The 57671-nt window shown below is 70.8% G+C and carries 44 protein-coding genes, 2 tRNA genes and 2 pseudogenes (1 of these 48 running past the window's edge); 18 read left to right on the forward strand and 30 right to left on the reverse strand.

The genetic code is table 11. The features are described 5' to 3' along the window. Both OFY01_RS04905 and OFY01_RS04910 read right to left on the reverse strand, forming a co-directional pair. Positions 1-544, reverse strand: a pseudogene (locus OFY01_RS04905) (Rne/Rng family ribonuclease); the annotation flags it as partial. A 249-nt stretch (positions 545-793) separates the two neighbouring features. Beyond that, a complete protein-coding gene (locus OFY01_RS04910; RefSeq protein ID WP_266596632.1) occupies positions 794-1606 on the reverse strand; it encodes a TIGR03936 family radical SAM-associated protein in 813 nt (270 codons plus the stop codon). Between the two features lie 210 nt (positions 1607-1816). Here OFY01_RS04910 and OFY01_RS04915 point away from each other — a divergent pair, with 210 nt between their 5' ends. Both OFY01_RS04915 and OFY01_RS04920 read left to right on the forward strand, forming a co-directional pair. After that, complete coding sequence (locus tag OFY01_RS04915; RefSeq protein ID WP_266596634.1) at positions 1817-2401, forward strand: TerD family protein; 585 nt, start codon at positions 1817-1819, stop codon at positions 2399-2401. Positions 2402-2483: 82 nt separating this feature from the next. Next, complete coding sequence (locus OFY01_RS04920; protein WP_266596636.1) at positions 2484-2858, forward strand: VOC family protein; 375 nt, start codon at positions 2484-2486, stop codon at positions 2856-2858. A 57-nt stretch (positions 2859-2915) separates the two neighbouring features. Here the strand turns inward: OFY01_RS04920 and OFY01_RS04925 are convergent, their stop codons facing one another. From OFY01_RS04925 to folC, 10 genes are all read right to left on the reverse strand, one after another. Beyond that, positions 2916-4874: a TIGR03960 family B12-binding radical SAM protein gene (locus OFY01_RS04925; RefSeq protein WP_266596638.1), complete on the reverse strand. Its 1959-nt coding sequence runs from the start codon at positions 4872-4874 to the stop codon at positions 2916-2918. 99 nt (positions 4875-4973) lie between these two features. Further along, positions 4974-6506 (reverse strand): CYTH and CHAD domain-containing protein, encoded by a 1533-nt coding sequence (locus tag OFY01_RS04930; protein ID WP_266596640.1) that lies wholly within the window; start codon positions 6504-6506, stop codon positions 4974-4976. A 57-nt stretch (positions 6507-6563) separates the two neighbouring features. Then, positions 6564-7763, reverse strand: coding sequence for a rod shape-determining protein RodA (rodA, locus tag OFY01_RS04935; RefSeq protein ID WP_266596642.1), 1200 nt, complete (start codon positions 7761-7763; stop codon positions 6564-6566). Between the two features lie 6 nt (positions 7764-7769). Beyond that, positions 7770-9950 carry a penicillin-binding protein 2 gene (gene mrdA, locus OFY01_RS04940; protein ID WP_266596644.1) on the reverse strand — a complete coding sequence of 727 codons (2181 nt, stop codon included), beginning with the start codon at positions 9948-9950 and terminating at the stop codon, positions 7770-7772. A gap of 104 nt (positions 9951-10054) precedes the next feature. After that, positions 10055-10738 carry a rod shape-determining protein MreD gene (gene mreD, locus OFY01_RS04945; protein ID WP_266596646.1) on the reverse strand — a complete coding sequence of 228 codons (684 nt, stop codon included), beginning with the start codon at positions 10736-10738 and terminating at the stop codon, positions 10055-10057. Between the two features lie 18 nt (positions 10739-10756). Continuing rightward, a complete protein-coding gene (gene mreC / locus OFY01_RS04950) occupies positions 10757-11710 on the reverse strand; it encodes a rod shape-determining protein MreC (protein WP_266596648.1) in 954 nt (317 codons plus the stop codon). Positions 11711-11866: 156 nt separating this feature from the next. Next, positions 11867-12886 carry a rod shape-determining protein gene (locus tag OFY01_RS04955; RefSeq protein ID WP_266596650.1) on the reverse strand — a complete coding sequence of 340 codons (1020 nt, stop codon included), beginning with the start codon at positions 12884-12886 and terminating at the stop codon, positions 11867-11869. Between the two features lie 383 nt (positions 12887-13269). Further along, the gene (gene ndk / locus OFY01_RS04960) at positions 13270-13683 is read right to left on the reverse strand and encodes a nucleoside-diphosphate kinase (protein WP_266596652.1); all 414 of its coding nucleotides are present in this window, start codon (positions 13681-13683) and stop codon (positions 13270-13272) included. A 179-nt stretch (positions 13684-13862) separates the two neighbouring features. After that, complete coding sequence (locus OFY01_RS04965) at positions 13863-14207, reverse strand: DUF4233 domain-containing protein (RefSeq protein WP_266596654.1); 345 nt, start codon at positions 14205-14207, stop codon at positions 13863-13865. 6 nt (positions 14208-14213) lie between these two features. Then, positions 14214-15746, reverse strand: coding sequence for a bifunctional tetrahydrofolate synthase/dihydrofolate synthase (gene folC / locus OFY01_RS04970; protein ID WP_266596656.1), 1533 nt, complete (start codon positions 15744-15746; stop codon positions 14214-14216). Between the two features lie 536 nt (positions 15747-16282). Between folC and OFY01_RS04975 the strand changes: the two genes are divergently transcribed. Further along, positions 16283-16858 (forward strand): hypothetical protein, encoded by a 576-nt coding sequence (locus OFY01_RS04975; protein WP_266596658.1) that lies wholly within the window; start codon positions 16283-16285, stop codon positions 16856-16858. Between the two features lie 102 nt (positions 16859-16960). Here OFY01_RS04975 and OFY01_RS04980 read toward each other — a convergent pair whose 3' ends face one another. Continuing rightward, positions 16961-19588, reverse strand: a complete 2628-nt coding sequence (locus OFY01_RS04980) for a valine--tRNA ligase (RefSeq protein WP_266596660.1) — start codon at positions 19586-19588, stop codon at positions 16961-16963. Between the two features lie 294 nt (positions 19589-19882). On the opposite strand from OFY01_RS04980, the gene OFY01_RS04985 reads away from it, so the two are divergent. Continuing rightward, the gene (locus tag OFY01_RS04985; protein WP_266596662.1) at positions 19883-20929 is read left to right on the forward strand and encodes a hypothetical protein; all 1047 of its coding nucleotides are present in this window, start codon (positions 19883-19885) and stop codon (positions 20927-20929) included. 81 nt (positions 20930-21010) lie between these two features. On the opposite strand, the gene clpX is transcribed toward OFY01_RS04985, so the two are convergent. The 5 genes from clpX to OFY01_RS05010 form a co-directional block, all read right to left on the reverse strand. Beyond that, entirely contained in the window at positions 21011-22297 is a 1287-nt protein-coding gene (gene clpX, locus OFY01_RS04990) for an ATP-dependent Clp protease ATP-binding subunit ClpX (RefSeq protein WP_266596664.1), read from the reverse strand. 219 nt (positions 22298-22516) lie between these two features. Next, on the reverse strand, positions 22517-23176 hold the full coding sequence (locus OFY01_RS04995; RefSeq protein WP_266596666.1) for an ATP-dependent Clp protease proteolytic subunit: 660 nt from the start codon (positions 23174-23176) through the stop codon (positions 22517-22519). 96 nt (positions 23177-23272) lie between these two features. Then, entirely contained in the window at positions 23273-23890 is a 618-nt protein-coding gene (locus tag OFY01_RS05000) for an ATP-dependent Clp protease proteolytic subunit (RefSeq protein WP_266596668.1), read from the reverse strand. A 299-nt stretch (positions 23891-24189) separates the two neighbouring features. Then, on the reverse strand, positions 24190-25575 hold the full coding sequence (gene tig / locus OFY01_RS05005; RefSeq protein ID WP_266596669.1) for a trigger factor: 1386 nt from the start codon (positions 25573-25575) through the stop codon (positions 24190-24192). A gap of 136 nt (positions 25576-25711) precedes the next feature. Then, positions 25712-25785: transfer RNA gene (locus OFY01_RS05010), tRNA-Pro, on the reverse strand. Positions 25786-25939: 154 nt separating this feature from the next. Here OFY01_RS05010 and OFY01_RS05015 point away from each other — a divergent pair. Next, positions 25940-26010: transfer RNA gene (locus OFY01_RS05015), tRNA-Gly, on the forward strand. Positions 26011-26066: 56 nt separating this feature from the next. On the opposite strand, the gene OFY01_RS05020 is transcribed toward OFY01_RS05015, so the two are convergent. From OFY01_RS05020 to OFY01_RS05035, 4 genes are all read right to left on the reverse strand, one after another. After that, positions 26067-26261 carry a hypothetical protein gene (locus OFY01_RS05020; RefSeq protein ID WP_266596671.1) on the reverse strand — a complete coding sequence of 65 codons (195 nt, stop codon included), beginning with the start codon at positions 26259-26261 and terminating at the stop codon, positions 26067-26069. Between the two features lie 237 nt (positions 26262-26498). After that, a complete protein-coding gene (locus OFY01_RS05025) occupies positions 26499-27674 on the reverse strand; it encodes a PP2C family protein-serine/threonine phosphatase (RefSeq protein ID WP_266596673.1) in 1176 nt (391 codons plus the stop codon). A 179-nt stretch (positions 27675-27853) separates the two neighbouring features. Further along, positions 27854-28672, reverse strand: coding sequence for an Fpg/Nei family DNA glycosylase (locus OFY01_RS05030; protein ID WP_266596675.1), 819 nt, complete (start codon positions 28670-28672; stop codon positions 27854-27856). 133 nt (positions 28673-28805) lie between these two features. Next, a complete protein-coding gene (locus OFY01_RS05035) occupies positions 28806-29291 on the reverse strand; it encodes a ribose-5-phosphate isomerase (RefSeq protein ID WP_266596677.1) in 486 nt (161 codons plus the stop codon). Between the two features lie 221 nt (positions 29292-29512). Between OFY01_RS05035 and OFY01_RS05040 the strand changes: the two genes are divergently transcribed. Next, positions 29513-30946, forward strand: coding sequence for an amino acid permease (locus OFY01_RS05040; RefSeq protein WP_266596679.1), 1434 nt, complete (start codon positions 29513-29515; stop codon positions 30944-30946). Between the two features lie 126 nt (positions 30947-31072). Here the strand turns inward: OFY01_RS05040 and OFY01_RS05045 are convergent, their stop codons facing one another. After that, on the reverse strand, positions 31073-31651 hold the full coding sequence (locus OFY01_RS05045) for a biotin transporter BioY (RefSeq protein ID WP_266596681.1): 579 nt from the start codon (positions 31649-31651) through the stop codon (positions 31073-31075). 435 nt (positions 31652-32086) lie between these two features. On the opposite strand from OFY01_RS05045, the gene OFY01_RS05050 reads away from it, so the two are divergent. Together OFY01_RS05050 and OFY01_RS05055 are read left to right on the forward strand one after the other, a co-directional pair. Then, complete coding sequence (locus tag OFY01_RS05050; protein WP_266596683.1) at positions 32087-33511, forward strand: amino acid permease; 1425 nt, start codon at positions 32087-32089, stop codon at positions 33509-33511. Between the two features lie 307 nt (positions 33512-33818). Further along, positions 33819-34469, forward strand: a complete 651-nt coding sequence (locus OFY01_RS05055) for a superoxide dismutase (RefSeq protein ID WP_266596685.1) — start codon at positions 33819-33821, stop codon at positions 34467-34469. Positions 34470-34616: 147 nt separating this feature from the next. Here the strand turns inward: OFY01_RS05055 and OFY01_RS05060 are convergent, their stop codons facing one another. Then, positions 34617-35249, reverse strand: coding sequence for a mycothiol-dependent nitroreductase Rv2466c family protein (locus tag OFY01_RS05060; RefSeq protein WP_266596687.1), 633 nt, complete (start codon positions 35247-35249; stop codon positions 34617-34619). 207 nt (positions 35250-35456) lie between these two features. Here OFY01_RS05060 and pepN (OFY01_RS05065) point away from each other — a divergent pair, with 207 nt between their 5' ends. The 6 genes from pepN (OFY01_RS05065) to OFY01_RS05090 all read left to right on the forward strand — a co-directional run bounded on the left by pepN (OFY01_RS05065) (position 35457) and on the right by OFY01_RS05090 (position 43218). Beyond that, positions 35457-38039 carry an aminopeptidase N gene (pepN, locus tag OFY01_RS05065; RefSeq protein WP_266596689.1) on the forward strand — a complete coding sequence of 861 codons (2583 nt, stop codon included), beginning with the start codon at positions 35457-35459 and terminating at the stop codon, positions 38037-38039. A gap of 186 nt (positions 38040-38225) precedes the next feature. Further along, entirely contained in the window at positions 38226-38486 is a 261-nt protein-coding gene (locus OFY01_RS05070; RefSeq protein ID WP_266596691.1) for a type II toxin-antitoxin system RelE/ParE family toxin, read from the forward strand. Next, on the forward strand, positions 38483-38824 hold the full coding sequence (locus OFY01_RS05075; protein ID WP_266596693.1) for an XRE family transcriptional regulator: 342 nt from the start codon (positions 38483-38485) through the stop codon (positions 38822-38824). Before OFY01_RS05070 ends, OFY01_RS05075 begins: the two co-directional genes overlap by 4 nt. A gap of 172 nt (positions 38825-38996) precedes the next feature. Further along, positions 38997-40463: a hypothetical protein gene (locus OFY01_RS05080; protein WP_266596695.1), complete on the forward strand. Its 1467-nt coding sequence runs from the start codon at positions 38997-38999 to the stop codon at positions 40461-40463. A 212-nt stretch (positions 40464-40675) separates the two neighbouring features. Further along, complete coding sequence (locus OFY01_RS05085) at positions 40676-41899, forward strand: AAA family ATPase (protein WP_266596697.1); 1224 nt, start codon at positions 40676-40678, stop codon at positions 41897-41899. 89 nt (positions 41900-41988) lie between these two features. Continuing rightward, positions 41989-43218, forward strand: coding sequence for a vWA domain-containing protein (locus OFY01_RS05090; protein WP_266596699.1), 1230 nt, complete (start codon positions 41989-41991; stop codon positions 43216-43218). Positions 43219-43626: 408 nt separating this feature from the next. Here OFY01_RS05090 and OFY01_RS05095 read toward each other — a convergent pair whose 3' ends face one another. Further along, entirely contained in the window at positions 43627-44514 is an 888-nt protein-coding gene (locus tag OFY01_RS05095) for a tetratricopeptide repeat protein (protein WP_266596701.1), read from the reverse strand. A gap of 658 nt (positions 44515-45172) precedes the next feature. Between OFY01_RS05095 and OFY01_RS05100 the strand changes: the two genes are divergently transcribed. Beyond that, complete coding sequence (locus OFY01_RS05100) at positions 45173-46267, forward strand: hypothetical protein (protein ID WP_266596702.1); 1095 nt, start codon at positions 45173-45175, stop codon at positions 46265-46267. An 85-nt stretch (positions 46268-46352) separates the two neighbouring features. Here the strand turns inward: OFY01_RS05100 and OFY01_RS05105 are convergent. Together OFY01_RS05105 and OFY01_RS05110 are read right to left on the reverse strand one after the other, a co-directional pair. Continuing rightward, positions 46353-46994, reverse strand: a pseudogene (locus OFY01_RS05105) (TIGR03767 family metallophosphoesterase); the annotation flags it as partial. A gap of 303 nt (positions 46995-47297) precedes the next feature. After that, entirely contained in the window at positions 47298-47774 is a 477-nt protein-coding gene (locus OFY01_RS05110) for an NUDIX hydrolase (RefSeq protein ID WP_266596704.1), read from the reverse strand. A gap of 195 nt (positions 47775-47969) precedes the next feature. Between OFY01_RS05110 and OFY01_RS05115 the strand changes: the two genes are divergently transcribed. Together OFY01_RS05115 and OFY01_RS05120 are read left to right on the forward strand one after the other, a co-directional pair. Further along, positions 47970-51329, forward strand: coding sequence for a S8 family serine peptidase (locus OFY01_RS05115; RefSeq protein WP_266596706.1), 3360 nt, complete (start codon positions 47970-47972; stop codon positions 51327-51329). A gap of 249 nt (positions 51330-51578) precedes the next feature. Further along, entirely contained in the window at positions 51579-52598 is a 1020-nt protein-coding gene (locus OFY01_RS05120; protein WP_266596708.1) for an aspartate-semialdehyde dehydrogenase, read from the forward strand. Positions 52599-52669: 71 nt separating this feature from the next. Here OFY01_RS05120 and OFY01_RS05125 read toward each other — a convergent pair whose 3' ends face one another. After that, the gene (locus OFY01_RS05125; protein WP_266596710.1) at positions 52670-53191 is read right to left on the reverse strand and encodes a DUF1203 domain-containing protein; all 522 of its coding nucleotides are present in this window, start codon (positions 53189-53191) and stop codon (positions 52670-52672) included. Positions 53192-53343: 152 nt separating this feature from the next. Here OFY01_RS05125 and pepN (OFY01_RS05130) point away from each other — a divergent pair, with 152 nt between their 5' ends. Continuing rightward, entirely contained in the window at positions 53344-55926 is a 2583-nt protein-coding gene (gene pepN / locus OFY01_RS05130; RefSeq protein WP_266596712.1) for an aminopeptidase N, read from the forward strand. 263 nt (positions 55927-56189) lie between these two features. Here pepN (OFY01_RS05130) and alc read toward each other — a convergent pair whose 3' ends face one another. Together alc and OFY01_RS05140 are read right to left on the reverse strand one after the other, a co-directional pair. Beyond that, positions 56190-57344, reverse strand: coding sequence for an allantoicase (alc, locus tag OFY01_RS05135; RefSeq protein WP_266596714.1), 1155 nt, complete (start codon positions 57342-57344; stop codon positions 56190-56192). An 84-nt stretch (positions 57345-57428) separates the two neighbouring features. After that, a protein-coding gene (locus OFY01_RS05140) for a LysR family transcriptional regulator (RefSeq protein WP_266596716.1) crosses the window boundary here: on the reverse strand, positions 57429-57671 show its 3' end. 672 nt of this gene lie beyond the right edge of the window; 243 of the gene's 915 nt are visible here — the last part of the coding sequence; its start codon lies beyond the right edge, outside the window; its stop codon occupies positions 57429-57431.

Here is a 57671-nt window from a genome sequence, read left to right on the forward strand (position 1 = left end):
GGCGCCGCCGCGGCGGGGCGGCGTCGTCGGCCACCTCGGCCACGGGCTCCTCGGCCTCCGTCTCGGTCTCCTCGGCGACCGGCTCGGCGGCGGCCGGAGCGGACACCGTGCGCGTGGCACGACGACGCGCACGACGCGGCGCGGCCTCCTCGGTCTCGGCGGTCTCGGCGGTCTCGGCGGTCTCGGCGGTCTCGGCGGTCTCGGCGGTCTCGGCCACAGGCTCCTCGGCCTCCGTCTCGGCCGGCGCGGGCGCACCGGCGGGCGCGGAGGCGCGGCGCGTGGCGCGGCGGCGCGGCCGGGCGGCGGCGGCCGGCTCCGCGGCAGCGGCGGCGGCCGTCTCCTCGACGGGGTCGGACACCGGGTCCACCGGGTCCACGGCTTCGGCGCCCTCGGCACCAGCCGGTATGGCGACAGCGGCCCGGCTCGCCGGTGATCCGGCCGGGCGGGAGGCGGCACGGCGCCGACGGCGCGGCGGCAGGGTGTCGCTGGGGGTGTCGCCCACGGGAACAGCGGTGGGCGTGTTCGGTTCGATCGGCTCGGGCATGCGGGTGGATCTCCCGTCAGGCCCCCGGGCGCCGCGCCTGATCCGTGACCGGTGACGTCCGCGGCTCGCGCTCGATGTCACGTAGCGCTGGCCGCCGGTCCGGGGCGCGGGCGCCGCACGGGGGCTCTCTGTCTGTTCTCGCCGGTTCCGGTACGCGATGTACGTACGGCCTGGCGAAAGTCCTTGGGTGGGTGCGCTGCCCGACCCAGGTGGCTCCCGAGTACGAGGGCGGCGCTACGACGACCGTCCTTACGCGGAACCTTCCACGGCGGGCACCGCCGCGGCGGCAGAGTCCCGGGCCTCCGTTTGTGGGGCGGCCCGGGCAGCCTCGCGGTCGGGCGCGAGCGGGTCGGTCACCGTGCCGGTCTCTTCATCGAACAGCCCCTGCGCCAGCCTGGTCACCGCTGCGGGGACCGGCGGCGCCAGGTCGGCCACGGCGCTGAGACCGGACAGGACGTCGTCGGGTCGAACGGCGGGCGTCACGTGCCGAACAACCAGGCGCAGTATCGCACAGGCCCCGTCACCGGGCCTATCAGCCGCGGCGTCCGCCGTGGTCATGGGTTCCGTGGCGGCCACGGCCTCAAGACCGGCGACGGCCGCGCGGGCGTCGAACGTACGCATGCCGTTCTTCGTCCTGCGCTGGACCTCGACGGTCTCGGCCGCGCGGAACGCGTCGGCGGCCCGCGCGGCCTCGGCCACGTCCACCCCGTCGAGCCGCAGCTCCCACACGGAGGCGGTGAGCCGCTCGGCGAGGGCCGGGGTGCGGGCCTCGACGGCATCGACGATATCGAGGCCCGCAGGCAGCGACGTGTCGAGCAGTTCCCTCAGTTTCCGCGGGTCGCGCGGCGCGGTGAGCGCGATCTCCAGGTACTCGGCCTCACTGCCCGTGCCGGTGGGTGCGGCATTGGCGTACGACACCTTGGGGTGCGGGGTGAACCCCGCCGAGTACGCCATGGGCACCTCGGCACGGCGCAGCGCACGCTCGAAGGCGCGCTGGAAGTCACGGTGGCTGGTGAACCGGAGGCGGCCGCGCTTGGTGTAGCGCAGTCGGATGCGCTGCACCGCAGGTGCGGGCGGCGGGCCTACGGGCTGTCGCTTGCCCAGTGTTCTGGTCCTTCGTGAGAGCGGTCGTACTGCTTCCTAGAGTACGTCCCGGCGCGCCGCGCGGTTCCCGGCGGCCTCACGGCCCGGTCCTCCCCCGGTCTGCCGCGGATGCCCTCTCACCCCGTATGTTCATGGGAAAGCAAAGCCGATCAAGGGGGAGGAGCACACATGATCACGCTCACGAAGGAAGACGGCCCGGCGGACCTCGACGGGGTGACACACATGTGCATCGGGGTCTCCTGGGACCCCACCGCGGGCAGCAGCGGCGGCGTGCTCGGCGCGCTGCGCCGCAAGCAGGGCACGGATCTGGACCTCATCGCCATCGCCATGCAGAACGGCGACCCGGTCCGTCTCGCGGGTCTCGACTCGCTGGACCCGATGGGCAACGGCTCCCTGGTGCACAGCGGCGACAACCAGACCGGCAAGGGCGACGGCGACGACGAGACGGTGACGGTGGAGTTCGCGCGCATCCCGCAGAACATCACGGAGATCGTGTTCGTGGCGGCCGCCTACAAGAGGGGGAGCTCCTTCCAGAAGGCCCGCAACATCAGCTTCAAGGTGTACGACGCGACGGGCGGCAGCAGCCAGCAGGTCGCCGACATCTGGCCCTCCCTGATGACGGCGGACAACGGCTGCGCGGTCGCCAAGGCGGTCCGCCGCGGGGGCGACTGGAAGCTTCAGGTCATCAACGAGACCGGGAAGATCAAGCAGGGTGACGAGCGGGCCCTGATGAGGTTCGCGGCGAGCAAGTAGCGCCCGGGACGGGTGAGCGAGGACTGCGCGGACTCGCGGACACGGCACGGGAACGGAACGAGGAAACGATGAGGAGTCTCACATGATCCGCAAGCTGCAGGCGATCGCGTTCGACTGTCCGGACCCGGTACGACTCGCGGAGTTCTACGCGGAGTTGCTCGGCGGGCGCGTGGTGAAGGACGAGGGCGACCTGGACTGGGTGGAGGTGCACGGGTTCGACGGCACCCCGCTCGCCTTCCAGCGTGCCGAGGGCTACCGCCCCCCGCGCTGGCCGGACCAGGAGGGGCCCCAGCAGGCGCACCTGGACTTCGACGTCGACGACATCGAGGCGGACGAGAAGCGCGTCCTTGAGCTCGGCGCGACCGTCCTTGAGCGCACCGACCAGTTGCGCGAGGACGCGAACTGGCGCGTCTACGCGGACCCGGCGGGCCACCCGTTCTGCCTCTGCCTGCACTGAGCGCGCCCATCGGCCGGCCGGTCAACCGGTCGGCCGATGGTCGTGCGGCGCGGCGGGCTACTTGTCGACGACCGTCAGCGGCAGCAGCTTCTTGCCCGTCGGGCCGATCTGGATGGTCGTGTCCATGGCCGGGCAGACGCCGCAGTCGAAGCACGGGGTCCAGCGGCAGTCCTCGACCTCGGTCTCGTCGAGCGAGTCCTGCCAGTCCTCCCAGAGCCAGTCCTTGTCGAGGCCCGAGTCCAGGTGGTCCCAGGGCAGGACCTCCTCGTAGGTGCGCTCGCGCGTGGTGTACCAGTCGACGTCCACGCCGTACTTGGCGAGCGCCTTGTCGGCGCAGGCCATCCAGCGGTCGTACGAGAAGTACTCGCGCCAGCCGTCGAAGCGGCCGCCGTCCTCGTAGACGGCGCGGATGACGTCGCCGATGCGGCGGTCGCCGCGGGAGAGCAGGCCCTCGACGATGCCGGGCTTGCCGTCGTGGTAGCGGAAGCCGATGGAGCGGCCGTACTTCTTGTCGCCGCGGATCTTGTCGCGGAGCTTCTCCAGGCGGGCGTCCGTCTCCTCGGCCGAGAGCTGCGGGGCCCACTGGAAGGGGGTGTGCGGCTTGGGGACGAAGCCGCCGATGGAGACCGTGCAGCGGATGTCGTTGGAGCCGGAGACCTCGCGACCCTTCTGGATCACGTTCATCGCCATGTCGGCGATCTGCAGGACGTCGTCGTCGGTCTCGGTCGGCAGGCCGCACATGAAGTACAGCTTCACCTGGCGCCAGCCGTTGCCGTACGCCGTCGCGACCGTGCGGATCAGGTCCTCTTCGCTGACCATCTTGTTGATGACCTTGCGCATGCGCTCGCTGCCGCCCTCGGGGGCGAAGGTGAGGCCCGAGCGGCGGCCGTTGCGGGTCAGTTCGTTGGCCAGGTCGACGTTGAAGGCGTCCACGCGGGTGGAGGGGAGGGACAGGCCGATCTTGTCCTCCTCGTAGCGGTCCGCGAGGCCCTTGGCGATGTCGCCGATCTCGGAGTGGTCCGCCGAGGAGAGCGAGAGGAGGCCCACCTCCTCGAAGCCGGTCGCCTTCAGGCCCTTGTCGACCATCTCGCCGATGCCGGTGATCGAGCGTTCGCGCACCGGGCGGGTGATCATGCCCGCCTGGCAGAAGCGGCAGCCGCGCGTGCAGCCGCGGAAGATCTCCACCGACATCCGCTCGTGGACCGTCTCCGCGAGCGGGACCAGCGGCTGCTTCGGGTACGGCCACTCGTCCAGGTCCATGACCGTGTGCTTGGACACGCGCCACGGCACGCCGCTCCTGTTCGGCACGACGCGGCCGATGCGGCCGTCGGGCAGGTACTCGACGTCGTAGAAGGCCGGGACGTAGACGCTGCCGGTCCTCGCGAGGCGGAAGAGGACCTCCTCGCGGCCGCCGGGCCGGCCCTCGGCCTTCCACGCGCGGATGATCTCGGTCATGTCGAGCACGGCCTGTTCGCCGTCGCCGATGATCGCCGCGTCGATGAAGTCGGCGATGGGCTCCGGGTTGAACGCGGCGTGGCCGCCCGCGAGGACGATCGGGTCGTCGACGGTCCGGTTCCTCGACTCCAGCGGGATGCCGGCCAGGTCGAGCGCGGTCAGCATGTTCGTGTAGCCCAGCTCGGTGGAGAAGCTGAGGCCGAAGACGTCGAACGCCTTCACCGGGCGGTGGCTGTCGACCGTGAACTGCGGGACCTTGTGCTCGCGCATCAGCGCTTCGAGGTCGGGCCACACGCTGTACGTGCGCTCGGCGAGGACTCCCTCGCGCTCGTTGAGGACCTCGTAGAGGATCATGACGCCCTGGTTGGGCAGACCGACCTCGTACGCGTCCGGGTACATGAGCGCCCAGCGGACGTCGCAGGACTCCCAGTCCTTGACCGTGGAGTTGAGCTCTCCGCCGACGTACTGGATCGGCTTCTGCACATGCGGGAGCAGCGCTTCGAGCCGCGGGAACACGGACTCGACGGCATCGGGCGCCGCGGCGGCGGCTTCGGCAGGCATAACCGTGGACCTTCGTGAGCTGACAGGGGTGACCCTCAAGCCTAACCCGCCGTTCGGCCCCGGCCGACCGGACGGGACCTCGGCCTCTGTGCCGAGCGTCTACGCGGACAGCCGTGCTCGCGCCGCACGGTCCCACACCTTCGGCAGCCGCCGCTCGTCGTCCGCCGCGGCCGCCCGTTCCTCGCCGTACAGCAGGCCCCACGTGAACGCGGACTCGCCCGCCGCGTGGGCCTGGCCCGCGAGGTCGCGCAGGGCCGCGCGGGAGACCACGGAGTCCTGGTGGTCACCGAGGAGCGACTGGACGTCCTTCATCCGGCGGACGAATCGTTTCGCCGGTTTCCCGAGCGCGGGGATCGCCGTCTCTCCCGCGTACCGGGCGCGCTTGGCCGCCTTGCGGGCCTCGTGCAGCGCGAGGTCGCGGTCGTGGCCGGGCGGCAGCGACAGGGCGTGCTCGACCCGCTCGGCGAGGCGGGCGTGGTCCTTCAGCGCCGCCTTGGTGAGGGCTCCCGCGGCGGGGCGGCGGGCGGCCTTGCCGCGCAGCGGCGGGTCGGCGAGGAGCGCGTCCAGGCCGTCCAGAAGGGCCAGGTAGCGCGTGCCGTCGAGCACGGCGACGAGGTGGCCGCGCGAACCGCGGCGCCGGGCCGCCTCCCAGGTGCGCAGGCGTCCGCGCACGGGGCCGACGAGCAAGGGGCGGGGCAGCGCGTCGATGCGGCCGGTGATGCGCTCGGTGAGCACCTCACGGTCCCGGTCGACGCCCAGCTCCGCCGCGAGCCACTTCAGCTCGTCGCCGAGCGGCCCGGTGACGGCCGGGTCGAGGATCTTGCGGTACGTGCGGAACGCGCTGCGCGTCCGCCGGGTGGCCACGCGCATCTGGTGCACGGCGTCCGGCAGGTCGCGACGGACGGCCGGGTCGAGGGCGACCAGGGCGTCCCGCTGGGCGCGCAGCCGGGCCAGGACGTGGGCGGCGGCGGTGCCGGGCTCCGCCGGGGAGGCTGACGTGTCCGTGCCGGTCGTACGGGCCCCGGTCCGCTCCAGCGCACGCGCGAGTTTCGAGGCCGCGTCGGACGGCTCGGCGCCCGCCCCGCACAGCCGCTCGCCGACCTTGTCGAGCAGCGCCGGGTCGCCGCCGTCGGCCAGTTCGACCTCGACCTCGGTCCATGCGGCGGCGCGCTTCCCGTCGGCGCGCTCGGCGCGGACGGTGTCGACGCACACCTCGGCGAGCGGCGCCCCGTCCGGGCCGAGCAGGCGGTGGAGGTCGCGCGAGGAGCGCAGGCGGACGACCGGGACGAGGTCGGCGGCGCGCACCCGGGAGCGTACGAGTCCGGCGAGGGCGCGCGGCACGTCGGGGGCCGGCGGCTGACGCACCTCGTCCCTCGCGTCGCGGACCGTGGCGACGGGCAGCTTGAGGTGCCAGCCCTCGTCGGCGCCTCCGGTGCGGCGGCGCAGGGTGATGCGGTCGGCGGCGAGGCGGTGGTCGGGGGTGTCGTAGTAGACGGCGTCGAGTTCGGTCACACCCTGGTCGTCGACGTCGGCGACGCCGGGGACGCGGCGCAGGTCCGGCAGGTGGAAGGGACTGCCGGGGACGTCGTACTTCCGCTCGATCTCGCGCTGCACCTGTGTCGTGGCCGCCATGAATCGAATCTAGTCGGCGAGCGTCCGCCCCGGTAGAGGGCCGGTCGCGGCGTCCCGCTACGCCGACACCGGGCGTTGCACCTTGATCGACTGGAGCAGCCCTATGGCGATCCACTCGGCGAACATCGAGGAGCCGCCGTAGGAGACGAACGGCAGCGGAAGGCCGGTGACCGGCATGATGCCGAGCGTCATGCCGATGTTCTCGAACGCCTGGAAGGAGAACCAGGCGATGATCCCGGCGGCGACGATCGTCCCGTACAGCTCGGAGGTCTCGCGGGCGATCTTGCAGGCTCGCCAGAGCACGACGCCGAGCAGCAGGATGATGGCGCCCGCGCCCACGAAGCCCAGTTCCTCACCGGCGACGGTGAAGACGAAGTCGGTCTGCTGTTCCGGTACGAACTGGCCCGTGGTCTGCGAGCCGTGGAACAGGCCGGCGCCGGTGAGTCCGCCGGAGCCGATGGCGATGCGGGCCTGGGTGGTGTTGTAGCCGACGCCGGACGGGTCGAGCGCCGGGTTGGCGAACGCCGCGAACCGCGCGATCTGGTACTGGTCGAGCATGCCGAGCTTCCACACCGCCACCGCTCCCGCCGCACCGGCCGCGATGAGTCCGAGGATCCACCGGTTGGAGGCGCCGGAGGCGAGCAGGGCGCCGAGCACCAGCATCACCATGACCATCACGGAGCCGAGGTCCGGCATGAGCAGGGTGATCGCCATCGGCACCGCGGCGAGGCCGAGCGCCTGGAGCACCGTGCGGTGGTCGGGGTGTTCGCTGTCGCCCGCGTCGACGCGGGCGGCGAGCAGCATCGCCATGCCGAGGATGATGGTGATCTTGACGAACTCGGAGGGCTGGACGGAGAAGCCGCCGCCGATGATGATCCAGGAGTGCGCTCCGTTGACGGTGGCGCCCAGCGGGGTGAGCACGACCAGGATGAGGAAGACGGAGAGGCCGTAGAGGATCGGTACGGCCGTGCGCAGGGTGCGGTGACCGAGCCAGATCGTGGCGATCATCAGGCCGATCCCGATGCCGGCGTTGAGCAGATGCCGGAACAGGAAGTAGTACTGGTCGCCGTGGTTGATCTCGTTGCGGTTGCGGGTCGCGGAGAAGACCAGGGCCGCGCCGATCAGCGTCAGCGCGAGCGACGCCAGGAGCATCGGCCAGTCGAGCCTGCGCGCCGTCGAGTCGCGGGCCATGAGCCGCGTCATGGTGGAGCGCTGCGGCCCGTAACCGGAGACGGAGAAGCCGTTGGTGCCTGCCACGGCGGGTCAGTCCTTCCGGTCGGTGGTGACGGCGGGCGGCCCGGCCGCCACGTTCTGCTCGGGCTGCTGGTCGTTCTGGTTCGGGTCGTACGGCTTGACGGTCGGCGCGTCGATGGAGCCGTCCGGCTGGATCTTCGGCAGGCTGGTCTCCGGGTGCGGCAGGATCGCCTTCTTCTTGTCGATCGAGCCGTCGGCCTGGACGCCGTAGAGCGCGTTGTAGATCTTGCGGACGGCCGGGCCGGAGGCTCCGGAGCCCGTACCGCCCTGGGAGATCGTCATCACGATCGTGTAGTCCTTGGTGTACGTCGCGAACCACGACGTCGTCTGCTTGCCGTGGACCTCCGCCGTACCGGTCTTGGCGTGCATGGGGATCTGCTTCTGGGGCCAGCCGCCGAAGCGCCAGGCCGCGGTGCCGCGGGTCGCCACTCCCGCCAGTGCCTTGTCTATCTGGTCGCGGGTCTTGGCGGACATGGGGAGCTTGGCGTTGACCTTCGGCGGGATCTCGGTGATCTTCTTGCCGTCGGGGCTGACGATGGCCTTGCCGATCTCGGGCTGGTGCAGGGTGCCGCCGTTGGAGATGGCGGCGTAGATGGCGGCCATCTGGATGGGCGTGACGAGGGTGTCGCCCTGGCCGATGGAGTAGTTGACCTCGTCACCGGCGCGCATCAGGTTGCCCTGGCGGCAGTTCTCCCAGGACAGTTTCTGGACGAAGGTGCCGTCCTTCTTGCCCACCTTGCACCAGTAGTCCTTGTTGGCCTTCCAGAAGTCCTTCTTCCAGGTGCGGTCGGGGATGCGGCCGCTGACCTCGCCCGGCAGGTCGATGCCGGTCTCCTTGCCGAGACCGAACTCGTGGGCGGTGGTGAAGAACGGGTCCTGGGTGCCCGGCTTGGGGTGGATGCCGCCGAGCTTCTTCCACTCGCGGTGGGCGAGGCCGTAGAAGACGGTGTCGCAGGAGACCTCCAGGGCGCGGCCGAGGTTGATCGGCCCGAAGTTCTCCGACTCGAAGTTCTTGAAGACCTGGTTGCCGATCGCGTACGAGCTGGTGCAGGGGTACTTGCCGTCGAACGGGAAACCGGCTTTGACCGCGGCGGTCGAGGAGACCACCTTGAAGGTCGAGCCGGGCGCCGACTGGCCCTGGATGGCCCGGTTGAGCAGCGGGTAGTTGGACTTCTTGCCGGTGAGTCTGGCGTACTCCTTGGCGGAGATGCCGCCGACCCAGGCGTTGGGGTCGTAGGTCGGGTTGGACGCCATGGCGATGACGCGGCCGGTCTTGGCCTCCATGACGACGACGGCGCCGGAGTCGGCCTTGTAGTTCTCGCCGGTGACCTTGTCGTACGTCTGACGGGCCGTCTTCATCGCGTCGTCCAGCTCGCGTTCGGCGACGGCCTGCACGCGTGCGTCTATCGACGTCACGACGGTGGATCCGGGTTCGGCCTTGTCGCTCTTGGCGCGGCCGATGACACGGCCGAGGTTGTCGACCTCGTAGCGGGTGACGCCCGCCTTGCCGCGCAGTTCCTTGTCGTACTCGCGCTCCAGGCCGCTGCGGCCGACCTGGTCGGAGCGGAGGTAGGGCGAGTCGGTGTCCTTGGCCTTCTGGATCTCCGCGTCGGTGACCGGGGAGAGGTAGCCGAGGACCTGCGCGGTGTTGGAGCCGCCGGGGCCGGGGTAGCGGCGCACGGCGGTGGGTTCGGCGGTGATGCCGGGGAAGTCCTCGCCGCGCTCGCGGATCTGCAGAGCCTGCTTGGGTGTCGCCTCGTCGGTGATGGGGATGGGCTGGTAGGGCGATCCGTTCCAGCAGGGCTGCGGCGTCTTGGCGTCGCAGAGCCTGACCTTCCGGATGACGTCGGCGGGTTTCATGCCGAGGAGGTGGGCGACCTTGGTCAGGACGGCCTTGCCGTCGTCCTTCATCTTCAGCAGGTCGGTGCGCGAGGCGGAGACGACCAGGCGGGTCTCGTTGTCGGCGAGCGGAACCCCGCGGGCGTCGAGGATCGAGCCGCGCACGGCGGGCGTGACCACCTGCTGGACGTGGTTGCCGGACGCCTCCTTCTGGTACTTGTCGCCCTCGCGGATCTGCAGGTACCACAGGCGGCCGCCGAGGGTGAGCAGGAGGGAGAGGACGAGGACCTGGAGGATGACCAGCCGGATCCTGACGCGCGGCGTCCTGCCGGTCTCAGGGATATTGGACACGGTGCCGTGCTGCCCCTCTCAGAACGTGTACGTGTACGTGCGTGTGTACGTGTACGTCGTGCACGGCTGGTACGTGTACACGCTGAACCTGTGCGCGGTGGCGGTCACAGTCGTTTGACCCCCTTGATGCGCCCGGCGCGGGCGGCGCGGACCTTGACCGCCTTGGTCCGCAGGACGGTGCGCCGGCCGCCCAGACGCAGGCCGGTGCCGGAGGAGAGCCACCCGGCGGACACGTCGGTGGTGGTCCTGCCGGAGCCGCCGGAGGAGTTGGTCTCGGCGAGCGGGTCGTTCTCGGCGCGTCTGGCGAGGGCCATCACGCCGGGCACCACGAACGGCGCGAGCAGCAGGTCGTAGACGGCGGCGGTGAACAGCAGGCTGACGAGCCCCACGTGGCGGGCGGCGGTGTCGCCGACGAGCGCGCCCACGCTCGCGTACAGCAGGGTGGTGCCGATGGCGGCGGCGACCACGACGAGCATCGGCCCGAGGGCGGTGCGCGGCTGGCCCTTCTCGGGCTTGGCGAGTCCGGCGAGGTAGCCGATGACGCAGAGCACCAGGGCGTAGCGTCCGGCGGCGTGGTCGGCGGGCGGGGCGAGGTCGGTGAGCAGGCCCGCGCCGAAGCCGACGAGGCAGCCGCCGACGTGGCCGTAGACCAGGGCGAGGCCGAGCACGGTCAGCAGCATCAGGTCCGGCACGGCGCCGGGCAGTTGCAGCCGGGCGAGCACGCAGACCTGAACCACCAGGGCGACGACGACGAGCGCGGCGGAGAGCAGCATCCGGTTGAAGCGCATGGTTCTTGCTCCTCCTGTCTACTGCTGGCCGTTGCCGGCGGCGGCGTTGTTCGCGTTGCCGTCGGCCGGGGCGGAAGGCGTCGCGGTGACGGTCACGGTGGGGGCCGGCTTGGGCTTGTGCGGCAGCACTTCGTCGCGCGGGTCCTTGCGGGGCGCGCTGACGACGACGCCGACGATGTCGAGTTTGGTGAAGCCGACGAACGGCTGGACGTAGACCGTGCGGGTGAGGTCACCGCCGGACGGGTCGACGCGGACGACCTTGCCGACCGGGACTCCCGGCACGAACGGCTTGTCGCCCTGCGAGCCGAAGGTGACGAGCCGCTCGCCCTTCTTGATCTTCGCCTTGCCGTTGAGCAGCTGGACGCGGAGCGGCCGGTCGCCCTGCCCGGTGGCGAAGCCGAGCTCGTCGGTCTTCTCCATGCGGGTGCCGACGGTGAAGTCCGGGTCGTTGGCGAGCAGCACGGTCGCCGTGTCCGGGCCGACGGTGGTGACGCGGCCGACGAGCCCGTCCCCGTTCAGAACGGTCATGTCGCGCTTGATGCCGTCGTTGGCCCCGGCGTCGATGGTGACCGTCCAGGAGAAGCCCTGGGCGGCCCCTATGGCGATGACCTGGGCGCCTTTGATGCCGTACTGGCCCGCGCCCGCCGTCTTGAGCAGCTTGTTCAGCTGGCGGAGCTTGCTGCGGTCGCGGGAGTCGCTGCCGAGCTCGGCCTTCAACGCCGCGTTCTCACGCTCCAGTTGGCTTATCCGGTCGTGCCGCGTGCCGGAGTCGCGGACCGCCCCTATGGCGTTGCCGATGGGGTCGACCGCGCCGGACACTCCGTTCTCCACCGGGCCGAAGACCGTGGCGGCGGCGCGGCGGGCACCCTGGACCGGTGAGTCCTGCCCGCCGCGGATGTCCACCGTGATCAGTGCGAACGCGATGGCGATCAGCAGCACCAGGAGCAGCCGGCTCTCTCGTGTGTCCCTCACGTGCGGCGGCCGTGCCTTCCTCAATCGGGTACTTCAAGTGGGTACTTCGTCAGGTACTTCGTCGGTACTTCGGAGGATTTGTTGTGTCTTGCCTCTATATCAACGATCCGCCGCACGAAGTGGCACCCACTCGTACGGCGGACCCACCGCTGTGGATCAGCGGCGCGGCTGGGCGTCCAGGACCTGCTGGAGCGCCTCGAACTCCTCGACGCACTTGCCGGAGCCGAGCGCCACGGAGTCCAGCGGGTTCTCGGCGATGTGGATCGGCATGCCGGTCTCGCGGCGCAGCCGCTCGTCGAGGCCGCGCAGCAGGGCGCCGCCGCCGGTGAGCACGATGCCGCGGTCCATGACGTCGCCGGAGAGCTCGGGCGGGCACTTGTCGAGGGTGGTCTTGACCGCGTCGACGATCGCGTTGACCGGCTCCTCGATGGCCTTGCGCACCTCGGCGGCCGAGATGACGACGGTCTTCGGGAGGCCGGAGACGAGGTCGCGACCGCGGATCTCGGTGTGCTCGTCGGAGTCGAGGTCGTACGCCGAGCCGATGGTGATCTTGATCTGCTCGGCGGTGCGCTCACCGAGGAGGAGCGAGTACTCCTTCTTGATGTGCTGGATGATCGCGTTGTCCAGCTCGTCGCCCGCGACGCGGATCGACTGTGCTGTGACGATTCCGCCGAGCGAGATGACGGCGACCTCGGTGGTGCCGCCACCGATGTCGACCACCATGTTGCCGGTGGCCTCGTGGACCGGCAGGGCCGAGCCGATCGCCGCCGCCATGGGTTCCTCGATGATGTGCACCTGGCGGGCGCCGGCCTGCGTGGAGGCCTCGATGACCGCGCGGCGCTCGACGCCGGTGATGCCGGAGGGGACGCAGACCACCACGCGCGGCCGGGCCAGATAGCGCCGCTTGTGGATCTTCAGGATGAAGTAGCGGAGCATCCGCTCGGTGATCTCGAAGTCGGCGATCACGCCGTCCTTCAGGGGCCGCACCGCCACGATGTTGCCCGGGGTCCGGCCGATCATCTTCTTGGCTTCGGCACCGACGGCGAGGATGCCGCCGGTGTTGGTGTTGATCGCGACCACGGACGGCTCGTTGAGTACGATCCCTCGTCCCCTGACGTACACCAGCGTGTTGGCGGTCCCGAGGTCGACAGCCATGTCACGGCCGATGAACGACATTGAGTTCCCCATCAGGATTCGTCTGGCCTTCCCACTGGAGCGTTTGATTGCTTGTCAGGTAGGCGAGAGGTGGACGCGTGTGGCGTGAAGGCTTCCATCGTAGTCTCGCCTGCACAGTCACGGCGCGAGGGTCTTCGCCATTGTCAGCAGATGAAACCCCGCCCCGCTATTGGGGACGTGCCGACGGAGGGTCGCGTTCCCCCGATCGGGGCGCATATGCCAAGGAGCGGCCCGGATTTTCGGGCCGCTCCAGGTCACCGGCGGCCAATGCCTGACAGAGCATCAGAAAGTCCCGTCCGGCCGTCTCACGGTACGGACACCGGCCGTCTCGGAACCGCCTCGGCGCCGTCTCGGAACCGCCGCAGAACCGCCTCGGTACCGCCTCAGACCAGGCCCGGGAAGAAGATCTTCAGCTCGCGCTCGGCGGACTCCTCGGAGTCGGAGGCGTGGATCAGGTTCTCGCGCACGATCACGCCGTAGTCACCACGGATCGAGCCCGGCGCCGCGGCGATCGGGTCGGTCGGCCCGGCCAGCTGGCGTACGCCCTCGATGACCCGCTCGCCCTCGACGACCAGCGCGACGACCGGGCCGGACAGCATGAACTCGACCAGCGGTTCGTAGAACGGGCGGCCGACGTGCTCGGCGTAGTGCTGCTCCAGGGTCGCCCGGTCGAGCCGGCGCAGTTCGAGCGCGGAGATCGTCCAGCCCGCCTTGCGCTCGATCCGCCCGACGATCTCACCGACCAACGAGCGGCGGACGGCGTCCGGCTTCAGGAGGACGAGCGTGCGCTGGGTCATGATGTGCGGCTCCTTGCAGGCCAGGGATGTACGGGTCCGCCCTGAGGCTACCGGGCGCGCCTCGGACCACGGCACCCGGACCATGACGCCCGCCCCGCGGCAGCGGGGAGGACCCGCGTGCCACGGGCGCGGTCAACCACCGGCCGCTGACGACGATGCGCGTCCGCGGCACGCGGCGCTCACCGCGCCTGCGCCTCCTGCGCCGCCCACCGGGCCTTCGCCTCGTCGACCTTCCGGCCGAAGTGGACCGAGGCCCACCACAGCGCGGCGAAGCACGCCCCGAGGAAGAACATCAGCGGCACGACGAACCCGCTGATGATCAGGGCGATCTGAAGCGCCCACCCGAGCTGCACCCCGCCCGGCCGGGTGACCATGCCGCACAGCAGCACGCTCAGCGCCATCGCGACGCCGCAGACCGTCCACACCGCCGACGACGACAGACTGTCGTCCTTCATGGCGACGAGCCCCGCGAAGCCGATGATGAAGAACTCGCCGATCAGCGTCGACGAACACAACGTACGCACAGTCGATCAGCCCTTCCCGAGCAACAGCCTGGCCTCACCGACCGTGATCACGGATCCGGTGACGAGCACTCCCCCACCCGCGTACTCCCCCTGCTCCTCGGCGAGGGTGATCGCGGCCTCCAGCGCGTCGTCGAGCCGCGGCTCGACCTGCACCCGGTCCTCACCGAACACCTCCACCGCGAGCGCGGCCAGCGTGTCCGCGTCCATCGCCCGGTGGCTGGAGTTCTGCGTGACGACGATCTCCGCGAAGACCGGCTCGAATGCCTCGAGCAGTCCCCGTACGTTCTTGTCCGCGCTCGCGCCGACCACCCCGATGAGCCGGCTGAAGTCGAAGACCTCGCCGATCGCCTCGGCGGTGACCCGGGCCCCCGCGGGGTTGTGCGCGGCGTCCAGGACGACCGTCGGCGAGCGGCGCACGACCTCCAGGCGGCCCGGCGAGGTGACGGACGCGAGGGCCTGGCGGATGGTGTCGATGTCGAGCGGGCGCGCGTGCTGGGAGCCGATGCCGAAGAACGCCTCGACGGCCGCGAGCGCCACCGCGGCGTTGTGCGCCTGGTGGGCGCCGTGCAGCGGCAGGAAGACCTCCTCGTACTCGCCGCCGAGCCCGCGCAGCGTCACCAGCTGCCCGCCGACGGCGACCTGACGCGCGACGACCCCGAACTCAAGGCCCTCGCGCGCGACCGTGGCATCCACCTCGACGGCCTTCTTCAGGATCACCTGCGCCGCGTCGACCGGCTGCTGAGCCATGATGACGGTGGCGCCGCTCTTGATGATCCCGGACTTCTCAACGGCGATCTCGCCGGGCGTCTCGCCGAGCCGGTCGGTGTGGTCGAGGTCGATCGGCGTGATCACGGCGACCGACGCGTCGATGACGTTCGTCGCGTCCCAGCTGCCGCCCATGCCGACCTCGACGACCGCGACGTCGACCGGGGCGTCGGCGAACGCCGCGTACGCCATGCCGGTGAGCACCTCGAAGAACGACAGGCGGTACTCCTGCTGGGCGTCGACCATCTCGACGTACGGCTTGATGTCGTCGTACGTCTCCACGAACCGCTCGTGGGTGATCGGGGCGCCGTCCAGGCTGATCCGCTCGGTGATCGACTGCACGTGCGGCGACGTGTACCGCCCGGTGCGCAGCTCGAAGGCGCCGAGTAGCGCCTCGATCATGCGGGCCGTGGACGTCTTGCCGTTCGTCCCCGTGATGTGGATCGACGGGTACGCGCGCTGCGGCTCGCCGAGCACGTCCATCAGGGCGGCGATGCGGCTGACGGACGGCTCCAGCTTCGTCTCGCCCCAGCGGGTGGCCAGCTCGGCCTCGACCACGCGCAGGGCCTTCTCCACCTCGGGGTCCTGCGGGCGGGCCGGAACGCCGTCACCCTGGGGCGGACCCGCCTGCGTGCGCAGGGTGCGACTGCCCGCCTCGATCACCGCGAGGTCGGGGTCGCGGTCCGTCTCGGCGCCGACGATGTCGTCGAAGGCGTCGGAGGAGGGGTCGGGCAGGTCGTCGTCGCCGTTGTCGCGCTTGGGGAGGTCACTCACGTACGCCAGTCTACGGAGCGCCGCCGACAGCGGCGCTCCGCGGTGGGTCGGGACGATCGCCCCGTCCGGTTCGGGACCTTCGCCCCCGCCGGATCGCGCCACCGCCGGCGTCCACGCGCGTGGCTGCCTGCGTCCGACCCACACGCGTGCTTGCCCGCGCCCAAGCCCCCACACGCGTGCTTGCCCGCGCCCAAGCGCCCACACGCATGGTTGCCCGCGCCCAAGCGCCCACGCGCGTGATCGCCCCCGCCCAAGCCCTCACACGCATGGCTGTCCCCGCCCGAGCGCCCACACGTGTGATCGCCCGCGCCCGCACGGCGGAGGCGCATGTCGGCACAGCGCCGTGCCCCTTCAGGGACGCTGGGCCCGCCACCGCGTACGAGGCGACCGCGAAGCGGGGCGCGCGCTCCCGTACGCGGTCGGCCGGACGCCACGCTCACCGCGGCGTGCGGTCCGTACGTCCATCTGCCGTAAACCGCTCGGCCATCCGGCGCGGGACCGGCCGCGCGCGCGGGACCGGCGGTCCAATCGGTGCCATGTGGTACGCACATCATCCCGGCCGCCGCACCCGCCAGCTCGTCGGCGACGGCACGGCCCTGCTGTGGACCGGCCTGTGCGCCGGGGGCGCGCTCACCGCACACCGGGCGCTCGTGTCGGCGTCACGGCACGCCGTGACCGTCCACCGACCCCGGCTGCCGTTGCTCGGGCCGGGGCCGCACAGCGGGCCGCTGCACGACATGGCGCGGGCGGGCGGCCGCATCGCGCACGCGGCACCGGGCGGCCAGGGCGCGGCCCAGGTTCTCGCGTGGCTCGCCGCGCTCGTCCTGTTCGCGGTGCCGGTCGGCCTGATGCTGGTCGTGTGGCTGCCGCGCAGGCTGCGCTGGTCGAGGCAGGCCGTCGCGGCGCGGGACCTCGCCGCGACGGAGGACGGGCGTGAACTGCTCGCGCTGCGCACCCTGATGCGGCCGCTGGACGAGGTGGGTCGCACCGCCGAAGCCCTGTCCGGCAGCACGCCCGGCAGCCTCGCCGAGGGCTGGCGCGAGGGCGACCCGGACACCCTCGACGCGCTGGCCGAGGCGGAACTGGTCCGGCTCGGTCTGCGCACCGGCTGACCCGTTCCGCGGGGCGCCCCTCCCCACAGGCCGAAGGCCCCCGCGGCCGTATGCGTACGGTCGCGGGGGCCTTCGGCGTGCCGGGGGCGGGAGGGGCCCGGGTCAGGCCGGCGGCAGGCGGTCCAGCTGGGCCTGGATGCGGGCGATGTCCTCGTCCGCCTTGGCGAGGCGGGTGCGGATCTTCTCGACGACGTGGTCCGGGGCCTTGCCGAGGAACGCCTTGTTGCCGAGCTTGCCCTCGGACTGCGCCTTGTCCTTCTCGGCGGCGGCCAGGTCCTTGGCGAGCCGCTTGCGCTCGGCCGCCACGTCGATCGCGCCGGACAGGTCGAGCGCCACCTCCGCGCCCGCGACCGGCAGCGTGGCGGTGGCGGTGAAGCCGTCGCCCTCCGGCTGGAGCTTGAGCAACTGACGGATGGCGGGCTCGTGCGCCGCCAGGGCCGTGCCGTCCAGGGTGAGGCGGGCCGGGACGCGCTGGCCCGGCTTGAGGCCCTGGTCGCCCTTGAAGCGGCGGACCTCGGTGACGACCTGCTGGACCGTCGCGATCTCGCGCTCGGCGGCCTCGTCGCGAAAACCGCTGTCCTCGGGCCAGTCGGCGACGACCACGGACTCGCCGCCCGTCAGCGTCGTCCACAGCGCCTCCGTGACGAACGGGACGACCGGGTGGAGCAGGCGCAGCATGACGTCCAGGACCTCACCGAGGACCCGGCCCGAGACCTTGGCCTGCTCGCCGCCGGCCATGAAGGTCGTCTTGGACAGCTCGACGTACCAGTCGAAGACCTCGTCCCACGCGAAGTGGTAGAGCGCGTCGGCCAGTTTGGCGAACTGGTAGTCCTCGTAGAAGGCGTCGACCTCGGCGACCGTCTTGTTGAGGCGGGAGAGGATCCAGCGGTCGGTCGCGGACAGCTGCGACGCGTCCGGCAGCGGGCCCTCGATCGTCGCGCCGTTCATGAGCGCGAAGCGCGTGGCGTTCCAGATCTTGTTGGCGAAGTTGCGGGATGCCTTGACCCAGTCCTCGCCGATCGGCACGTCCGCGCCCGGGTTGGCGCCGCCTGCCAGCGTGAAGCGGACGGCGTCCGAGCCGTACTCGTTCATCCAGTCGATGGGGTCGACCGCGTTGGGATTCGACTTCGACATCTTCTTGCCGAACTCGTCACGGACCAGACCGGTCAGCGCGACCGTCTTGAACGGCACCTCACCGTCCATCGCGTAGAGCCCGAACATCATCATCCGGACGACCCAGAAGAAGATGATGTCGTGCCCGGTGAGCAGCACGTCGGTCGGATAGAACTTCGCGAGGTCTTCCGTCTCCTCGGGCCAGCCGAGCGTGGAGAACGGCCACAGGCCGGAGGAGAACCAGGTGTCGAGAACGTCCTCATCCTGCGTCCAGCCCTCGGCCTCCGTGCCGGGCGGCTGCTCGTCGGGGCCGACGCACACGACCTCGCCGTTCGGGCCGTACCAGACGGGGATGCGGTGTCCCCACCACAACTGCCGTGAGATACACCAGTCGTTGAGGTTGTCGACCCAGTCGAAGTACCGCTTCTCCATCTCCTTGGGGTGGAGCGCGACGCGCCCGTCACGGACGGCGTCACCGGCGGCCTTCGCCAGCGTCTCCACCCTGACCCACCACTGCAGCGACAGACGCGGCTCGATGGTGGTCTTGCAGCGGGAGCAGTGGCCGACCGAGTGGACGTACGGCCGCTTCTCGGCGACGACACGGCCCTGCTCGCGCAGCGCGGCGACGATCGCGGAACGCGCCTCGAACCGGTCGAGCCCCTCGAACGGCCCGGGGACGGTGATGACCCCGCGCTCATCCATGATCGTCATGGTCTCGAGGCCGTGCCGCTGCCCGATCGCGAAGTCGTTCGGGTCGTGCGCCGGGGTCACCTTGACGGCGCCCGTCCCGAACTCGGGGTCGACGTGCGTGTCGGCGACGACCGGGATGGACCGGTTGGTCAGCGGCAGCTTGATGCGCTTGCCGATGAGGTGCGCGTACCGCTCGTCGTCGGGGTGCACGGCGACGGCGGTGTCACCGAGCATCGTCTCCACACGGGTGGTGGCGACCACGACGGTCTCGTCACCGTCGCCGTACTTCAGCGAGACCAGCTCACCGTCGTCGTCCTGGTAGTCGACCTCGATGTCCGAGATGGCGGTCAGACAGCGCGGGCACCAGTTGATGATGCGCTCCGCGCGGTAGATGAGCCCGTCGTCGTAGAGATCCTTGAAGATCTTCTGGACGGCACGGGACAGCCCCTCGTCCATCGTGAACCGCTCACGTGTCCAGTCGAGACCGGCGCCGAGTCGCTTGAGCTGACCGAGGATCCGGCCGCCGTACTCGTCCTTCCACTGCCACGTCTTCTCGACGAACGCCTCGCGGCCGATGTCGTGGCGGGACTTGCCCTCCTCCGCCAGCTGCTGCTCCACCTTGTTCTGCGTGGCGATGCCGGCGTGGTCCATGCCCGGCAGCCACAGCGTCTCGAAGCCCTGCATGCGCTTGCGGCGCGTGAGGGCGTCCATGAGCGTGACCTGGAAGGCGTGGCCCAGGTGCAGCGCGCCGGTGACGTTCGGCGGCGGAATGACGATCGTGTACGGGTCCTTCTCACTCTTGACGTCAGCCGTGAAGTAACCCTGGTCCACCCAGCGCTCGTACAGCGGCCCCTCTACCTCGGCCGGCGTGTACTGGGTCGGCAGTTCGGTGGTGGGCGCTGGAGTCTGCTGAGAGTTCTCGGTCACGGGCCCAGTTTAGTGGGGCCACCGGACTGCTTCGAAACGCGATTCCGCGCACGGCCCGGGCACCGCGACGGGGCGCCGCGACGGGGCGCCCCACCGTACCTCCACATCCGTGCAGGCCCCCACGCGAGACCATCGCCCCTCACGGACACCTACGTCACAGCGTGTTCGAAGGTCACGCCCCGGCCGTCCAGGGTTCGTCCCAAGTTCGAACCGAACCCGAAGCCGGGGGACCGCGCGTGTCCGCCATACGCCAGGATGTTCGGAGCACATAAGCATCGGGAGGGAACCCCAGCAATGAGCCACCATCAGCCGGGCCCGTACGGAGGCCAGCCGCCTCAGCAGCCCCAGCCCGGACCGTACGGCCAGCAGCCGCAGCAGCCCGGCCCCTACGGCCAGCCGCAGCAGCCGCCGGCTCCGCAGCCCGGCTACGGCTACCCGCAGCAGGCGCCTCCCGGCGTCCCGCCGCAGCAGCCGGGCCCGTACGGTCAGCCGCCGCAGGCCCCGTACGGCCAGCCTCCCCAGCCCGGCCCGTACGGCCAGCCGCAGCAGCCGGGCGGCTACAGCCAGCCCCAGCAGCCCGGGCCGTACGGCCAGCAGCCGCAGGCCCCCTACGGCGGCCAGTACCCGCCGGCGCCGCCCGCGCCGCAGGGCGGCAAGAAGAAGACCGGCGTCATCGTCGCGGTGGTCGCCGTGGTCGTGGCGGCCGCGGCTGTGGGCGCGTACACGCTGTTCGGCGGCAACGGCGGTGGCTCGTCCGTGGCGGACGACGGGCAGCACAAGCTGACGACGCCCGCGACGGTGCTGGGCAACTACCAGAAGGACCCCGACTCGTCGTCCAGCGGGCTCGACGACGACGACATGAAGCGGGCCGAGAAGGACGGACTGAAGAACGGCAAGGAAGTCAACGCCAGTTACGCCGTCAAGAACACGTCGAACCCCCTGGCGGGCAAGATGCTGAGCTTCTCGGGCGCCTACGGGCAGATCGCCGACCCGGAGAAGGTCGTGGACGGCATGTTCTCCAAGGCCGCCGTCCAGTCGGCGAAGAACGAGGACGACGGCGACACGAAGACGACGCTCGTGGGCAGCCCCACCGACTTCACCACCGGCGACTACGTCCTGAAGTGCCAGACCGCGTCGGTCGAGAACACCGGCTCCTCCGCCAGTTCCTCCCAGGGCCCCAAGAAGCTCTACATGCCGGTGTGCATCTGGGGTGACCACAGCACGGTCGGGATGGTCGCGCCGATGGAGATGGCGGACCTGATGGCAGGCAAGAAGCCCGATCTGAAGGCCGCCTCGCAGCTGGCGGTCAAGCTCCGCAAGGAGGTCCGCGTCAAGGAGTGACGCCGCGGCGCCTCACGCGTGAGAGGGCCCCGGCCGGAACTTCTCCGGCCAGGGCCCTCTCGTACGTCAACGGGCGTGCGTTCACGCCGACTTCTGCTCGCCCCCGCCACTGCCCCGCGCATCCCGCGGGATCAGCGTCGGGTTCACGTTCGAGTGGACGGCGTCGGCGGTGATGACGACGCGGGCGACGTCCTTGCGGGACGGGACCTCGTACATCACCGACTGGAGGACCTCCTCCATGATGGCGCGCAGGCCGCGCGCGCCGGTGCGGCGCAGGATCGCCTGGTCGGCGATGGCCTCCAGGGCCTCGCGCTCGAAGTCGAGTTCCACGCCGTCGAGTTCGAAGAGGCGCTGGTACTGCTTGACCAGCGCATTGCGCGGCTCGACCAGGATCTGCAGGAGCGCCTCGCGGTCGAGGTTGTGGACCGAGGTGATGACGGGGAGGCGGCCGATGAACTCCGGGATCATCCCGAACTTCACCAGGTCCTCCGGCATGACCTCCTGGAACTGGTCCTTCTCCTCCAGCTCCCGCTTGGAGTGGATCGTCGCGCCGAAGCCGATGCCCTTGGCGCCCGCCCGCGCCTCGATGATCTTCTCCAGGCCCGCGAAGGCGCCGCCCACGATGAACAGCACGTTCGTCGTGTCGATCTGGATGAACTCCTGGTGCGGGTGCTTGCGGCCGCCCTGCGGCGGGACCGAGGCCGTCGTGCCCTCGAGGATCTTCAGCAGCGCCTGCTGGACGCCCTCGCCCGACACGTCACGCGTGATCGAGGGGTTTTCACTCTTCCTCGCGACCTTGTCGATCTCGTCGATGTAGATGATCCCGGTCTCGGCCTTCTTGACGTCGTAGTCGGCGGCCTGGATCAGCTTGAGCAGGATGTTCTCGACGTCCTCGCCGACGTACCCGGCCTCCGTCAGCGCCGTGGCGTCGGCGATGGCGAACGGGACGTTCAGCATGCGGGCCAGGGTCTGCGCGAGGAGCGTCTTGCCCGAGCCCGTGGGGCCGAGCAGGAGGATGTTGGACTTGGCGAGCTCGATCGCGTCGTCCCGGCCCGCCGCGCCGCCGTTCTCTCCGGCCTGGACGCGCTTGTAGTGGTTGTAGACCGCTACCGAGAGGGCCTTCTTGGCGGCTTCCTGACCGACGACGTAACCCTCGAGGAACTCGTAGATCTCGCGGGGCTTGGGAAGCTCCTCCCAGCGCACCTCGCTCGTCTCGGCGAGCTCTTCCTCGATGATCTCGTTGCACAGGTCGATGCACTCGTCGCAGATGTACACACCGGGGCCTGCGATGAGCTTCTTGACCTGCTTCTGGCTCTTACCGCAGAACGAGCACTTCAGCAGATCGCCGCCGTCACCGATACGTGCCACGGTGTGCTTCCCCTTCGCCTGGGAGACGACTGGACCTTTCGATCCAGCGACTCCTGGTGCCTTGTATCTGACGGTACCTTGCCGAGCCCCCCGTTCGGGCCCCCCTTGGCGCGGTTCACTTCTCCGGGGACCCGCGGGGTCGGTGGATCCGTGGACCGCGCCGAGGGACGGCAGACGATACTCCTCGGGGCCGCGAAGCCCCGAGTCCGGTCTCGTCGGTCAGGCGACGGCCGTGTTGTTCATCTTGCGCGTCGAGATGATCTGGTCGATCAGGCCGTACTCGAGCGCCTCCTCGGCCGTGAGGATCTTGTCGCGCTCGATGTCGTCGCGGATCTTCTCGATCGGCTGCGACGAGTGCTTGGCCAGCAGTTCCTCCAGCTGCGTGCGCATGCGGAGGATCTCGTTGGCCGCGATCTCCAGGTCGGAGAGCTGCTCGCGGCCGGTGCCGCCGGAGGGCTGGTGGATCAGGACGCGGGCGTTGGGCAGCGCCATGCGCTTGCCCGGCGTACCCGCGGCCAGCAGCACGGCGGCGGCCGAGGACGCCTGCCCCATGCAGACCGTCTGGATGTCCGGCTTCACGAACTGCATCGTGTCGTAGATGGCCGTGAGGGCCGTGAACGAGCCGCCGGGGCTGTTGATGTAGACCGAGATGTCACGGTCGGGGTCCATCGACTCCAGGCACAGCAGCTGCGCCATGACGTCGTTGGCCGAGGCGTCGTCGATCTGCACACCGAGGAAGATCACGCGCTCCTCGAAGAGCTTCGAGTACGGGTTGTACTCGCGCACGCCCTGCGAGGTGCGCTCGATGAAGGTCGGCACCACGTAACGGTTGTCGACCTGGGGGCCCGTGTACAGGCCGCTGCCGGGGAAGTTGTTCATGATGGCGGTGTTCCCGTCCTTGTGAGGGAGGCTGTGGCTTGGCAGCTGGGGCTGGCTGATCGCCGGCCGCGGTCGCTGGGACACGCGGACCGCTGATCAGGCGCCGGTGCCGCCGCCGCCCGGAACACCCGTAGCGGCAGTGATGATCTCGTCGATGAGGCCGTACTCCTTGGCCTCCTCCGTGGTGAACCAGCGGTCGCGGTCGCCGTCCCGGATGATCGCCTCGACCGTCTGACCGGAGTGGCGGGCCGTGATCTCGGCCATGCGCTTCTTCGTCCGCAGCAGGTACTCGGCCTGGATCTTGACGTCGGACGCGGTGCCGCCGATACCGGCGGAGCCCTGGTGCATCAGGATGTCCGTGTGCGGGAGCGCGAAGCGCTTGCCCGCGGTGCCGCCGGTGAGCAGGAACTGGCCCATCGAGGCCGCCATGCCCATGCCGATCGTGACCACGTCGTTCGGGATGTACTGCATGGTGTCGTAGACCGCCATGCCGGCCGTCACCGAGCCGCCGGGGCTGTTGATGTAGAGGTAGATGTCCTTGTCGGGGTCGGCCGCGAGGAGGAGCATCTGCGCGGTGATCTTGTTCGCGATGTCGTCGTCGACCTGCTGGCCGAGGAAGATGATCCGCTCACCGAGCAGCCGGTTGTAGACATGGTCGCCGAGGCCACCACCGATGGACGGCTCGCCGGCGGCGGAAGGCATCAGATTCGTCATGTATCCACCTGCTCGTCTCTGACGGCTGCGCGCCGTCTCGCGTCTCTAGCGTGGGCCGGGGCCCGCCGGGTCTCCCCCGGCACCCCGCCCTCTATTCATGGACCCTAACGCGCGGGTCCCCCCGGGGAATCCCGGGAATGGAACTGTTCGCTGTGAGCGCATGCCCCCGGGTACGCGGGCGGTGTTGATCAGCGGCTCCGCCGCGGGGCGCCGACGGCCGCACACGATCCGCGCCCCTGAAAAAACAGGCCCCCCGGGGCGCTGCGGGGCGCGTCCGGGGGGCCTGGCAGACGTGCTGCTTACGCCTCGTCGGAGGGCTCCGAGGACTCGGTGGCGGCGGCGGCCGTCTCCGTGGCGGCCTCCGTCTCCTCCTCGTCGTCCTCCAGGTCGACGACCTCACCGTTCGTGTCCTTGACGGTGGCGGCCTCGACGACCACGGCGAGGGCCTTGCCGCGGGCGACCTCGCCCACCAGCATCGGCACCTGGCCACCCTCGACGACGGCCTGGGCGAACTGGTCGGGGCTCATGCCGGAGGACTGGGCGCGACGCATGAGGTGCTCGGTGAGCTCCTCCTGGTTCACGTTCAGCTTCTCCTTGTTGACGAGCTCGTCGAGGACGAACTGCGTCTTGATGCCCTTGACGGCCTGCTCGCGCGTCTCGGCGTCGAACTCCTCGGCGGACTTGCCCTGGATCTCCAGGTACTTCGCCAGGTCGAGGCCCATCTGGCCGAGCTGGTGGTGCTCAAGGTTGTGCTTGCGGGTCTGGACCTCGTCCTCGAGCAGCTTCTCGGGGACGGGGACCTCGACCAGTTCGAGCAGCTTCTCCAGGACGCGCTCCTGGGCCTGCGTGGCCTGGTCGTACTGCTTCGAGGTCTCCAGGCGCGTACGGCTGTCGGCCTTGAGCTCGTCCAGGGTGTCGAACTCGGAGGCGAGCTGCGCGAAGTCGTCGTCGAGCTCGGGCAGTTCGCGCTTGGCGACCTGGCTGACCTTGACGGTGATCTCCGCGTCCTTGCCCTCCGCCGAGCCGCCCTTGAGCTGCGAGGTGAAGGTGGCCTCGCCGCCGGCCTCAAGGCCCTTGACGGCGTCGTCGATGCCGTCGAGCAGCTCGCCGGAGCCGATGGTGTACGAGACGCCGGAGGCGACGCCGTCCTCGAGGACCTCGCCGTCTACCTTGGCCTCCAGGTCGATCGTCACGACGTCGCCGTCCTCGGCGGCGCGCTCGACCGGGGAGGTGGAGGCGAAGCGCTCGCGCAGCTGCTCGACCGCCTTGTCGACGTCCTCGTCGGTGACCTCGATGGCGTCGACCTCGACCTCGATGCCGGAGTAGTCCGGGATCTCGATGGTCGGGCGGACGTCGACCTCGGCCGTGAAGTTCAGCGTCTCGCCGTCCTTCAGGTCGGTGATGTCGACCTCGGGCTGGCCCAGAACGTTGAGCTCCGCCTCGTTGACCGCTTCGGTGTAGAACTTCGGGAGGGCGTCGTTGACGGCCTCCTCCAGGACGGCACCGCGGCCGAACCGCTGGTCGATGATGCGGGCCGGGATCTTGCCCTTGCGGAAGCCCTTCACCGTGACCTGCTGGTTGATCTTCTTGTACGCCGCGTCGAGGCTGTCCTTGAGCTCCTCGAAGGGCACCTCAATGCTGAGCCGAACCCGGGTCGGGTTCAGGGTCTCGACGGCGCTCTTCACGGTTCGGTCTCCTTGGGGGCTGACTTTAGGGATCTGCCCGGCTTAGAGACACACGGGCATGCAGCTTGCATAGTAACGGCACGCCGCAGCACACCCACAATGCGATCTTGAAGTCGGCCCCGGAGGGGGTCCTGAGTCGGGGTGGCGGGATTTGAACCCACGGCCTTCCGCTCCCAAAGCGGACGCGCTACCAAGCTGCGCCACACCCCGTCGGTGCGACACGTAGGGTACATGGCCGCGGACAGTGCGACGCCCCCTGGGAACGGGGCGCGGAAACGGGGTGTGCGGGAGCGGCCCCCGACCCGCTACGATGCTTGCCGTGCCGCACTCGCTCAGCAGCAGTGACCTGCGGCGTGCTCTGTGTGCGGGCGTAGCTCAATGGTAGAGCCCCAGTCTTCCAAACTGGCTACGCGGGTTCGATTCCCGTCGCCCGCTCTGTGCACTGGCCTCCGGCCCGGTCCCACTTCCCGTGGGCCGGGCCGGAGGTCTTTTCAGAACTTGATCGCGCTGATGCTGTCCGCGACGGAGTTGAGGAAGTTCTGGATGTCCGGGGCCATCCCGGTCGATGCCAGGAAGAAGCCGAAGAGCACCGCCACGAAGGCGGGCCCCGCCTTCAGGGATCCGCCGCGCATCAGCACGACGAGAACGATCGCCAGCAACAGCACCACTGACAACGAAATGGCCACACTGATCACACCCTTGGTCGGTCCGCTCTCCCGGCCCGGGGGTACGACCCGGCACACCCCCGCCAGAACCATCGTGCCACCAACCCGGCCCGCGTATGCGGCTGGTGACACTTCGTCGGCCACGGGTGAGCGCGGCTGACCGGGAAAACGGCTTGATCGTTTCCATGGCGCGGTGGTGCGTCCGCGGTTCGGACGCCGCTCGTGGAATCGGGCGGCGCGAGGCGTCACGCCGCGCCCTCAGGCGTCGCGGCAGATCAGCAGCAGCGCCCGGTCGTCGTTGACGTCCTTGGCCACCGCTTCGATGAGGTGCCAGGCGGCTCCGTGGAAGCCGCCGCTGACATAGCGGTCGGCCGCGCCGGTGAGGCGGTCCATGCCCTCGGCGATCTCCCGCTCGGAGGTCTCCACCAGGCCGTCGGTGAAGAGCATGAGGACGTCGCCGGGGCGCAGGGTTCCCTTGGTGGCGTCGAACTCGGCGCCTTCGTAGACGCCGAGCAGCGGGCCCTCGGCGGCCTTCTCCTCCCAGCGGCCGCTGCCCGAGCTGAGCTGGAGGCCCGGCGGATGGCCCGCGGAGAAGAGCTCGTAGTCGCCCGTTTCGAGGTCGAGAACGAGGTGGATGGAGGTGGCGAAGCCCTCGTCCCAGTCCTGGCGGAGCAGGTAGCCGTTGGCCGCGGGCAGGAAGGCGTGCGGCGGCAGTGAGCCGAGCAGGCCGCTGAAGGCCCCGGCGAGCAGCAGGGCGCGGCTCGCGGCGTCCATGCCCTTGCCGGAGACGTCGGTGAGGACGACCTCAAGGGTGCGGCCCTCGTTGGTGCGGGCCGCGACGACGAAGTCGCCGGAGAAGGACTGGCCGCCGGCCGGGCGCAGCGCCATCTCGCGGTGCCAGCCGGGCGGGAGTTTCGGCAGCCGGCTCTGGGTGCGGATGCGTTCACGCAGGTCGAAGAGCATGGTGCCGCCGCGCCGCCAGGGCACGCCGACGCGGCTGCGGAACTGCGCTATGAGCAGGCCGAAGAAGCCGCACGCGGCGACGGTGAGGACGGTGCCGGGGGTGACGGCGGCGTCGCGTTCGGTGTAGGCGCCGAGTTGGACGGACTCCACGATCAGCGCGCAGGCGGAGGCGGCGTACAGGCCCAGGAGGCTGGCCGGGCGGAGCAGCAGGCCGCCCGCGACGATCGGCAGGACGAGCGCCGCGGGTGCGCACCAGACCGGGTCGACGATGGTGGTGGCGGCGATCAGCGGGACGGTGAGCAGAAGCGCGGCCAGGGCGATCCAGTCCGAGCCGTCGCCGCGGAAGTAGTCGACGCCGGATCTGCGCACGGCGGTGCGGACCCGGTGCATTCGCATCCTCAACCGGGCCGGAAACGTCTCGGCCTGCGAGCGCCGTTCGCGCACGGGCCGTTCTCCTCGTCGTACCGCCATTGCTCGTGGACCTTATCCACCGCGGCCGGGACTGTGCACGGGTGGTCCCGGTTGTCCCACTTTCCGGGCACCCGCCGAGGGGCGGGGGCGACGGCGTGATCCGTTCGCCGCGGCGCGCGGCCGCTGGTAGGCATGGGGCATGACGACGGGACTGCGGCTCGGGGCTGTCGGGGCCCGGCTCAGTGGGCGCCAGGTGGCTGGCAGGTCGGGCACCAGAAGAGGTTGCGGGCGGCGAGTTCGGCGGTGCGGATGTCGGTGCCGCACAGGTGGCAGGGCTGGTGGGCGCGCCGGTAGACGTAGACCTCGCCGCCGTGGTCGTCGACGCGCGGGGGGCGGTTCATCGCCTCGGGCGTGTGCTCGGGGCGGACCGTGTCGATGCGGTTGGCGCGTACGCCGTCGCGCATGAGCGCCACCAGGTCGTCCCAGACGGCGGTGAACCGGGCCTCGGTGAGGTCCTTGCCGGGGGTGTACGGGTCGATGCCGTGCCGGAAGAGGACCTCGGCGCGGTAGACGTTGCCGACTCCCGCGACGACCTTCTGGTCCATGAGGAGCGCGGCGATGGTGGTACGGCTGCGGGAGACGCGCGCGTACGCCCGGTCGGGGGTGTCGGCGCCGCGCAGCGGGTCGGGGCCGAGGCGGTCGTGTATCGCCTGCTTCTCGCCCTCGGAGATGAGGGCGCAGGTGGTGGGGCCGCGCAGGTCGGAGTAGTGGGTGTCGTTGAGCAGGCGCAGCCGGACCGTGTCGGTGGGCGGCGGGGCCGGGGTCTCGCCGAGCGTGTACTTGCCGAAGAGCCCCAGGTGGACGTGGACGTACTCGGCCGCGCCGAAGCGGAGGAAGAGGTGTTTGCCGTGGGCCTCGGTGCCGGTCAGGTCCTGGCCGGTCAGGAGTGCCGCGGCGTCGGAGAACTTGCCCTGCGGACTGCTGACCGTGGTCTGGCGGCCCAGGAAGCGGGCGGCGTGATCCTGGGCCAGGCGGTGGATCGTGTGGCCTTCTGGCACGGCCGTCGTACTCCTCGGCGTCGTGGGACTCGCTGCCCCGGGGCTTTGCCCCGGACCCCGCTCCTCGATCGCCGGAGGGACTTGATTTTCCAGCCCGTTCGGCGATCGAGGGCACAGCGGGGAGCTCGCGGGCTCAGCCCTGCGGGTGGCCCTCCGGGATCGGGGGCAGGGCCCCCGTGTCCTCGTACGCCGACAGCATGTCGATGCGGCGCTGGTGGCGCTCCTCGCCCGAGTAAGGCGTCGACAGGAAGATCTCGACGAACTTCGTCGCCTCCTCCTGGGTGTGCATGCGGCCGCCGATGGAGATCACGTTGGCGTTGTTGTGCTCACGGCCGAGCGCCGCGGTCTGCTCGCTCCAGGCGAGGGCGGCACGGACGCCCTTGACCTTGTTGGCGGCGATCTGCTCGCCGTTGCCCGAGCCGCCGATCACGATGCCCAGGGAGTCCGCGTCGGCCGCCGTCCGCTCCGCGGCGCGCAGGCAGAACGGCGGGTAGTCGTCCAGGGCGTCGTAGATGTGGGGCCCGCAGTCGACGGGCTCGTGGCCGTGGGCCTTGAGCCATTCGACCAGGTGGTTCTTGAGTTCGTAGCCGGCATGATCCGAGCCGAGGTACACGCGCATGGCTCCGAGTGTGGCACGCCGGGGCCGGGGGGACGGCCCCAGGGCCTTGTGACCGTGACGTTTCGGTACGTCCGACCCTGGATTCCGTCGAGCTCCCGTTCGGATTCCGGCGGGTTTGGAGCACGTTACAAAGACAACAATCCGGACTCGGCTCTTCCACCGAGGACGATCCTGGGCTTTGAATGCGAGGGCTCGTGTTCAGAGAACTTAAGGATTCGTCCATGACCTCGCAGCCTTCCCTTGCGACGGAAGAAAACTCGCCCGGCGGCCCCGCGGCCGCCGACGGCGGGCCCGGGGGCGACGGCCTGAAAGCCGGGCTCAAGAACCGTCACCTGTCGATGATCGCCATCGGCGGTGTGATCGGCGCCGGCCTGTTCGTCGGTTCCGGCTCCGGCATCGCGGCCGCGGGACCCGCGATCCTCGTCTCGTACGCCCTGGTCGGCGCGATGGTCGTCCTGGTGATGCGCATGCTCGGTGAGATGGCCGCCGCGCGGCCGACCTCCGGGTCGTTCTCGGCCTACGCCGACCAGGCGCTCGGCCGCTGGGCCGGGTTCACCATCGGCTGGCTCTACTGGTTCTTCTGGGTCGTGGTGCTCGCCGTGGAGGCGACCGCCGGGGCCAAGATCCTCAACGGCTGGATGCCGGGGGTTCCGCAGTGGGGCTGGGCGCTGATCGTGATGGTCGTGCTCACCGCGGTGAACCTGGCGTCCGTGGGCTCGTACGGCGAGTTCGAGTTCTGGTTCGCGGGCATCAAGGTCGTCGCCATCGCGGCGTTCATCGTCATCGGGCTGCTCGCCGTCTTCGGCGTGCTGCCGGGCACGCACGACGCGGGCAGCGGTCTGGCGCACCTGACCGACGCGGGCGGGTTCTTCCCCAAGGGGCCAGGCGCGATCCTCACCGGGGTGCTGATGGTCGTCTTCTCGTTCATGGGCAGCGAGATCGTCACGCTGGCCGCCGGTGAGTCCGAGGACCCGCGCAAGGCGGTCACCAAGGCCACCAACTCGGTGATCTGGCGTATCGCGATCTTCTACCTGGGCTCGATCTTCGTCGTCCTGACGGTGCTGCCGTGGAACTCCGCGTCGATCCTCAAGGACGGCTCCTACGTCGCCGCCCTGAACGTCATCGGCATCCCGCACGCCGGGCAGGTGATGGACGCCATCGTGCTGACCGCCGTGCTCTCCTGCCTCAACTCGGGTCTCTACACGGCTTCCCGCATGGCCTTCTCGCTCGGTGAGCGCGGTGACGCGCCGAAGGCGTTCGCGCGGACCACCGGGCGCGGTGTGCCGCGGGCCGCGATCCTCGGCTCGGTCGTCTTCGGCTTCATCGCCGTGTGGTTCAACTACCAGTGGCCGGACACGGTCTTCACCTTCCTGCTCAACTCGTCCGGCGCCGTCGCGCTCTTCGTGTGGCTGGTCATCTGCTTCACCCAGCTGCGGATGCGCGGGATCATCCTGCGCGAGCAGCCGGAGAAGCTCACCGTGAAGATGTGGCTGTTCCCGTATCTGACGTGGGCGACGATCGCGGCGATCTCGTTCGTGCTGGTCTACATGCTGACCGACCCCAGCGGCCGTGAGCAGGTGCTGCTCTCGCTGCTCGTCGCGGTGTTCGTGGTCGCGGTCTCGCTCGTACGGGACCGGGTCGCCGCCAAGCGGTAGCCGACGCCGAACGGTAGCCGGGCGCCGAACAGTGACCGCCCTCACGACGAGCGAACGCCCGGGCCCCCGCCGGATGATCCGGCGGGGGCCCGGGCGTCTCGCGTTCGACGACCGCCTTCCGGACGGCTACTTGTCGGCGAACTTCCAGGCGGCGGGCAGCGCGCCCATCGCCAGGGCCGCCTTCAGGGCGTCGCCGAGGAGGTACGGGACCAGGCCGGCGGCGACGGCGTGCGACAGGCTCCAGCCCATGGACACGGCCAGGTAGGGGACGCCGACCGCGTAGATGACCGCCTCGCCGAGCAGCATCGTGCCCGCCGTACGCAGCACCGAGCGGTCGCCGCCGCGCCGCGCGAGGGCGCCGACCGCCGCCGAGGCGAGCATCAGGCCGATGACGTAGCCGAACGACGGCATCGCGGCGCCGGAGGCACCCTCGGCGAACCACGGCACACCGGCCACACCGGCGACCGCGTACACGGCGAGCGCCAGGAAGCCTCGGCGGGCGCCGAGCGCGGCGCCGACCAGGAGCGCGGCGAAGGTCTGCCCGGTGACCGGAACCGGCGAGCCCGGCACGGGCAGGGCCAGCTGCGCGGCGAGGCCGGTGAGGGCGGCGCCGCCGAGGACCAGCACGGCGTCCTTGGTACGGGAGGCGGGCAGCAGGTCGGCGAGGACCTGGCCCGGGCGGGCGGTGACGACGGCTGTGGCCATGGGGACTCCGCGGTGTGTGTACGTACGGGCAGGTTGGAACCTGGGAGGACTGTGTCGCCATGACGCTATCCCGAGGGGCTCGCGCCGATCACGGTCACCGGTCGACAAATGCCTGAGCACCGTCTTGGTGGGCTCCACACAAACAGCTGCGCGGACACACCGTCCGGGCGTGACGCTCATCACTGAGGTCAGGGCCACGGGCGGCCGTTTCACTCCGAGGCCGCACGGCCGGAACACTGTGGACTCCCACCAAACGGCACTGCGCGACCGGGCGGTGACGGCTTGGACACGGACCGTTGACGACTCCGTCACCTCGTGTGAGCGTGGTGTCCGTATTCCGGAAGGGCATTCCCCCTGAGCGGGCATCCGCTCAGACTGTGGCCGTTTTACGCCCCGCCACCGTTACCCGCCCCAGCTACCGAACAGGGTCGATCCATGTCGCGGACGTCACCGCAGTCCCTCGCAGAGAGCGCGGTCGAGCAGCAGCCCGTCGATCAGGCCGCGCCGACCGAGCCGACGCTGTCGCACGGCCTGAAGCAGCGCCACCTCTCGATGATCGCCCTGGGCGGTGTGATCGGCGCCGGGCTCTTCGTGGGTTCCGGCACCGCCATCGCCGCGGCGGGCCCCTCGATCGTCCTCGCCTACGCGATATCCGGTGCGCTCGTCATGCTCGTGATGCGCATGCTGGGCGAGATGGCGGCGGCCTATCCGGCCTCCGGCTCGTTCTCCGTCCACTCGGAGCGGGCGATCGGCCCCTGGGCCGGCTTCACGGCGGGCTGGGCGTTCTGGTTCCTGCTCTGCGTCGCCGTGGGCCTGGAGGGCATCGGCGCGGCGGGCATCGTGCACGCGTGGCTGCCCGGAGTACCGGAGTGGGGCCTCGTCGCCGTGTTCATGGTGCTGTTCACCGTCACCAACCTGGCGGCGGTCAAGAACTTCGGCGAGTTCGAGTTCTGGTTCGCGACGCTGAAGGTCGGCGCGATCGTCCTCTTCCTCGTCATCGGGGTGCTGGCCGTCCTCGGGCTCCTGCCCGGCGTCGACGCGCCCGGCACGTCCAACCTCACCGGCCACGGCGGCTTCATGCCCAACGGGTCGGAGGGCCTGATCGTGGGCCTGCTCGCCTCGGTGTTCGCGTACGGCGGTCTGGAGACGGTGACGATCGCCGCCGCCGAGTCCGAGCACCCGGTGCAGGGCGTGGCGAAGGCGGTCCGTACCGCGATGTGGCGCATCGCGCTCTTCTACGTCGGGTCGATGGCGGTGGTCGTGGTGCTGCTGCCGTGGACCGCGAAGGAGATCCCGACCAAGGGCCCGTACGTGGCGACCCTCGACCACCTGGGCATCCCGGGGGCCGCCCAGATCATGAACGTCGTCGTGCTCGTGGCGCTGCTCTCCGCGATGAACGCCAACATCTACGGTGCGTCGCGCATGGCCACGTCGCTGGTCGCGCGCGGTCAGGGGCCCAGGGCGATCGGTCGCCTGCACGGCGGGGTGCCGCGGGTGGCGGTACTGCTGTCGGCGGTGTTCGGCTTCCTGTGCGTGGTGCTGAGCTACTGGCGGCCCAACGACATCTTCCAGTGGCTGCTCAACACCATCGGCGCGATCATCCTCGTCGTCTGGTTCTTCATCGCCGTCTCGCAGCTGATCCTCCGCCGCAAGCTGGAGCGCGAGGCACCGGAGCGGCTGGTCGTGCGGATGTGGCTGTACCCGTACCTCACCGTCGTGGCGCTGCTCGCGATGGTCGTGGTCTTCGTCCTGATGGCCCGTGAGCACGAGACGCGGGTGCAGTTGTACTACACGGGCGGCCTGACGGTGGTGCTGGCGATCGTCGGGTACGTACGGCAGAAGGCGGCGGAGCGGGCATAGCGCCCGCGGCACGCTCGCCTCACCACCTCCCCCGTCACAAGGACCCCCGGGCCAGTCGGCCCGGGGGTCCTTGTCGTCGCGGGGGCTTTGTCGTCGCGGGGGCTTTGTCGTCGCGGGGGTTTGTCGTCGCGGGGGCCTTCTCGTCTCGAAAGGCGGGAGGCGGGCGGGCGCTTCTCGTCATCACACGCCCCTCTTACTGCCCCTTGCCGCCCCTTGCCTCCTCTTGCTGATAGCCTGCACTTGCATATTACTTGCAATAAGCCATCGCGACAGGCGAGAAGTGAGCAGTCGGAGGACACGGACGGACATGGCCACGTACACGCTTCCTGAACTTCCGTACGACTACGCGGCGCTCGAACCGGTCATCAACCCGGAGATCATCGAGCTGCACCACGACAAGCACCACGCGGCGTACGTGAAGGGCGCCAACGACACCCTGGAGCAGCTGGCTCAGGCCCGCGACAAGGAGCAGTGGGACACGCTCAACGGCCTGGAGAAGAACCTCGCCTTCCACCTCTCCGGCCACATCCTGCACAGCATCTACTGGCACAACATGAACAGCCCGAAGGACGGTGGCGGCGGCGAGCCACACGCGGCGGACGGCGTGGGCGACCTGGCGGACGCGTTGCGGGAGTCCTTCGGCTCGTTCGCCGCGTTCAAGGCCCAGATGACGAAGGCCGCCGCGACCACACAGGGCTCCGGCTGGGGCGTGCTCGCCTACGAGCCGGTGAGCGGGCGGCTGATCGTGGAGCAGGTCTACGACCACCAGGGCAACGTCGGGCAGGGCTCGACCCCGGTCCTCGTCTTCGACGCCTGGGAGCACGCCTTCTATCTCCAGTACAAGAACCAGAAGGTCGACTTCATCGAGGCCATGTGGCAGGTGGTCGACTGGCAGGACGTGGCGAGGCGTTACGCCGCCGCGAAGGAGCGCGCCACGGACCTCCTCCTGGCGCCGTGAGACGTCCCGCCTCGTGATCGTCTTCTCACCGGCACGGCGGCGGGCGCAGAAAGGACGGGCCCCCGCGCACACGAGGTGCGCGGGGGCCCGTTGCCCTCACGGGCGGGCGCGGAGAACCGCGACGGCGCGAGAAGCGAGACGCGAGGCTCAGTCGAAGACCGGGCCGACCGTGCGGGTCCGCTTGATCTCGTAGAAACCGGGGACGGACGCGACCATCAGCGTGCCGTCCCACAGCTTCGCCGCCTCCTCGCCCTTCGGCGCGGGCGTGACCACGGGTCCGAAGAAGGCGATCTGCCCGCCGTCGGCGCCGGGCACCGCGATGACCGGGGTGCCGACGTCCTGACCGACCTTGTCGATGCCCTCCTTGTGCGAGGCACGCAGCTCGGCCTCGTACTTCGTGCCGTCCCAGTGGTCCATCAGGGCGGCGGGCAGGCCGACCTCATCCAGCGCACCGGCGACGGCCTCCTTCGTGGGGCCCTCGCCACGGTTGTGGATCCGGGTGCCGAGCGCTGTGTACAGGTCACCGAGCACCTCGGCGCCGTGCTCCTCCTGGGCCGCGATGACGACGCGGACCGGGCCCCAGGCCGTGGTGCGCATCATCTGCGCGTACTGCTCGGGCAGCTCGTCGAGCTTGGACTCGTTCAGGACCGCGAGGCTCATCAGGTGCCAGCGGACCTCGATGTCACGGAGTCTTTCCACCTCAAGAACCCAGCGCGACGTCATCCACGCCCAAGGGCAGAGCGGATCGAACCAGAAGTCGACGGGGGTCTTCTCGGACATGGCTCTCCTAGGAAGTTCACGAGATCGCGAGGCCGCACGGACTCACCGGCCGGTCTCGGCCGCGAGAACGCACACGGCGCCGCCCGCATTCCCGGATGTCCGCCGCGCGGGGCCCGTGCGAGGATCGTAAGCGTCCGCGGCGGCCCCACAAGGGCCTGCCCCAGGACCAGGACACCCCAGTTCAGACGTCACGAAGGAGTGCCGCCCGTGCCCGCTGAGAATCTGTCCCGCGACGAGGCCCGCGAGCGGGCGGGTCTGCTGTCCGTCGACGGCTACGAGGTCGCCCTCGACCTGCGGTCGGCCGTCGACGAGACGAGCGGCGACGGGCCGCGCACGTTCCGTTCCGTGACCACGGTCCGGTTCCGGGCGGGCGAGCCGGGGGCGAGCACGTTCGTCGACCTGATCGCGCCGTCCGTGACCGCGGTGTCGCTCAACGGCGAGGACCTGGACCCGGCGGCGGTCTTCGACGGCAGCCGCATCCACCTGGAGGGCCTGGCCGAGGAGAACGAGCTGGTGGTGGACGCGCGCTGCGCCTACTCGCGCACCGGCGAGGGCATGCACCGCTTCGTCGACCCGGAGGACGGCGAGGTGTACTTGTACACCCAGTACGAGCCGGCCGACGCACGCCGTGTCTTCGCCTGCTTCGAGCAGCCCGACCTCAAGGCGCCCTACCGCTTCAGCGCGCAGGCGCCGGAGGGCTGGACGGTCTGGTCCAACGGCGTCGGTGAACTGGTCGACGGCGTGTGGAAGTTCGCCGAGACCAAGCCGATCTCCACGTACATCACGGCGGTCGTCGCGGGCCCGTACCACTATGTGACGGACACGTACGAGCGGGAGGCGGCGGACGGCGGCAAGCTGACCATCCCGCTGGGCGCGATGTGCCGCAAGGGCCTGGCCCCGTACTTCGACGCCGACGACGTGTTCGCCGTCACCAAGCAGGGCCTCGACTTCTTCCACGACCACTTCGACTACCCGTACCCCTTCGGCAAGTACGACCAGGCGTTCGTGCCCGAGTACAACCTCGGCGCGATGGAGAACCCGGGCATGGTCACGTTCCGCGAGGAGTTCATCTTCCGCGGGAAGGTCACGCAGGCGTCGTACGAGCGCCGGGCCAACGTCGTCCTGCACGAGATGGCCCACATGTGGTTCGGCGACCTGGTCACCATGCAGTGGTGGGACGACCTGTGGCTGAAGGAGTCGTTCGCCGACTTCATGGGATCGTTCTCGATGGTGGAGGCGACGCGCTTCACGGACGGATGGATCACGTTCGCCAACAACCGCAAGGCATGGGCGTACCGGGCGGACCAGCTGCCGAGCACGCACCCGATCACGGCGGACATCCGCGACCTGGAGGACGCCAAGCTGAACTTCGACGGCATCACGTACGCCAAGGGCGCGTCGGTGCTCAAGCAGCTGGTCGCGTACGTGGGGCGGGACGCGTTCCTTGAGGGCGCCCGGCGCTACTTCAAGCGGCACGCGTACGGGAACACGCAGCTGGCCGACCTGCTGTCGGCGCTCGAAGAGACGAGCGGCCGGGACCTGGCGGCGTGGTCGCGCGCCTGGCTGCAGACTGCGGGCGTCAACTCGCTGACCCCGCAGGTGACGTTGAGCGAGGAGGGCCTGGTCACCGAGCTGGCGGTGGTGCAGGAGGCCGCGGCCTCCCACCCTGAGCTGCGCCCGCACCGAGTGGCGGTAGGTCTGTACCGGCGTACGGCCGAAGGCGCGCTGGAGCGGTACGCGCGCGCGGAGGTCGACGTGGAGGGCCCGCGCACGGTGGTCGGGGAACTGGCGGGGGCCGAGGCGCCCGAGCTGGTCCTGGTCAACGACGACGACCTGACGTACTGCAAGATCCGCTTCGACGAGAACTCGCTGGCGACGCTGCGCGAGCGCCTCGGTGACATGACCGATCCGCTGGCCCGCGCCCTGTGCTGGTCGGCGCTGTGGAACCTGACCCGGGACGCGCTGATGCCCGCGCGGGACTTCGTGGCTCTGGTCCTGCGGTTCGCCGGGCGCGAGACGGACATCGGGGTGCTGCAGATGCTGCACGCGTGGGCCCGTTCGGCGCTGGTCAACTACGCGGCTCCGCAGTGGCGCGAGGAGGGCGGGCGGCTGCTCGCGGAGGGCGCGCTGAAGGAGCTGCGGCTCGCGGCGCCGGGGAGCCAGCACCAGTTGACGTGGGCGCGGTTCTTCGCGGCGGTGGCGTCGAGCGAGGCGGACCTGCGGCTGCTGAGCGGTCTTGTGGAAGGCACGGGCAAGATCGACGGGCTCGACGTCGACCAGGAGCTGCGCTGGACGTTCCTGGAGACGCTGGCGACGTACGGGGCCGCGGACGAGGACGCACTGGCGGCGGAGCTGTCCCGCGACGACACGGCCTCCGGCAAGAGGCATCAGGTGCGGTGCCTGGCGGCGCGGCCGAGCGAGGCGGTGAAGGCGCAGGCGTGGGCCCAGGTCGTGGAGTCGGACCAGCTCAGCAACGCGCTGGTGGAGGCGACGATCGCGGGCTTCCAGCAGCCGTCGCAGCGGGCCCTTACGGCGCCGTACGCGGAACGCTACTTCGCGGCGATCGAACGGGTATGGGCCGAGCGGTCGATCCAGATCGGCATGGACGTGGTGCGCGGGCTCTACCCGGGGTTGCAGGACTCGGAGGAGACGCTGGCGGCGACGGACGCGTGGCTGGCCGAACACGCCGACGCGGCACCGGCGCTGCGGCGGCTGGTCCTGGAGGCGCGCGACGACCTGGCGCGGGCGCTGCGGGGGCAGGCGTGCGACGGGGGCGCGGCGGGCCGGTAGGCACCGCCCCTGTTGTTCAGGGGCAGGCCGAACATCAGGCATGCCTGATATTACGCTTGCGTAATGTTCGAGAGAGAGCGAGCCCACGCCCTTCCGGATCATCGTCGTGGAACCGGCGCGCACCTGGATTCACGAGCTCCGTAAGACTGACCTGACACTCTCACCCAGATCACCGCCGCGCTCAACGTGCTCCAGATCGAGGGCCCAGCTCTCGGACGTCCGCTCGTCGGTCGCATTGCCGGATCGAGCATGCCCAACCTCAAGGAACTGCGCCCTGGCTCCAAAGGCGGCACCGCGGTGCGCATGCTGTTCGTGTTCGACGACCCCGAGCGCAACGCTGTGATCCTGGTCGGTGGAGACAAATCCGGGAACTGGAGCGGCTGGTACCGCACCGCGATCAAGGAAGCCGAAGCCGCCTACGAGGCGTACACGGAGGAGGAATCATGAGCAGCCTCAAGCCCGAGACGGCCAAAGCGATCGACTGGGGCGACCTCAAAGACGAGCTCGAACTGACCCCCGAGGAACAGGTGAGTGTCGAGGAACAGACTGCCACCATGCTCGCGGAGGTCCGCGCGCACCGGCTCGCCGAGGTCCGCAAGCGCCGGCACATGACCCAGGCCGATGTCGCCAAGAGCCTCGGTATCACTCAGGGGCGAGTCTCCCAGATCGAGAAGGGTGCTGTGACCCGCACCGAGGTCGAAACCCTCGCCGCCTGTGTCGCGGCCCTCGGAGGGCGCCTGAAGATCGTCGCCGACTTCGGCGACGAGTCTCTCGTCCTCGGCTGAGGCGGGCTGAGCGAACGGGTGGGCCCGGCCCCGGCGTTGCGTTGCGCGGCACCGGGGCCCGCGCACTGTGGAAACGCGGCTGACAGATCACGAGCGGCGTGTTTATCATGCGGGCGATGACGAATTTCACCTCGTACGGAATGGGGGAATCGTTCGCGCAAGGTGAGTGCTGATGGCACTTTCCCCCGCGAACCGGTTTCCGACCCGCCTGTTTCCGACCCGCCTGTTGATGTGGCAGCGCGTGCGTGAGTACGCCGTGCCACCGTCCATGATCGAGACCTCCGCCGCACGGCGTGCCGTCGGCGACTGGGCCGGGGCCTGTGCCGCCGCCCGGGTCGACGTCGATCTCGATCTGCGCGCCGTGCGCCACCGCTACGGCACCGACCTCGCCACCCGCCTCCGCGCGGACCTGCGCCGACTCGCGCCGGATCTGCTGCGCTGGCACATGCCGCGCGTCGCGCCCGACGGGCTGCTGCGGGCCGGACTGACCATCTCCCTGGCCCAGTACGGCACTTCGGGCTCCACTTCGGGCTCCGACACCGCGTTGCACCTCGTGGTGCGGACGCCACCGGCCCAGGCCGAGGGCGGGCAGCGGATGTCGCTGGCCGTGTGGGAGGGAGGCGGGGGCACGCGCGCGGACGCGCACACACGTACGCGTACACACGCCGATGCGCACCCGCACCGACACCCCCACCCGCACCCGCACCCGCACCCGCACCCCGAACGGCGTTTCCGCCTCGATCTGCATCGGCATCTGTGGGACGCCACACGCAGCGGTGAGCTGGCCCAGCGGTGCGGCTCCAGGTCCGTCACCGACACATGGGCGACCGGACGCTGGGCCGACGAGGCCGAGCTGTTGCTGCGGGCCGAGGGCCGCCCACGCGGCACCTTCACCGTGCGGCTCGGCGCGCGCGACATCGCCGTACTGACCCTCGTGGCCCCCGACGACGCTCACGCGCCGACGTTCCGCCCAGTGCGACAGCCGCCGCCCGCTCAGGAGATCGCGGCGCTCCCGGTCCTGCCGGAGGCGGCGGCCCGGACCCTGCCGGACCTCGAACTTCTGCACTCCGGGCTCATCACGCACGGGCAACTGCACCCGCTCGTCGCGACGGCGTTGCCGGAACCCGGCGTGGCGCCGCCACCACCTCCGGTCGCCCCCGCCGGCGACCCGCACCGCGTGCTCTGCAGAGGCGAGACCCACCGGATCGCACTGCGGGACGGGGTACTGACGGCGGTCGACCACGACCCGGCCCAACTGCGCTGCGAGGCACTGCTCATGGCGCTCGGCGGGCCCCCGCTGCCGTGCCTGCGCGCCATCGACGCGGCGCACCGCGCCCCGCAGGCACTTCCCTCGGTACGCGAGCGGCTTCGGCACGGCGACGTGACCGGCGCGCTGAGCGTGGTGGAGGGCCTGCTCGGCCCTGCCGCCCTGCTGCGCGAAGGACCGCTCAAGGCCGAGCTGGAGGCGGCCGCGGACCGCCGCGTCGCCCAGGGGCTGTACCGGTCAGGGCTCGACCGTCCGCTCACCGTCGCGCATCCGGTGGAGACGGGCTTCGGCCGAATCGGCCGCCGTGCGGTCGCCGTACCGCGCGAGAAGTCGACCAGCCGGGCCAGGCCGCGTACGGGCATGCACCGCTGACTTCCCTCCTCCCTTCCCTACATCCCCCCTCCCTGCCTCCCCCCTTCCCTGCCTCACCTCTCTCCGCCGACCCTCTCCCTTCGCTCTCGCGCTCGCTCTCGCTCGCCTTCGCTCTCTTCTTCTCCTTCTCCTTCTCCTTCTCCTTCTCCTTCTCCTTCGCCTTCGCCTTCCCCTTCTCCTCCGCCTTCTCCTACTTACCTCAGGTGATGCCCATGCCTTCGAACGCCCAGATGACTCTGTCCGACTCCCTGTTGACCCTGTTGCGCACGACCACCATCGAGCCGCGCCACGACGAACAGTTGGAGGCGCTGACGCTGGCCGTCGCGGCCGACCTGCCCGTCCTCCTCTGGGGCGAGCCCGGCATCGGCAAGACGGCCGCGCTCACCCAGCTCGCCGCCTCGCTCGACCTTCCGCTGACCACAGTGATCGCCAGTGTCCACGAGCCGTCCGACTTCTCGGGCCTGCCGATCGTGGGAGACGACCCCGCCACCCAGGGCGTGCCTATGGCGCCACCCCAGTGGGCGGTGGAACTGGTGCGCGCCGGGCGGGGCCTCCTCTTCCTCGACGAGCTGTCCACCGCCACGCCCGCCGTCCAGGCCGCCCTGCTCCGGGTCGTCCTCGAACGCAAGGTCGGCGCCCTTCAACTGCCGCAGGGCGTGAGAATCGTGGCGGCGGCCAACCCGCGTGCCTCGGCGGCGGACGGCTGGGAGCTGAGCCCGCCGCTGGCCAACCGTTTCGTGCACCTGCACTGGGTGCACGACCGGGACGTCGTCGTACGCGGCCTCGGCGGCGTCTGGCCGAGGGCCAGGCTGCCGCGGCTAGCACCCGAGCGGCTCACGGACGCGGCGGCGTACGCGCGGCGCGCGGTCTGCGGCTTCCTGGAGGCCCGGCCGAACCTCATCCACCAGCTGCCCAGCAGCGAGACGCGCCGGGGCGGCGCCTGGCCCTCGCCACGCAGCTGGGAGGCGGCACTGACGCTGCTGGCCTTCGGTACGGCGGCGGACGTGTCGCGGGACGTCCTCGGGCTGCTGGTCCGGGGCGCGGTCGGCGACGGCCCCGGCCTCGAACTCATGGCCCACCTGGACCGTTTGGAGCTGCCCGACCCCGAGTCCCTGCTCGCCGATCCGTCCGCCGCCGACCTCCCGGCCCGCGGTGACCTGCGGCAGGCGGCGCTGGAGGGCGTGGTCGCGGCGGTCGGGGCGCGGCCGGAGCACGACCGCTGGGCCGCGGCCTGGGCGCTGCTCGTCCGCGCCATGGAGACCGGCTCGCCCGACCTGCTCGTGGGCCCGGCGAAGGCGCTGGCCGGGCTGCGCCGCGACGACTGGGAGGTCCCGGAGGCCCTGGAGCGCCTCGCCCCGGTCATCGGCCTCACCGAAGGCGCGGACCGTTCGGTGGCGCGGGTCACGGCCGGGCAGGTACGGAGGGCGAGCCGATGACGGAACCCGTACGACAGCCGGTTCCGGTACGAGGCCACCCCGCCGGAACGGAAACCGGAGCAGGCCACGGTCGCCGGCTCCCCCTGGACATGGACAAGCTGCTGACGGCGCGGCTGCACGCCGTGCGGGTCCGCCCCTACCTGGCCGCGGCGCTCTTCGCGCTGCACGTGGTCGAGGACCGGTCGGTGCCGACGATGTCCGTGGACGCGCACTGGCGGGTGTACGTCTCCCCCGGTTTCGTGGCCCGCACTCCGGTGGAGCAGCTGGCGGGTGTCTGGGTCCACGAGGTCTCCCACCTGCTCCGGGACCACCACGAGCGCGGCGAGCGCTACGCCCGCCACCACGAGGCGTACGGACCGGGCGAACGCCTGCGCCGCAACATCGCCGCCGACTTCGAGATCAACGACGACATCTACGGCGACGGCCTGCCGACACCCGACGGCGTGGTACGCCCCTCTCTGCTGCGTCTGCCCGACGGGCTCCTGATGGAGGAGTACCTGCGCACGGCGTCGATGTCCGGCCTGCCGCCCGAACTCGCCTGGCTGGACTGCGGCAGCGGCGCCGACGGCGAGCCGCGACCGTGGGAGCTGGGGCCGGACGGGGCCCACGGCCTGAGCCGCCAGCAGCGCGACGCGGTCCGCTTCCGGGTCGCGGAGGGCATCAGGGGCCGTCCGGGGAACGCCCCGGACGGCTGGCGAAGATGGGCGGACGAGGCGTTCCACCCGCCCCAGCCGTGGCGACAGCTGCTCGGGGCGGCGGTGCGCTCGGCGGCGAGTACTCCGGGGGTGGGCGAGAACCACACCTACCGCCGCCCGTCGCGGCGCTCGGCCTCCGTGCCCGGGGTGGTGCTGCCGAGCCTGCGCCGTACACCGCCGCGGGTCTGCGTCGTCATCGACACCTCCCGTTCGGTGAGCGACGCGGAGCTCGGCAGCGCACTGCTCGAAGTCGCGGCGATCGCACGGGCGGTGGGCGGTCGGCGCGACCTGGTCTCGGTGCTGTCCTGCGACGCGGCGGCCGGCGTCGCCGTCCCACTGTGCCGCGCGGAGAACATCGAGCTGATCGGGGGCGGCGGCACGGACCTGCGCTCGGGTTTCGCCCGTGCTCTGCGCTCCGGCTCCGCCCGCCCCGACGTGATCGTCGCCCTGACGGACGGGCAGACCCCGTGGCCTTCGTCCCGGCCGCCGTGCCGCACCGTGGTGGGCCTGTTTCCCCGTGCCGCCTCCGCCTCCGCCTCGTCCTCGGCCGAGGACGACCGGGACTACGTGCCGCCGGGGCCTCCGGGTTGGGCGCGGGTGGTGACGATCGGCGGGTGCGGGTGAGCCCTTGGAGCTACCGCTCCAGCTGGCAGCGTCGAAAAACCTGCCCAGCCACACCGTCAACTCACCGCATCCTCCGGCTCCACCGGCTCTGACGGCTCCACCAGCTCGCCCCCACCGCCTTGCCGCCCACGTCCGGGAACTTGTCCTCGAAGTCGCGGGCGGCAACGGGACTCCGCTGCGACAAGAATGGGAGCTGGGTCGTCGGCCTCAGCCTCGATCGTGAACGGTCATCCGATGAAGTCGGCGGCCAGTCCGTCGTCCGGGTGGTACAGGATCTCGAGGAGTATCCGGCCCGATCGGACCGTGCAGCTGTCAACGGCCGAGGCCCCGAGTGCTGCCGCGACGAGCGCGGTCACCGACTCGCGACTGCCACCTCGCGCGCAGAACTGTCAGCTGCCGAGGCCAGCCTCAGTCTGCGGACACGCTCTCTCCGCTGCCCTCCCCTGACGGACCAGGACCCTCTGCGACGACACGGGCGATGACCGCCCGCCTCGCCCGTGCACGAGCGGCGGCCAGTCGGCGGTCGAGAAGCAGCAGCGGCACGAACCAGAGGAAGCCCCACAGGGAGATCCCGTCCACCACGCCGAACGTCCGCAACAGCCGGTTCGTGGCGAACGACAGCCCCGTGGCCACCACCCACGCGCCGGCCCGGTTCCTCGCGAGAAACCGCGCCGGCGCATCGGCCTTGCCGGAGAGTTCCTCCAAGGTCGCGGCCGTCACAGCCTCCCGATGCCGCTCAGGGACCGTGGTCGGGGACAGGTCCAAAGACGGCTGAAGGTCGGCGGAGACTGCGCGGTCCGCACGTCGGGCGTTCAGCGCGGCATCGAGATCAGCACTCTGCTGGTCCACTTGAGCCCGGCGTCCCATCGCTTCCACCGTCCTCAGGCGGAAGTCCGCGAAATAGCCACGCCGATGCCACGCCAACACGTCCTGCACATGCTGGTCCTGCGGGGACCCGGCAGCCAGTTCCTCAAGCCGGGCAACCAGTTGCGGCGCACGCTTCGCCCGCCCGGGATAGTCGAAGCCGTCTGCGCGCAGGCACAGTTCGGCGTATGCGGCGATCAGGTCGATGTCATCAGGCGCCAGCTCCAACCCGCGCCGGAACGCCGTCTCCGCGGCGGCGTCGTGATCATCCTCGTCCTCCGCCATGTGCCCGAGCCCCAGCCATCGGTACTGCGCCGGATCGGGCCCTTCGGCAGCCAGCCGCTCCTCTGCGATCCGGCGCACCTCTGCATACCCCTCAACCGCAAACAACCGTTCGTAGACGCCTTGGCCGCCCACCACGCCCGCACTCACCCGGTTTTCCCCGTTCGCAATTCCTTCACAGGACGCGTATTGGATCTGGGGGACTGGCTCCTGTCAAGAGCGGACGTGGACTTCGGCCGCAGGGTGACCGGGGCACCGCCGGGCGACACCCTTCCCGCCTTGCCGTGCTTCAGGCTGCCCGTGGCCTCACTGCTCTTGGGCCAAGCACCCTTGCGCTCCGCCGCGGCCCGCGGGGCCTGCACCGCGCGGCCTTCCGGTCACGGGCGGCCCGCTGCCGGGCCTTGTTCGCGCCGGGCCCGTCGAAGCCCGGTGCCGTGGCAGCGTCGCCGACGCCGTCCAGCACGATCGACCCGTTGTCGACCGAGGCCCCTCCGCTCAGACCGATCTCCGCGCATACGTCCGCCCATGATTCCCCCGCCGCGACAACACAGTTCCCCGCTCTTATGGTCACATCAAATTCACAGTCGCGGCATTGGAACTCGCTGACGGATCCCTGTCAAGGCCCGGTTTGAATACCGACCCCGCCTCCCGGGTGTTACCGAATCCAGCCACACCCAGCCGTAACCCCCGGGCCCGCCTGGGGTTTTCGGCATTCTTGGGTGCAAGCTTTAGTGCAGGCTTGTCCGGTTTTGTCGACGGGACTGTAACAGCGGTTAGCGGGGGCGTGGCCGTCGGGAATGTCCGGGTCATGAACCACAACACCCCCGCCCCGCTCTCGTCCCGCCCGCTCCCCCTCTGCCACCTCAGCCGCAACCAGCGGCGCGTCATGAGTGGCGCGCAGCTCAAGGCGCACGGCGTGTCCCACTCCGTCGCGCAGGAGCAGTGCCGGGAGGGTGGGCCGTGGCAGCAACTGCTGCCCGGGGTTTTCCTGTTGCACCCGGGGCCGCCCACCAGCGATGAGCGGCTGCACGCCGTGCTGCTGTACGCCGCTCGGGTGCAGGCGACCCGGACGCGTATGGATGCCGTGCCCTCGCAGCCCGCGCCCGGTGCGACGCCGGGTCCCGCCGCCGTTCCCGACGGGCCGGTCGCCTCCCCGTACCGCGACGCCATGGTCACCGGGCTCGCCGCGCTCAGCCTGCACGGGTTCTGTGCCGCTCCCCCGGCGGCCTCCCTCGACCACATCGACGTGCTCGTGCCGCGCACCCGGCGGCTGCGGTCGACCGAGTTCGCGCGGCTGGTGCGGGCCACCTGGCTGCCGGCACCCGTTCAGCTCCAGGGCGTGCCCGTGGCGCCGGTGCCGCGGGCGCTGGCCGACGCCGTGGCCGGTCTTTCCGACGCCAACGCGGTGCGGCGGCTGCTCACCGAGGCCGTGCGGGGCGGGCACTGTGAGCCTGCCGCCGTGGTGCGCGAGCTCAACCAGTGCCGGTTGCTGACGCGGCCTCATGTGGTGGACGCCGTCGACTCGCTGCTCGCCGAGGGGCGGGCCATCGCCGAGGACCGGCTGTACGCGATGGTGCGGGAGCACGGGCTGCCCGACCCGGTGTGGAACGTCGACCTGCGGCTGCCGGGCGGACCGCACCTCGGCGGCGTGGACGCGTACTGGCCCGAGCACGCGGTCGCCGTGGAGCTGGACACCCGCGCCCCGCGGCAGGACGAGGACGCGCTGTGGAGCGAGTACGCCCGTAAGCGGGAGCACTTGGAGCGGCTGGGTATCACGGTCGTGCACATCACCCCGAAGAAGCTGCGCGAGTCCGTCGAGCAGCAGGCCACCGTCGTACGGACCGCCCTGATGACCTCCGACGAGCGTGATCCGGCGGCGTATGTCGTGGTGCTGCCCCGGTAGGCATGCCGGGTGCGGTGCCCAGGAGGGGAGTGAAGGGGTGGGTGGGCGGGCAGGCCGTCCGTCCACCCCTTCACCTGTGCCGCTTCTACGCTTTCTTCAGGAGCAGTTCCGTGTTTCCGTCCTCCCTGTTTCCCGCCAGCGTCTTCCTCGCCCCCGGCGCGTTGAAGGACAGTTCGCGGTAAAGGGCCGCCAGACCCGTCTGGCTGAGGTCCGTGAAATCCGTGCGGTGCGGTGCCGCCGATTCGATGAGCGTGGTGAAGAGCGAGAGCGTGCCGTCGTGGTTGTCCGCTATCTCGATCACCCGGGCCAGTTGCGGGTGGTCGACATGGGATGCCGTCGAGATCTCCCAGAATCCGGGGGCGCCGTGCTCGCCCTTGTGCGGCGTGATGTCGTTCTTGTGGCTGTGACCGTTGATCCAGGCCAGGACCTGGCGGTGGCGGGCCAGGAGGGCGACGAGTTCCGCGCCGCCGTGGCGCTCGTCGCCGCGGTGGTGCGGGTTCGTGCGCAGGTTCGTCATCGTCTTGCTCGTGTGGTGGGAGAAGATCAGGACCTGGTCGCCGTCCCGGGCCGCCTGAGCCAGCTTGCGCTCCAGCCACTTCAGTTGGGCCGCGCCGATCGAGCCCTGGTAGTTGCCGCCCGGGTCGGTGGTGTCGAGGCTGACGCCTACGACGTCGTCGCTGACGCGGAATGTGTAGTACTGGGTCGACGCGTCCAGGTTCGTCTGCGCGCGCCAGGCGCTCGCCATAGCGGACCTCACGTACTCGAAGCGCAACGGGTGTTGCACGTCGGCCAGGTGCAGGTCGGTGAACTGGACGAAGGCGGCGAGTGCGGTGCGGCGGGGCGAGCGCGGCGGTCGGCCGCGGGTGCGGCCGGGCCCGGGCGACCCGCTCGTACTGGATCGTTGGCAGCGGGGATGGCCCTCGCGTGAACGGCGACGCAACGCGCGCCGCCGATCACACCACGTGGATCTCGGGCGTCCGGCGGGGCCCTGTGCCGGTCATGCGCGGGTGGCCGGGTGGTGGGGCGCCGGTCACTTCGGGTTCACCTCGTGGGGAAGAGCGTGCCCGTCGGCGGGGCGCTCGCGCCACAACCGCAGCCCCACGTCGACGAGTTCGACGTGCGGGAGGGCGTCCACCACGGCGAGGTCGTGCCAGGCGGCCATGTCCGTCGAGCCGTTCTGTTCGTGGCGGAGTTCGCCGCCGGTGATCTCGCCCTCGTAGACGAGGCGCAGTCCGTGGAAGTCGGCGACCCGGCCCGCCGAGCGGGGGTAGCGGCGCAGGACCGAGTCGACACCGAGGAACGCGGTGGGGCGCAGGACGTAGCCGGTCTCCTCGTCGACCTCGCGGATCACGGTGTCGTAGGGGTCCTCGCCGTGGTCCATGCCGCCGCCGGGCAGCGTCCAGCGTTTGCTGCCGTCGCGTGCGATCCAGCGCGCGAGCAGCACCTGGCCGTCACGTACGCACACGGCGTACGCCGCCACCCTCAGCTCTTTCCGCTCTCTCTGCATCACCTGAAGTTAGAGGCTGCGGGGCCGCCCCGCACGCCGTTCGCCCGGGATTGGTGCGGTTCGGCACCGGTGACGTATGGCGGGTGTACGCCATGACTCCATCCCGCCTCGGTCAACACTCCACAAAAGATGGTCATTTAAGTAAAGCTGAGCGATCATCCGGCACCGAATTCCGAACCCCACACGAGGATGCTGATGTTCCGAGATTCTCAGCGCGGCCCTGTGACCCGCATATCCGGCGCGAGACGCACGGCCCGGCTCGCGGCCGCGGCGGTGCTGTCCGCCGCCGTCGCCGCCGCCGGGCCGCTTCCCGCGGCCTTCGCGGCGGCGGGCCCCGACAGCACCACCGGCACCACCGGCACCCCCGCCAAGAGCCGTGCGAGCGACAAACTCGGCGCGCAGGACGCCCAGTTGCTTGCCGACGCCAAGGCCGACGGCAAGAAGAACGTGACCATGATGGTCGCCACCGCGCCCGGCCGTACCGAACAGGTCGCCCACAAGCTGGACGGCGTCAAGGGCGGCTCCGTGGGCCGCCGCGACGACAAGCTCGGCTACGTCCGGGCGACCGTGCCCACCGGCAGCGCGGACGCCGCGATCGCCGCGGCCGAGAAGCTCGGCTCGGTGCACGCCATCGATCTGCGCCGGGAGATACCGCTCGACGATCCGACGCCGGGCGCGGACAGCGCCCGCGGCGCCGCCACCCGCGCGCAGTCCACGGCCACCCGCACGTACAGCGGCCCCGGCGAGGACACCCCCGCCAAGAACCCGTACAACCCGTCCTTCGAGACCGGCGCGGTCGACTTCGTCAAGCACCACCCGAAGGCGGACGGCCGCGGCGTCACCATCGGCATCCTCGACTCGGGCATCGACCTCGGCCACCCGGCGCTCCAGCGGACCACCACCGGCGAGCGCAAGATCGTCGACTGGGTCACCGCGACCGACCCGATCGTCGACGGCGACAGGACATGGCGGCCGATGGTCACCCAGGTGACCGGGCCCACGTTCACCTACCACGGCCGCACCTGGCAGGCGCCCTCCGGCTCGTACGGGATCAGCACCTTCGCCGAGTCGGCCACCACGGGCGGTGACGAGAAGGGCGACCTGAACCGCGACGGCGACACCACCGACACGTGGGGCGTGCTGTACGACGCGAAGGCCGGGACGGTCACCGTCGACCTCGACGACAACGGCGACTTCACCGACGACACCCCGATGAAGCCGTACAAGGACGGTTACCAGGTCGGGTACTTCGGCAAGGACGACCCGAGGACCGACGTCGTCGAGCGGGTGCCGTTCGTCGTGGAGATCCGCAAGGACGTCCCGATGGACCCGTACGGCGGCGACTGGGTCGGCAAGAAGGCCGACTTCGTCAACATCGGCGTCATCGAGTCCGAGCACGGCACGCACGTCGCGGGCATCACCGCCGCCAACGGCCTGTTCGGAAACAAGCACATGAACGGTGCCGCGCCCGGCGCCAAGCTGGTCTCCTCGCGCGCCTGCACCTGGAGCGGCGGCTGCACCAACGTCGCGCTGACCGAGGGCATGATCGACCTGGTCACCAAGCGCGGCGTCGACATCGTCAACATGTCGATCGGCGGACTGCCCGCCCTCAACGACGGCAACAACGCCCGCGCCGAGCTGTACACGCGCCTCATCGACGACTACGGCGTGCAGCTGGTCATCTCGGCGGGCAACTCCGGGCCCGGCGCCAACACGATCGGCGACCCCGGCCTCGCCGACAAGGTGATCTCGGTCGGCGCGACCGTCTCCAAGCAGACATGGGCGGCGAACTACGGCTCCGGCGTGAGCGAGCGGTATGCCATGATGCCGTTCTCGTCGCGCGGCCCACGCGAGGACGGCGGCTTCACGCCGACGCTCTCCGCGCCCGGCGCCGCGATCAACACCACCCAGACGTGGCTGCCCGGCAACCCGGTCCCCGAGGCCGGCTACGGCCTGCCCGCCGGCTACTCGATGCTCCAGGGCACCTCGATGGCGTCGCCGCAGGCCACGGGCGCGAGCGCGCTGCTGCTCTCGGCGGCGAAGCGGGCGGGCGTCGACGTGACCCCGGCCACGCTGCGCACCGCCCTCACCTCGACGGCCCGGCACATCAAGGGCGTGCAGGCGTACGAGGAGGGCTCCGGCCTCATCGACATCGTGCGCGCCTGGAAGCTGCTCAGGCACCGGCACGGCGCGAGCGCCCACACGTACACGGTGAAGGCCCCGGTCGACACCGCGATCGACGACGCGCTCAGGACGCCGGGCTTCGGCACGGGCATCTACGACCGTGAGGGCGGCCTCAAGGTCGGACAGCGCAAGACGTACGACGTGACGATCACGCGCACGTCCGGGCCCGACCGCCCCGTCCTGCACCGCCTCTCGCTGGCGAACAACGAGGGCCGTACGTTCTCCGTGGCCGGGCCCCGGCACGTGTGGCTGCCGCTGGACGAGCCGGTCACCGTGAAGGTGCGGGCCAGGGCGCGGACGGCCGGGCTGCACAGCGCGATCCTGCGCGTGGACGACCCGCGCACCCGGGGCGTCGACCAGCAGGTCATGGCGACCGTCGTCGTGGCCGAGCCCCTCGCCGGGCCCGCTTACACGGTCCGCGAGCGGGGGTCGGTGCAGCGCAACAGCACCGTCTCGTACTTCGTGAGCGTGCCGAAGGGCGCCAAGTCGCTGCAGGTACGGATGAGCGGGCTCAAGGATGAGAGCCAGACCCGGTTCATCACCGTGCACCCGTACGGCGTGCCGGTCGACCCGACGTCGACGCCGAACTGCTACCCGCACTACAACCCGGCCAACACCTGCCGCCCGGACCTGCGCTCGTACACAGATCCGCAGGCCGGGGTCTGGGAGGTCGAGGTGGAGGCGCGGCGTACGTCGCCGCTGCTCGACAACCCGTACACGCTGGACGTGACCGTGCTCGGCGCGGCCTTCGACCCGGCGACGCTGACCGTGCCCGAGGCGAAGGCGGGCACCCCGGCCGCCGCGGAGTGGAACGTCACCAACCACTTCGCGGCGATCGACGGCGGCACGGTGCGGGGCGGCGCGCTCGGCTCGTCGAAGACGGCGCGGCCCACCATCGGGCAGGGCGACACGCGGACCACCACGGTCGAGGTGCCCGAGGGCGCCGAGAAGCTCGACGTGGCGATCGGCAACGTCTCGGACCGCTCCGCCGACCTCGACCTGACGGTCTACGACGCCGACGGCAAGGTCGTCGGCCAGTCGGCGGACGGCGACTCGGAGGAGTCGGTGAGCATCGCGAAGCCGGCCGCCGGCACGTACCGGATCGAGGTGGCCGGCTACTCGGTGCCGTCCGGCTCGACCGAGTACGACTACACCGACGTGTTCTTCTCGCCGACCCTCGGCACGGTGAAGGTCGACGGCGCGGCGCCGGTGAAGCTGCCCGACGGCGCGTCCACGAAGATCACCGCCGAGGTCACGGCGGCGGGCGCGGCGCCGGAGGGCCGGGAGTTCTTCGGGCAGGTGCGACTGCTCAACGAGCGCGGTGTGGTCGCGGGCGTCGGCAGCGTGAAGATCGCGAAGGTCACGCGGTAGCCCCCGCCGTCACCCCCCGGCACCCCGTGGTGCCGCTCGGTACTCCTCGGTGAGCCGAGTCACGCGGGCGGGCGCGCCCCCAGTGGTGGTGCGCCCGCCCGCATGTGGTTTTTCCCACGCTGTCCGAGGCGCGGACAATGGATTGGACAAGGCCGACCTGGACAGACGCATCATGGAGTCACCCGCCAGGCCGCCTCACGGCCGCAGCACCGCAGCACCCCAGCAGCACGCACGTACGGAGGAACCCCTGTGAAGGTCGGAATCGTCGGAGCCACCGGTCAGGTCGGCACGGTCATGCGCAAGATCCTCGCCGAGCGTGAGTTCCCCGTCGACGAGCTGCGCCTGTTCGCCTCGGCCCGCAGCGCCGGTACGGTCCTGGACGGCGTCACGGTGGAGGACGCCTCGACGGCCGACTACACGGGCCTGGACATCGTGCTGTTCTCGGCGGGCGGCGCCACGTCGAAGGCGCTGGCCGAGAAGGTGGCCTCGCAGGGCGCCGTCGTGATCGACAACTCGTCGGCCTGGCGCCGCGACCCCGAGGTGCCGCTGGTGGTCTCCGAGGTCAACCCGCACGCCATCGCCGACCGCCCCAAGGGCATCATCGCCAACCCGAACTGCACGACGATGGCCGCCATGCCGGTCCTGAAGCCGCTGCACGCCGAGGCGGGCCTCGAAGCGCTGGTCGTCGCCACCTACCAGGCCGTCTCCGGCTCCGGGCTCGCCGGTGTCGAGGAGCTGTACACGCAGGTCGAGAAGGTCGGCGCGGACGCCCCCAAGCTCACCCACGACGGCTCGGCCGCGGCGTTCCCCGAGCCGGTCAAGTACGTCGCCCCGATCGCGTACAACGTGCTGCCGATGGCAGGCTCGGTCGTCGACGACGGCCTGAACGAGACCGACGAGGAGCAGAAGCTCCGCAACGAGTCCCGCAAGATCCTGGAGATCCCGGAGCTCAAGGTCTCCGGCACGTGCGTGCGGGTGCCCGTCTTCACCGGTCACTCGCTGCAGATCAACGCCCGGTTCGCGCGTCCGCTCAGCCCCGAGCGCGCCACGCAGATCCTCTCCGGCGCCGAGGGCGTCACGGTCACCGACGTGCCGACGCCGCTCGGCGCGGCGGGCAGGGACGACTCGTACGTGGGCCGCATCCGCGGCGACGAGACGGTCGAGAACGGCCTGGCGCTGTTCGTCTCCAACGACAACCTGCGCAAGGGCGCCGCGCTGAACGCGGTGCAGATCGCCGAGCTGGTGGCCGAGGAACTGCGCACGGCCTGACCGTAGCCGCCGTCAGCGCCCCGCCCCGGGATGTCCGGGGCGGGGCGTTCGCGTCGGCGGCGTCCGCCGGGTCACCCCCGCTCGGGCCGCCGCACCTCGAAGAGCAGGCACCCGTACTCCAGCGCCCTGACGTGCACGAGTTCCACGGCCGGGTCGGCGAACGCCGCGTCCAGGGCCGTGTCGAAGGCGGCGGTGGTGTCCTCCGGGAGCTCCAGAAGGGCGCCGCCGACGATGTGGCCGCGGGCGTCGTAGCGGCGGACCGTGCGCCGCGCGCCGGGGCGGGCGAACGGATAGACACCGATGTCGCGGTCCGGTGCCGGGCCGCCGCAGTCGCCGGGGTGGATGAAGACGGGGCCCTGTTCGTCGTACGCGCCCGGCGTCGCGCCCGTCGCGGCGGCCCAGCGGCGCAGCGGCGCGTAGGTGACGAGGGCGATCCGCTCACCCGGCTCGACGGGGCGAAGGCAACAGCGCAGCGGGGAGCCCGCGTCGGTGCCGGTCGCGGTGTACGGGGCGCACGGGCGGCCCGCGTCGTCGGTGGTGCGCAGTTCCTTGAGGGCGGTGGCGTCGATCGGCCGTGCGGTGTAGGCGGTCATGGGTGCCAGGCTGGCGCGGCGCGTGTGTGTTCACCGGCGGAAAACGGACATCGCCTTCGCGTCAGGCGCGTGGAAGGATGACCGGCAGCGCCACAAGCGCACCGGCAGTACCAGTACTGACAGCACCGACCACCGCACTAGGAGATGACCGCGTGCCTGGCACCAATCTGACCCGTGAAGAGGCGCAGCAGCGGGCGAAGCTGCTCACCGTTGACTCGTACGAGATCGATCTCGACCTCTCCGGAGCGCAGGAGGGCGGCACCTTCCGGTCGGCGACCACGGTCCGCTTCGACAGCGCCGAGGCGGGAGCCGGGACGTTCATCGACCTGATCGCCGACGCCGTCCACGAGGTGGTGCTCAACGGTGAGGCGCTGGACGTCGCCGCCGTCTTCCGGGACTCGCGCATCGCGCTCGACCGGCTGGAGGCGGGGCCCAACGAGCTGAGGGTCGTCGCCGACTGCGCGTACACGAACACCGGTGAGGGCCTGCACCGGTTCGTCGACCCGGTCGACCAGCAGGCATATCTCTACACGCAGTTCGAGGTGCCGGACGCGCGCCGCGTCTTCGCCTCGTTCGAGCAGCCGGACCTGAAGGCGACCTTCCAGTTCACCGTGAAAGCGCCGACGGGCTGGACCGTCGTGTCGAACTCGCCGACCCCGGAGCCGTCAGGGCCCGAGCACGACGTATGGGTCTTCGAGCCGACGCCGCGCATGTCCACGTACATCACGGCGCTCATCGCCGGCCCGTACCACTCGGTGCACTCGTCGTACGAGAACCCGGAGACGGGCCAGTCGGTGCCGCTGGGCATCTACTGCCGGCCCTCGCTCGCCGAGTTCCTCGACTCGGACGCGATCTTCGAGGTGACCCGGCAGGGCTTCGACTGGTTCCAGGAGAAGTTCGACTACGCGTACCCGTTCGCCAAGTACGACCAGCTGTTCGTGCCGGAGTTCAACGCGGGTGCCATGGAGAACGCGGGCGCGGTGACCCTCCGCGACCAGTACGTGTTCCGGTCGAAGGTGACCGACGCCGCGTACGAGATGCGGGCCGCGACGATCCTGCACGAGCTGGCCCACATGTGGTTCGGCGACCTGGTCACCATGGAGTGGTGGAACGACCTGTGGCTGAACGAGTCGTTCGCCACGTACGCGGAGGCCGCCTGTCAGGCGTACGCGCCGGACTCGCGCTGGCCGCACTCGTGGACGACGTTCGCGAACCAGATGAAGACGTGGGCCTACCGGCAGGACCAGCTGCCCTCCACGCACCCGATCATGGCGGACATCCGTGACCTGGACGACGTGCTCGTCAACTTCGACGGCATCACGTACGCGAAGGGCGCCTCGGTGCTCAAGCAGCTCGTCGCCTATGTCGGCATGGACGAGTTCTTCCAGGGTGTGCAGGCGTACTTCAAGCGGCACGCGTTCGGCAACACGCGGCTGAGCGACCTGCTGAGCGCGCTCGAGGAGACCAGCGGGCGCGATCTGAAGGCGTGGTCGAAGGCGTGGCTGGAGACGGCGGGGATCAACGTCCTGCGCCCCGAGATCGAGACCGACGAGCACGGCGTCATCACGTCGTTCGCCGTACGGCAGGAGGCGCCCGCGCTGCCCGAGGGCGCGAAGGGCGAGGCGGTCCTGCGGCCGCACCGCATCGCGATCGGCCTGTACGACCTCGACGAGGGCAGCGGCAAGCTGCTGCGCGGCGAGCGTGTCGAGCTCGACGTCGCCGCCACCGGCTCCACGGACGTACCGCAGCTGGTCGGCAAGCACCGCCCGGCCGTGATCCTGCTCAACGACGACGACCTGTCGTACGCCAAGGTCCGCCTCGACGAGAAGTCCCTGGCCACCGTCACGGAGCATCTCGGCGACTTCGAGTCGTCGCTGCCGCGCGCCCTGTGCTGGGCGTCGGCGTGGGACATGACGCGGGACGCGGAGCTGTCGGCCAGCTCCTACCTGGACCTGGTCCTTTCCGGGATCGGCAAGGAGAGCGACATCGGCGTCGTCCAGTCGCTGCACCGTCAGGTGAAGCTGGCCGTGGACCTGTACGCGGCACCGGCCCACCGCGACGCGCTCCTGGCCCGCTGGACCGAGGCTGCTCTCACCCACCTGCGCACCGCCGAGGCGGGCAGCGACCACCAGCTGGCCTGGGCGCGGGCGTTCGCGGAGACGGCCCGTACGCCGCAGCAACTCGACCTGCTGGTCGACCTGCTGGAGGGCACGCAGACGATCGAGGGCCTCGCCGTCGACACGGAGCTGCGCTGGGCGTTCGTGGAGCGCCTCGCGGCGGTCGGCCGCTACGACGAGGAGGAGATCGCCGCCGAGTACGAGCGGGACACGACGGCCGCGGGCGAGCGGCACGCGGCGACGGCCCGCGCGGCGCGTCCGACGGCGGAGGCGAAGGCCCGTGCGTGGGCTTCGGTCGTCGAGTCCGACAAGCTGCCCAACGCGGTGCAGGAAGCGGTGATCGCGGGCTTCGTCCAGCCCGACCAGCGCGAGCTGCTCGCCCCGTACACGGACAAGTACTTCGAGGCGCTCAAGGGCGCCTGGGAGTCCCGCTCGCACGAGATGGCCCAGCAGATCGCGATCGGCCTCTACCCGTCGGTGCAGGTCACGCCCGACACGCTGGCGGCGACGGACCGCTGGCTCGCCTCCGCGGAGCCGAACGCGGCCCTGCGCAGGCTGGTCTCCGAGTCCCGCTCGGGCGTGGAGCGGGCGCTGCGGGCGCAGGCCGCTGACGCGTAGCGGTTCCGCGCCCGCGTAGCGGTTCCGCGCCCGCGTAGCGCGTTCCCGTCTGCCGGGCCGGTGTCGCATGGCGGCTGCCGGCCCGGCTGGGCTGGTCGCGCGGTTCCCCGCGCCCCTGAGATGCACGCACTGCGTGCGGCATCCCTCCGGAGAAGGCACGGCGAAGCCGCATGCCTTCGGGGGCGCGGGGCTGTGTCGATCAGCGGCCCCGCCTCGGAGCGCGACCAGCCACAGCCCACCCTCACCCGGCCGAACACCCCGGCTCACCCCCGGCCGAACCGCGCCTTCAGTGCCGCCCGCCCCGCGTCGGTCAGGCTGCCGTGCAACCGCAGCCGGGCCACGCCCCCGTCGGGGAACGCGTCGAGGCGGACATGTGTGGCGACCGCCTCGGACGGCAGCGGGAAGCGGTGGAGGGTGTCGGGCTGCAACCGGGTGCGCGGGATGATCTCGAACCAGTCGCCGTTCTCCCCGTCGCGGCCGTTCAGCGCGATCCACCCGGCCGAATTCCCCTTGAGGTACGCCGTGTCGATCTCCACCGCCCGTATCGCCGCCCGCGCGACGAGCCGGAACCGCACCCAGTCGTTGGTGCCGTGGACGCGGCGGCGCCGGTTCTCCCAGCCGTCGTCCATCTTGCGGGAGGTGCCGGGCAGGATGATCTGCGTGGGCGACGAGTAGAACTTGTCCGACGCGTCCTCGTACACACCCCCGTGGAGTACGCAGACGAGGTCGAACGTGCCGAGCAGGTCGAGCCACTCGGGGTCGGGGACCACCTCGCCGTGCACGCGCAGGCGGGCGATGCCGCCGTCGGGGTGCTGGCAGAGGCGGACGTGGGTGTAGCGGCGTTCGGAGGTGACGGTGAAGGCGTTCGACGCGTGGCCGCGCACCTGGGCACGCGGGACGATCTCCTCCCACTTCACGTCGTCCGCGAGCAGCTCCCGCGGGCTCGGCGTGCCGGGTACGGATGTCGCCTGGAGGCTCACGCGCTGCGGGTAGTTGCCGCGGAAGTGGGCCGTGTCGACGATCACGCCCCGGATGACGCCGGGCGCGCCGAGCCGCACGATCGCCCAGTCGTGGTCCTCGGGCGCGGGGAACGGCGAGTCCCGCCTGCCCCTGCGGCGCCGGGTCTCCCAGCCGTCCATCACCTTGCCCTTGTGGCCGAAGCGCTCGGGGTCGAAGACGGCGGGCTCGCGGACGAGGAGGTTCTCGCGCTCGGCGAAGAACTCGTCGTTGGCGGCGACGACCGCGGCGCCCAGGCGCCGGTCGGCCAGGTCGACGAGCTCGGCGAAGGCGGTCGCGTCGCCGAAGGCGCGGTAGTCGGCGTACGGATCGCCGCTCACGTACGGGGCCGCGTCGTTGGCGTGCGGGTCGTGGGCGGGCGTGTCCTGGGCGGGCGTGTCGTTCGCGGGAGTCGTCGTCATGGCTCCACTGTCGAAGACCGCGAGCCGCCAGGTCCATCGAAAGTTTTCGACACGCCTTTTCAGTTTTCGCGAAAGGTTGCGGCTTCAGCCGCGCTGTGAGGTCAGCGCGTCCAGGACCCTGCGCACCGCTCCCCCGCTCTCCGCCCCCTTCCGCACGGCCGCCACCACATGCCGTACGGGCCGGTCCGCACCCAGCGGACACATCACGACCCCGTCCCGCCGGGCCGCCGCCATCCGCGGCACGAGGGCGACCCCCATGCCCGCCTCGACCATGGCCAGGATCGCCGTCCACCCCGCGGCGCTGTGCGCCTGCTCGGGCATGAACCC

This window comes from Streptomyces beihaiensis (assembly GCF_026274175.1).
GTDB classification, from domain to species: Bacteria; Actinomycetota; Actinomycetes; order Streptomycetales; family Streptomycetaceae; genus Streptomyces; species Streptomyces beihaiensis.

What these genes read in the sequence shown, in the direction of transcription:
- OFY01_RS04915 (WP_266596634.1), top strand. Translation starts at nt 1,817, where the DNA reads ATGATCACGCTCACGAAGGAAGACGGCCCGGCGGACCTCGACGGGGTG.
- OFY01_RS04925 (WP_266596638.1), bottom strand. Translation starts at nt 4,874, where the DNA reads ATGCCTGCCGAAGCCGCCGCCGCGGCGCCCGATGCCGTCGAGTCCGTG.
- OFY01_RS05110 (WP_266596704.1), bottom strand. Translation starts at nt 47,774, where the DNA reads ATGCAGAGAGAGCGGAAAGAGCTGAGGGTGGCGGCGTACGCCGTGTGC.
- OFY01_RS04920 (WP_266596636.1), top strand. Translation starts at nt 2,484, where the DNA reads ATGATCCGCAAGCTGCAGGCGATCGCGTTCGACTGTCCGGACCCGGTA.
- OFY01_RS05025 (WP_266596673.1), bottom strand. Translation starts at nt 27,674, where the DNA reads ATGGCGGTACGACGAGGAGAACGGCCCGTGCGCGAACGGCGCTCGCAG.
- OFY01_RS05115 (WP_266596706.1), top strand. Translation starts at nt 47,970, where the DNA reads ATGTTCCGAGATTCTCAGCGCGGCCCTGTGACCCGCATATCCGGCGCG.
- OFY01_RS05100 (WP_266596702.1), top strand. Translation starts at nt 45,173, where the DNA reads ATGAACCACAACACCCCCGCCCCGCTCTCGTCCCGCCCGCTCCCCCTC.
- OFY01_RS04955 (WP_266596650.1), bottom strand. Translation starts at nt 12,886, where the DNA reads ATGTCGTTCATCGGCCGTGACATGGCTGTCGACCTCGGGACCGCCAAC.
- alc (WP_266596714.1), bottom strand. Translation starts at nt 57,344, where the DNA reads ATGACGACGACTCCCGCGAACGACACGCCCGCCCAGGACACGCCCGCC.
- OFY01_RS05125 (WP_266596710.1), bottom strand. Translation starts at nt 53,191, where the DNA reads ATGACCGCCTACACCGCACGGCCGATCGACGCCACCGCCCTCAAGGAA.
- OFY01_RS05040 (WP_266596679.1), top strand. Translation starts at nt 29,513, where the DNA reads ATGACCTCGCAGCCTTCCCTTGCGACGGAAGAAAACTCGCCCGGCGGC.
- mreD (WP_266596646.1), bottom strand. Translation starts at nt 10,738, where the DNA reads ATGCGCTTCAACCGGATGCTGCTCTCCGCCGCGCTCGTCGTCGTCGCC.
- OFY01_RS05085 (WP_266596697.1), top strand. Translation starts at nt 40,676, where the DNA reads ATGCCTTCGAACGCCCAGATGACTCTGTCCGACTCCCTGTTGACCCTG.
- OFY01_RS04930 (WP_266596640.1), bottom strand. Translation starts at nt 6,506, where the DNA reads ATGGCGGCCACGACACAGGTGCAGCGCGAGATCGAGCGGAAGTACGAC.
- OFY01_RS04975 (WP_266596658.1), top strand. Translation starts at nt 16,283, where the DNA reads ATGTGGTACGCACATCATCCCGGCCGCCGCACCCGCCAGCTCGTCGGC.
- OFY01_RS04985 (WP_266596662.1), top strand. Translation starts at nt 19,883, where the DNA reads ATGAGCCACCATCAGCCGGGCCCGTACGGAGGCCAGCCGCCTCAGCAG.
- OFY01_RS04995 (WP_266596666.1), bottom strand. Translation starts at nt 23,176, where the DNA reads ATGAACAACTTCCCCGGCAGCGGCCTGTACACGGGCCCCCAGGTCGAC.
- OFY01_RS05090 (WP_266596699.1), top strand. Translation starts at nt 41,989, where the DNA reads ATGGACAAGCTGCTGACGGCGCGGCTGCACGCCGTGCGGGTCCGCCCC.
- OFY01_RS05035 (WP_266596677.1), bottom strand. Translation starts at nt 29,291, where the DNA reads ATGCGCGTGTACCTCGGCTCGGATCATGCCGGCTACGAACTCAAGAAC.
- ndk (WP_266596652.1), bottom strand. Translation starts at nt 13,683, where the DNA reads ATGACCCAGCGCACGCTCGTCCTCCTGAAGCCGGACGCCGTCCGCCGC.
- OFY01_RS05050 (WP_266596683.1), top strand. Translation starts at nt 32,087, where the DNA reads ATGTCGCGGACGTCACCGCAGTCCCTCGCAGAGAGCGCGGTCGAGCAG.
- OFY01_RS05055 (WP_266596685.1), top strand. Translation starts at nt 33,819, where the DNA reads ATGGCCACGTACACGCTTCCTGAACTTCCGTACGACTACGCGGCGCTC.
- OFY01_RS05060 (WP_266596687.1), bottom strand. Translation starts at nt 35,249, where the DNA reads ATGTCCGAGAAGACCCCCGTCGACTTCTGGTTCGATCCGCTCTGCCCT.
- OFY01_RS05080 (WP_266596695.1), top strand. Translation starts at nt 38,997, where the DNA reads ATGGCACTTTCCCCCGCGAACCGGTTTCCGACCCGCCTGTTTCCGACC.
- OFY01_RS05045 (WP_266596681.1), bottom strand. Translation starts at nt 31,651, where the DNA reads ATGGCCACAGCCGTCGTCACCGCCCGCCCGGGCCAGGTCCTCGCCGAC.
- OFY01_RS05000 (WP_266596668.1), bottom strand. Translation starts at nt 23,890, where the DNA reads ATGACGAATCTGATGCCTTCCGCCGCCGGCGAGCCGTCCATCGGTGGT.
- OFY01_RS05075 (WP_266596693.1), top strand. Translation starts at nt 38,483, where the DNA reads ATGAGCAGCCTCAAGCCCGAGACGGCCAAAGCGATCGACTGGGGCGAC.